General features: G+C 49.4%; 50 protein-coding genes and 2 tRNA genes (2 of these 52 only partly in view). 28 read left to right on the top strand and 24 right to left on the bottom strand.

Translation table 11 applies throughout. From position 1 onward, the window contains the following. Positions 1-594: the end of a chromosome segregation protein SMC gene (smc, locus tag HF324_RS22270; protein ID WP_168804599.1), read on the top strand. It extends 2,937 nt beyond the left edge of the window; the window shows 594 of its 3,531 coding nt (coding positions 2,938-3,531); the start codon falls outside the window, past its left edge; it ends in the stop codon at positions 592-594. 85 nt (positions 595-679) lie between these two features. Next, positions 680-1,078, top strand: coding sequence for a DUF4259 domain-containing protein (locus HF324_RS22265; protein ID WP_168804598.1), 399 nt, complete (start codon positions 680-682; stop codon positions 1,076-1,078). Between the two features lie 278 nt (positions 1,079-1,356). Here the strand turns inward: HF324_RS22265 and HF324_RS22260 are convergent, their stop codons facing one another. Continuing rightward, positions 1,357-2,622 (bottom strand): NupC/NupG family nucleoside CNT transporter, encoded by a 1,266-nt coding sequence (locus HF324_RS22260; RefSeq protein WP_168804597.1) that lies wholly within the window; start codon positions 2,620-2,622, stop codon positions 1,357-1,359. Positions 2,623-2,717: 95 nt separating this feature from the next. After that, on the bottom strand, positions 2,718-3,821 hold the full coding sequence (locus tag HF324_RS22255) for an acyltransferase family protein (protein ID WP_168804596.1): 1,104 nt from the start codon (positions 3,819-3,821) through the stop codon (positions 2,718-2,720). Between the two features lie 341 nt (positions 3,822-4,162). Here HF324_RS22255 and HF324_RS22250 point away from each other — a divergent pair, with 341 nt between their 5' ends. From HF324_RS22250 to HF324_RS22240, 3 genes are all read left to right on the top strand, one after another. Then, positions 4,163-6,451: a DUF7133 domain-containing protein gene (locus tag HF324_RS22250; RefSeq protein ID WP_168804595.1), complete on the top strand. Its 2,289-nt coding sequence runs from the start codon at positions 4,163-4,165 to the stop codon at positions 6,449-6,451. Between the two features lie 270 nt (positions 6,452-6,721). Then, positions 6,722-8,287, top strand: coding sequence for an FMN-binding glutamate synthase family protein (locus tag HF324_RS22245; RefSeq protein ID WP_168804594.1), 1,566 nt, complete (start codon positions 6,722-6,724; stop codon positions 8,285-8,287). Positions 8,288-8,302: 15 nt separating this feature from the next. After that, positions 8,303-8,668, top strand: a complete 366-nt coding sequence (locus HF324_RS22240; RefSeq protein WP_168804593.1) for a GreA/GreB family elongation factor — start codon at positions 8,303-8,305, stop codon at positions 8,666-8,668. 122 nt (positions 8,669-8,790) lie between these two features. On the opposite strand, the gene HF324_RS22235 is transcribed toward HF324_RS22240, so the two are convergent. From HF324_RS22235 to dnaE, 5 genes are all read right to left on the bottom strand, one after another. Then, entirely contained in the window at positions 8,791-9,333 is a 543-nt protein-coding gene (locus HF324_RS22235) for a DUF192 domain-containing protein (protein ID WP_168804592.1), read from the bottom strand. Between the two features lie 7 nt (positions 9,334-9,340). Continuing rightward, the gene (gene mqnE, locus HF324_RS22230; protein ID WP_168860864.1) at positions 9,341-10,525 is read right to left on the bottom strand and encodes an aminofutalosine synthase MqnE; all 1,185 of its coding nucleotides are present in this window, start codon (positions 10,523-10,525) and stop codon (positions 9,341-9,343) included. Then, positions 10,522-12,663 (bottom strand): M43 family zinc metalloprotease, encoded by a 2,142-nt coding sequence (locus HF324_RS22225; protein ID WP_168804590.1) that lies wholly within the window; start codon positions 12,661-12,663, stop codon positions 10,522-10,524. Before HF324_RS22225 ends, mqnE begins: the two co-directional genes overlap by 4 nt. Positions 12,664-12,826: 163 nt before the next feature. Next, positions 12,827-13,144: a thioredoxin gene (gene trxA, locus HF324_RS22220; RefSeq protein ID WP_168804589.1), complete on the bottom strand. Its 318-nt coding sequence runs from the start codon at positions 13,142-13,144 to the stop codon at positions 12,827-12,829. A gap of 105 nt (positions 13,145-13,249) precedes the next feature. Continuing rightward, complete coding sequence (dnaE, locus tag HF324_RS22215; protein ID WP_168860863.1) at positions 13,250-16,891, bottom strand: DNA polymerase III subunit alpha; 3,642 nt, start codon at positions 16,889-16,891, stop codon at positions 13,250-13,252. A 188-nt stretch (positions 16,892-17,079) separates the two neighbouring features. On the opposite strand from dnaE, the gene HF324_RS22210 reads away from it, so the two are divergent. Then, positions 17,080-17,745 carry a C40 family peptidase gene (locus HF324_RS22210; protein WP_168860862.1) on the top strand — a complete coding sequence of 222 codons (666 nt, stop codon included), beginning with the start codon at positions 17,080-17,082 and terminating at the stop codon, positions 17,743-17,745. Here the strand turns inward: HF324_RS22210 and HF324_RS22205 are convergent. Then, on the bottom strand, positions 17,742-19,232 hold the full coding sequence (locus HF324_RS22205) for a lipopolysaccharide biosynthesis protein (RefSeq protein WP_168860861.1): 1,491 nt from the start codon (positions 19,230-19,232) through the stop codon (positions 17,742-17,744). The two genes, HF324_RS22210 and HF324_RS22205, sit on opposite strands and share 4 nt — an antisense overlap. Positions 19,233-19,428: 196 nt before the next feature. On the opposite strand from HF324_RS22205, the gene HF324_RS22200 reads away from it, so the two are divergent. The 8 genes from HF324_RS22200 to HF324_RS22165 are packed head-to-tail and all read left to right on the top strand — an operon-like array spanning position 19,429 to position 25,052. Next, positions 19,429-20,187, top strand: coding sequence for a class I SAM-dependent methyltransferase (locus tag HF324_RS22200; protein ID WP_168860860.1), 759 nt, complete (start codon positions 19,429-19,431; stop codon positions 20,185-20,187). A gap of 5 nt (positions 20,188-20,192) precedes the next feature. After that, positions 20,193-20,735, top strand: coding sequence for a glycosyltransferase family protein (locus tag HF324_RS22195; protein WP_168860859.1), 543 nt, complete (start codon positions 20,193-20,195; stop codon positions 20,733-20,735). A gap of 50 nt (positions 20,736-20,785) precedes the next feature. Next, entirely contained in the window at positions 20,786-21,100 is a 315-nt protein-coding gene (locus tag HF324_RS22190) for a hypothetical protein (RefSeq protein WP_168860858.1), read from the top strand. A 52-nt stretch (positions 21,101-21,152) separates the two neighbouring features. After that, positions 21,153-21,797, top strand: a complete 645-nt coding sequence (locus HF324_RS22185) for a methionine biosynthesis protein MetW (RefSeq protein ID WP_168860857.1) — start codon at positions 21,153-21,155, stop codon at positions 21,795-21,797. 9 nt (positions 21,798-21,806) lie between these two features. Beyond that, the gene (locus HF324_RS22180; RefSeq protein WP_168860856.1) at positions 21,807-22,808 is read left to right on the top strand and encodes a glycosyl transferase; all 1,002 of its coding nucleotides are present in this window, start codon (positions 21,807-21,809) and stop codon (positions 22,806-22,808) included. A gap of 9 nt (positions 22,809-22,817) precedes the next feature. Beyond that, entirely contained in the window at positions 22,818-23,201 is a 384-nt protein-coding gene (locus HF324_RS22175) for a sugar 3,4-ketoisomerase (RefSeq protein ID WP_168804581.1), read from the top strand. After that, positions 23,198-24,283 (top strand): DegT/DnrJ/EryC1/StrS family aminotransferase, encoded by a 1,086-nt coding sequence (locus HF324_RS22170; protein ID WP_168804580.1) that lies wholly within the window; start codon positions 23,198-23,200, stop codon positions 24,281-24,283. The genes HF324_RS22175 and HF324_RS22170 overlap by 4 nt, the downstream gene beginning before the upstream one ends. A 10-nt stretch (positions 24,284-24,293) precedes the next feature. Next, positions 24,294-25,052: a glycosyltransferase family 2 protein gene (locus HF324_RS22165; RefSeq protein ID WP_168804579.1), complete on the top strand. Its 759-nt coding sequence runs from the start codon at positions 24,294-24,296 to the stop codon at positions 25,050-25,052. Between the two features lie 83 nt (positions 25,053-25,135). Here HF324_RS22165 and HF324_RS22160 read toward each other — a convergent pair whose 3' ends face one another. Next, complete coding sequence (locus tag HF324_RS22160) at positions 25,136-27,643, bottom strand: YfhO family protein (protein WP_168804578.1); 2,508 nt, start codon at positions 27,641-27,643, stop codon at positions 25,136-25,138. Between the two features lie 62 nt (positions 27,644-27,705). Here HF324_RS22160 and HF324_RS22155 point away from each other — a divergent pair, with 62 nt between their 5' ends. Further along, the gene (locus tag HF324_RS22155; protein WP_168804577.1) at positions 27,706-27,987 is read left to right on the top strand and encodes a hypothetical protein; all 282 of its coding nucleotides are present in this window, start codon (positions 27,706-27,708) and stop codon (positions 27,985-27,987) included. Further along, positions 27,988-28,797 (top strand): queuosine precursor transporter, encoded by an 810-nt coding sequence (locus tag HF324_RS22150; protein ID WP_168804576.1) that lies wholly within the window; start codon positions 27,988-27,990, stop codon positions 28,795-28,797. Here HF324_RS22150 and HF324_RS22145 read toward each other — a convergent pair. From HF324_RS22145 to HF324_RS22130, 4 genes are all read right to left on the bottom strand, one after another. Then, positions 28,794-29,246, bottom strand: a complete 453-nt coding sequence (locus tag HF324_RS22145) for an NUDIX hydrolase (protein WP_168804575.1) — start codon at positions 29,244-29,246, stop codon at positions 28,794-28,796. The genes HF324_RS22150 and HF324_RS22145 overlap by 4 nt on opposite strands. Before the next feature lie 47 nt (positions 29,247-29,293). Further along, a complete protein-coding gene (locus HF324_RS22140; RefSeq protein WP_168804574.1) occupies positions 29,294-30,232 on the bottom strand; it encodes a magnesium transporter CorA family protein in 939 nt (312 codons plus the stop codon). Positions 30,233-30,256: 24 nt separating this feature from the next. Then, the gene (dapF, locus tag HF324_RS22135) at positions 30,257-31,042 is read right to left on the bottom strand and encodes a diaminopimelate epimerase (protein ID WP_168804573.1); all 786 of its coding nucleotides are present in this window, start codon (positions 31,040-31,042) and stop codon (positions 30,257-30,259) included. Positions 31,043-31,271: 229 nt separating this feature from the next. Further along, positions 31,272-32,153: a nucleoside phosphorylase gene (locus tag HF324_RS22130; protein WP_168804572.1), complete on the bottom strand. Its 882-nt coding sequence runs from the start codon at positions 32,151-32,153 to the stop codon at positions 31,272-31,274. Between the two features lie 197 nt (positions 32,154-32,350). Between HF324_RS22130 and HF324_RS22125 the strand changes: the two genes are divergently transcribed. Both HF324_RS22125 and HF324_RS22120 read left to right on the top strand, forming a co-directional pair. Continuing rightward, a tRNA-Cys gene (locus HF324_RS22125) sits at positions 32,351-32,421 on the top strand. A 265-nt stretch (positions 32,422-32,686) separates the two neighbouring features. Next, a complete protein-coding gene (locus tag HF324_RS22120) occupies positions 32,687-33,169 on the top strand; it encodes a GNAT family N-acetyltransferase (protein WP_168804571.1) in 483 nt (160 codons plus the stop codon). A gap of 76 nt (positions 33,170-33,245) precedes the next feature. On the opposite strand, the gene HF324_RS22115 is transcribed toward HF324_RS22120, so the two are convergent. The 3 genes from HF324_RS22115 to HF324_RS22105 all read right to left on the bottom strand — a co-directional run bounded on the left by HF324_RS22115 (position 33,246) and on the right by HF324_RS22105 (position 37,276). Beyond that, on the bottom strand, positions 33,246-34,550 hold the full coding sequence (locus tag HF324_RS22115; RefSeq protein ID WP_168804570.1) for a Gfo/Idh/MocA family protein: 1,305 nt from the start codon (positions 34,548-34,550) through the stop codon (positions 33,246-33,248). Between the two features lie 87 nt (positions 34,551-34,637). Next, positions 34,638-36,149 carry a sigma 54-interacting transcriptional regulator gene (locus tag HF324_RS22110; protein ID WP_168804569.1) on the bottom strand — a complete coding sequence of 504 codons (1,512 nt, stop codon included), beginning with the start codon at positions 36,147-36,149 and terminating at the stop codon, positions 34,638-34,640. Between the two features lie 32 nt (positions 36,150-36,181). Further along, positions 36,182-37,276, bottom strand: a complete 1,095-nt coding sequence (locus tag HF324_RS22105) for a vWA domain-containing protein (protein WP_168804568.1) — start codon at positions 37,274-37,276, stop codon at positions 36,182-36,184. Positions 37,277-37,740: 464 nt separating this feature from the next. Between HF324_RS22105 and HF324_RS22100 the strand changes: the two genes are divergently transcribed. Then, complete coding sequence (locus HF324_RS22100; RefSeq protein WP_168804567.1) at positions 37,741-38,586, top strand: sugar phosphate isomerase/epimerase family protein; 846 nt, start codon at positions 37,741-37,743, stop codon at positions 38,584-38,586. Between the two features lie 95 nt (positions 38,587-38,681). On the opposite strand, the gene HF324_RS22095 is transcribed toward HF324_RS22100, so the two are convergent. From HF324_RS22095 to HF324_RS22080, 4 genes are all read right to left on the bottom strand, one after another. After that, positions 38,682-41,915 carry a glycosyltransferase family 117 protein gene (locus tag HF324_RS22095; RefSeq protein ID WP_168804566.1) on the bottom strand — a complete coding sequence of 1,078 codons (3,234 nt, stop codon included), beginning with the start codon at positions 41,913-41,915 and terminating at the stop codon, positions 38,682-38,684. Positions 41,916-42,087: 172 nt separating this feature from the next. Further along, complete coding sequence (locus HF324_RS22090) at positions 42,088-42,381, bottom strand: putative quinol monooxygenase (RefSeq protein ID WP_078668334.1); 294 nt, start codon at positions 42,379-42,381, stop codon at positions 42,088-42,090. After that, positions 42,378-43,205, bottom strand: coding sequence for an SAM hydrolase/SAM-dependent halogenase family protein (locus HF324_RS22085; RefSeq protein WP_168804564.1), 828 nt, complete (start codon positions 43,203-43,205; stop codon positions 42,378-42,380). The genes HF324_RS22090 and HF324_RS22085 overlap by 4 nt, the downstream gene beginning before the upstream one ends. A 199-nt stretch (positions 43,206-43,404) precedes the next feature. Further along, positions 43,405-44,220, bottom strand: a complete 816-nt coding sequence (locus HF324_RS22080; RefSeq protein ID WP_168804563.1) for an SDR family oxidoreductase — start codon at positions 44,218-44,220, stop codon at positions 43,405-43,407. 201 nt (positions 44,221-44,421) lie between these two features. Here HF324_RS22080 and HF324_RS22075 point away from each other — a divergent pair. Beyond that, positions 44,422-44,494, top strand: a tRNA-Lys gene (locus HF324_RS22075). 567 nt (positions 44,495-45,061) lie between these two features. Here HF324_RS22075 and HF324_RS22070 read toward each other — a convergent pair. Further along, on the bottom strand, positions 45,062-48,205 hold the full coding sequence (locus HF324_RS22070; protein WP_168860855.1) for an SIR2 family protein: 3,144 nt from the start codon (positions 48,203-48,205) through the stop codon (positions 45,062-45,064). A 348-nt stretch (positions 48,206-48,553) separates the two neighbouring features. Here HF324_RS22070 and HF324_RS22065 point away from each other — a divergent pair, with 348 nt between their 5' ends. The 5 genes from HF324_RS22065 (at position 48,554) to HF324_RS22045 (ending at position 51,926) form a co-directional block, all read left to right on the top strand. Further along, complete coding sequence (locus tag HF324_RS22065) at positions 48,554-49,273, top strand: hypothetical protein (RefSeq protein WP_168860854.1); 720 nt, start codon at positions 48,554-48,556, stop codon at positions 49,271-49,273. 108 nt (positions 49,274-49,381) lie between these two features. Further along, positions 49,382-49,720: a helix-turn-helix domain-containing protein gene (locus tag HF324_RS22060; RefSeq protein WP_168860853.1), complete on the top strand. Its 339-nt coding sequence runs from the start codon at positions 49,382-49,384 to the stop codon at positions 49,718-49,720. A gap of 443 nt (positions 49,721-50,163) precedes the next feature. Then, positions 50,164-50,526 carry a plasmid mobilization protein gene (locus tag HF324_RS22055; protein WP_168860852.1) on the top strand — a complete coding sequence of 121 codons (363 nt, stop codon included), beginning with the start codon at positions 50,164-50,166 and terminating at the stop codon, positions 50,524-50,526. Next, the gene (locus tag HF324_RS22050; protein ID WP_168860851.1) at positions 50,516-51,289 is read left to right on the top strand and encodes a relaxase/mobilization nuclease domain-containing protein; all 774 of its coding nucleotides are present in this window, start codon (positions 50,516-50,518) and stop codon (positions 51,287-51,289) included. Before HF324_RS22055 ends, HF324_RS22050 begins: the two co-directional genes overlap by 11 nt. Positions 51,290-51,326: 37 nt before the next feature. Next, positions 51,327-51,926: a hypothetical protein gene (locus tag HF324_RS22045; RefSeq protein WP_168860850.1), complete on the top strand. Its 600-nt coding sequence runs from the start codon at positions 51,327-51,329 to the stop codon at positions 51,924-51,926. A 97-nt stretch (positions 51,927-52,023) separates the two neighbouring features. On the opposite strand, the gene HF324_RS22040 is transcribed toward HF324_RS22045, so the two are convergent. Further along, on the bottom strand, positions 52,024-52,260 hold the full coding sequence (locus tag HF324_RS22040; protein WP_258539175.1) for a helix-turn-helix domain-containing protein: 237 nt from the start codon (positions 52,258-52,260) through the stop codon (positions 52,024-52,026). Positions 52,261-52,709: 449 nt separating this feature from the next. On the opposite strand from HF324_RS22040, the gene HF324_RS22035 reads away from it, so the two are divergent. Beyond that, entirely contained in the window at positions 52,710-53,159 is a 450-nt protein-coding gene (locus HF324_RS22035) for a hypothetical protein (RefSeq protein ID WP_168860848.1), read from the top strand. 11 nt (positions 53,160-53,170) lie between these two features. Next, complete coding sequence (locus tag HF324_RS22030) at positions 53,171-53,464, top strand: hypothetical protein (RefSeq protein ID WP_168860847.1); 294 nt, start codon at positions 53,171-53,173, stop codon at positions 53,462-53,464. A gap of 63 nt (positions 53,465-53,527) precedes the next feature. Here HF324_RS22030 and HF324_RS22025 read toward each other — a convergent pair whose 3' ends face one another. Continuing rightward, positions 53,528-54,889: a site-specific integrase gene (locus HF324_RS22025; protein WP_168860846.1), complete on the bottom strand. Its 1,362-nt coding sequence runs from the start codon at positions 54,887-54,889 to the stop codon at positions 53,528-53,530. Positions 54,890-55,289: 400 nt separating this feature from the next. On the opposite strand from HF324_RS22025, the gene HF324_RS22020 reads away from it, so the two are divergent. Beyond that, positions 55,290-56,627 (top strand): site-specific integrase, encoded by a 1,338-nt coding sequence (locus HF324_RS22020; protein ID WP_168860845.1) that lies wholly within the window; start codon positions 55,290-55,292, stop codon positions 56,625-56,627. Between the two features lie 114 nt (positions 56,628-56,741). Here HF324_RS22020 and HF324_RS22015 read toward each other — a convergent pair whose 3' ends face one another. Next, positions 56,742-57,671 carry the 3' portion of an IS256 family transposase gene (locus HF324_RS22015; protein ID WP_168860844.1) on the bottom strand. It continues 282 nt past the right edge of the window, so only the last 930 of its 1,212 coding nucleotides appear in the window; its start codon lies off the right edge, out of view; its stop codon occupies positions 56,742-56,744.

Here is a 57,671-nt window from a genome sequence, read left to right as displayed (position 1 = left end):
AACCCTACAGCGATCGAGGCGTACCAGGAAATGAAAAAACGATACGAGTTTATCCTGGAACAGAAAACCGATCTGGTAAACGCAAAAGATTCCCTGCTGGCCACCATCCAGGAGGTGGAAACGACGGCCAACCAGAAGTTCCTCGATACTTTCAATACTGTTAAAGAAAACTTTATCCGCGTATTTAAAGCCCTCTTTACCGAGGAAGACCAGTGTGACATGATCCTGAGCGATCCGGAGAACCTGGCCGATACCGGCATAGAAATCATTGCTAAACCCAAAGGCAAACGTCCGGCAGCCATTACCCAGCTTTCCGGTGGAGAAAAAACCCTTACGGCCACCGCCCTGCTGTTTGCCATCTACCTTATCAAACCCGCGCCATTCTGTATCCTGGATGAGGTAGACGCGCCGCTCGATGATGCCAATGTGGGCAAGTTCACCAACATGATCAGAAAATTCTCTGATAATTCCCAGTTTATTATTGTAACACATAATAAACAGACCATGGCTGCTGTTGACGTGATTTACGGGGTTACCATGCAGGAACCCGGCGTGAGCAAACTGGTTCCGGTGGACTTCAGAAGTTTAAACTGATGAAAGGTTTTTGTTGTTGTAAAAGGAGACTATTACTTTTATTCTCTATTTCTTTATTTTAAAAAAATAAAAAACATTACACACTATGGGCGCATGGGGCACCAGGAATTTTGAAAATGATGGATCACAAGACTGGATTTTTGACGTGATCGACAGCAAAGATGGTGGTTTGGTGACGGATACACTGGCACGTATCATCAACAACACCGAAACACTGGAAACCGCAGATTGCGAAGAAGGATTAGCCGCCGCTGAACTGGTGGCAGCGCTGATGGGAAAACCCAGCGAAGACTTTCCGGAAGACCCGCTGGAAAAACTGGATATTCTGAACCTGATCGCAACCAAAGGATTGAGGACCCAGGCTATCAATGCTGTAAACAAAATAACGGGCGCGTCAGAAATGAAAAATTACTGGGAAGAAGCCGGTCAACTTGAAGCCTGGGCAGCCGTACAGGCTTCCCTGATGAAGAGACTGGAAGTATAACCTGTAATAACCACCGGGACTGTCCCGGAGCAATTAAGACTGATCTGATCGCAGGAAAACGATGCTTAAGACAATTGGTTTTTTTAAGCAGGGATCGTGCTGCGTCTTATTCAGCCCAACAATGCAGTCTGTTTGATCAAACATTATACTAAGATATAAAAGGGAAGGCCCGTATGACGCTTCATACGGGCCTTCCCTTTTATATCTTATTATTTTGATATTTTGTTATTGGCTTTTATGGAAGTGCAAATCTGTAAACGATTAAACTTCCAAATGGTTTACAGCAGGATACCGGCAATCGTGGCCGACAGGTAGCTGGCCAGGGTGCCGCACAGCAGGGCTTTGAGGCCCAGCTTGGCCAGGTCTGTACGACGGCCGGGCGCCAGTTCACCGATACCGCCTATCTGCATGCCTACGCTGCTGAAGTTGGCAAACCCGGCGATGGCAATGGTAACGATGGTGATGGCTTTGACGGATTCTATCTTCACGCTGTGGCTGGTCATGCTTTTGAAAGCCACAAACTCATTGATGGTAAGTTTCTGTCCCAGGAGGGTAGCCACATTGTTGACATCCTGGTTGGGAACGCCCATGGCCCACGCCATGGGGGTGAACAGTTTACCGAAGATCCAGTCCAGGCTCAGGTCGAAGCTGAGGCCCACGAGGTGGCCGAGGTGAATCAGGCACCAGTCAATCAGCGCTATCAGGGCGATAAAGCCGATCAGCATGGCGATAACGTTCATGGCTATTTTAAAACCGTCGCCCGCACCATGGGAGATAGCGTCGATCACGTTGGTATAGTTGCTTTTTACCTCCATTTTTACGCGGCCCATGGTCACGCTTTCCTCCGTCTCCGGGAACACGATCTTGGAAATGACCAGCGCGCCGGGAGCGGCCATCAGGCTGGCGGTGATCAGGAAGGGCGCGATGTCCATACCGGCCTGGAAGCCCATATTGGCATATACGACGAGGATGCCGCCCGCGATACAGGCAAGACTGCCGCTCATAGAGGCCAGGATTTCGCTTTTGGTCATGGAGTTGAGGTAGGGACGGATCATTACCTGCGCTTCCACCTGGCCAACGAAGGCGCTGGCCACATTGCTGAGCGCTTCTGCGCCGCTCACCCGCATCACTACGTTCATGGCACGGGCAATCACCGCTACCACCCGCTGCATAATACCGAAATGGTACAATACCGCTACCAGTACACATACCAGGATGATAGTGGCCGTTACATTGAAAGCGAAGACAAATCCGCCGCTGGCATAATCGGCGAGCGTGCCCGTAGGGGGCTGGGCTACGCCGATGCCGCCATATACGAAAGCGGCGCCCTGACGCGCAAATCCTTCCAGTTTACCCATAGCACGGCCTACTTGCTGAAAAAACCAGGTGATAGGGGGAACTTTAAATACCAGCAGGGCAATCACTACCTGCAACGTAATACCACTCAGCACCAGCCGATAGTTGATCTTACTCCTGTTGTTGGAAAACAAAAAGGCAATGCCCAGAATTAGGACGATGCCTATTAAGCCCTGAAAGCGTTCCATAAATGCAAATAAATCGTAAAATGTATGCAATAAGGCGACGAAGATAAGTTATTTTGCGATTTCTGGTCACTTTGCGACGTATTTCAGCAGTGCATTTAAACAACTTCCGCCGGACGGCCACCAGCAGGCGCTGACGCCTTTCTGAGGCTGCCCTTCAGCCACCGGCGCAGCGGTTCGTCATACCAGCGCATTGCCACGTAACCGATACCCATCAGCACCAATGTGCCGGCTGTCACGATAAGGGTCAGCTGTCCCGCCCCCGGCTTGTATTTCGCATAGTAGTTGCCGAAAGGCCATATCAGGAAAATGTGGGTCATATATAAAGGATAAGACAGCCGGCCAATAAAGCGGCAGCATTGCAGCCACCAGCCCGTCGCTACAGCACCTGCACCCAGGGCAATCACCACCGGATAAACCACCGCCACAATGCCCCATTCCACCAGCCAGTTCAGCCGGAAATAAGGACACATAAAAGTAGCCAGCAACAGCAGCGACAACACCACAAACCCTGCCCGCGTACGCAGCACCCACTGAAAACGGTATACGCTCAGCCCCGCCAGGAAAGAGAAAGTCACCCGCGCAAACCCGTCGACAATACTGGCGTCAGCCCAGCCACCGATCAGCGTGCCGGCACGCCAGGCCGTTACCGCCAGCCAGCCCGCCGCCAGCACCGTCAGCAACAGCGTGACGCCCTTGTGCAGCCTGCTTAACACCCATGCATACACGATATTGATGATATATTCCATGAAAAGCGACCAGGTAGGGGAGTTGAAAGGAAACAAGGCGCCGCCCCTTCCCGGCAGCCAGGGGAACGGCAGCAGGAACAGGGAACAGATAAAGCCTGCCACAACAGGCCACACGCCCTGCGCATAGGGATCGCCGCCAAACGGATCGAAGAGGAAAGATAACAGCCCCAGCACAGACCCCAGCCATACCAGCGGATGCAACCGCAGCAACCGCCCCCGGAAAAAACCACGGTAACCGATGCCGGATAACCGCCCGTCATAAGCATAGCCAATCACAAAGCCCGACAGGCAGAAGAAAAAATCCACCGCCAGGAAGCCATGGCCCAACGGATTCTTGCTGTAATCGAACCATACCAGTTCCAGGAAGTGAAAGACCACAATGGTGATAGCCGCCGTGCCGCGCAGGCCGTCGAGTACCTCATAGTGCGGTTTGGCTGATGACGTGAAAATCATTTGGTTATTTGGTTATTTACGAATTTAGATATTTGATGAAGCTGGTTATTATATTGATTTCTCAATAGATGCCTTTATTTTCACATTTTTGGGTATACCACGCACAGCAACCATTCTCCTTCTTTAAGCCCCTTCACCTTTTCCAGTGTATCCGCATCTGTTACACGTACAGCAACCATTCTCCTCCTTTAAGGGCCATTCAGGCGAAACAAAATATTCAAATTTCTAAATAACCAAATTTCTAAATACCCAAATTCCCAAATGATTTCGCCCCTGATCAAAAAATAGTTGCAAAAATCAACAGGAGCTGTATTTTTATCGTTTGCAATCGAATTAAATACATGGGCCGTCTTCAATACCTGATCATTTCCACGATTTCCCTGGCATGGTTTGCCTGCGGACAGACACAACAACAAGACCATCTCAGCAAGCGCGAAAAAGACTCGCTGGCTATGCGAAAGCAGTATGCCCGGTCGCCCGTCCTGGACGGTAAAGCCGCCATCGGCGCCATGACGGTGGACAAAGGCCTGGAAGTGCAGCTGGTGGCAGCTGAACCGATGGTATTTGCGCCGGTAAGCACCGTGTTTGACGACCGTGGTCGCATGTGGGTGGTGGAGATGATGGGGTTTATGCCGGACACCAGCGGCACTGGTGAAGACCTGCCGGACGGCAAAATAGTGATACTCGAAGACACCACCGGCGACGGCGTGATGGACAAACGCACGGTGTTCCTCGATTCGCTGGTATTGCCCAGGGCGGTGTGCCTCGTGGAAAACGGCGTGCTGGTAGCTACGCCGCCGCAGTTGTGGTTCATCGAAAACAACAACGACAAGCCGGGTAAAAAAGTACTGGTGGACAGTATGTATGCGGCAGGCGGTAACGTGGAACATCAGCCCAACGGCCTTTTACGGGGGCTGGACAACTGGATATACAATGCGAAATCTGACCGCCGTTACCGCAAAGTGGGCGATAAATGGCTGAAAGAAGCCACCACCTTCCGCGGACAGTGGGGTATAACCCAGGATGACAAAGGACGGCTGTATTATAACAACAACTCCGAAAACCTGCTGGGCGATTATTTCCCGGCCGGACTGGGAGGCAAGAATCCGCACCAGCAGAATGCCGCGGGATATGATCAGAAAATCGTGAGGGATAACCATGTGTATCCTGCGCATCCCACGCCAGGCGTGAACAGGGGATATATGAAAGGCATACTGGACGACAGTCTGCGGCTGGTGGAGTTCACCGCCGCCTGCGGCCCGGTGATCTACCGGGGCAACCTGCTGCCTGCCGGATACGCTGGCAACGCTTTTGTGGCGGAACCGTCGGCCAACCTGATCAAGCGGAATGTGCTGCGTGACAGCGGCTTTATCGTCACCGGGCAACAGGCCTATAAAGGCAAAGAGTTCCTGGCCAGTACGGATGAACGTTTCCGGCCCACAGGGCTGTACAACGGTCCGGATGGCGCCCTGTACATCACGGATATGTACCGGGGCATCCTGCAGCATAAAACCTACCTCACCTCTTACCTGAAGAATGAAATAAAAATGCGGGAACTGACGCAGCCTCTCAGCTGCGGCCGTATTTACCGCATCGTGCCGGCAGGACAGCAGCCGAAGAAAACGCTGGTGCAGGAAGAGGCAGTTTTACAACTGTTAAACCATCCTAACGGAGCGCTGCGCGATAAAGCGCAACAATATATTATCGATCATCGCTTAACCGCGCTGGTACCGGAACTGCGGGCGGCACTGGCCGGCAACGCCACGCCGCTGTTGCAGGTGCATGCGCTCTGGACGCTGGAAGGCCTGCATCAGTTGACCTACGCCGATCTGGCCACGATACTGGAGCAGGGCAACGATGCCTATAAGGTACAGGCGCTGGCGGCGTTGCCTTCCGTGCTGGACGGCAAATCCGCCAAAGCGGCCGCCGCAAGGCTGGATACGCTGGCGGATAAACCGTTTTTTGCGCCTTATGTCGCTTATTTATTGCCTGCATTGAGCCGGACAGACAAAGCTGCTGCCGGCCGGCTGGAGAATAAACTGATGAAAGCGTATGCGCGTGACCGTTATACGTCGGCCGCATTGATCAATAATGCGGTCAACCGGGAAGCTGCGCTGCTGAAGCAACTGGAGGCCTTTAACCCGGATACTACGCTGGCGCTGAATAAACAGCTGCACGCCGTGCTGAAAAATATGGACAACACCGCCAACGCCCAAAAGATGGATGCACTGGCGGCTAAATATCCGAGGGGTTACAAAATATTTAACACCGTTTGTCAGACCTGTCATGGTAAAAACGGGAATGGTATTGCTTCCATGGCGCCGCCGCTGAATGAAAGCAACTGGGTGACGGGCGACAAGAGCAAGTTCGCCGCCATCGTGTTGTATGGCCTTACCGGTCCGGTGGAAGTGCACGGTAAACTGTATAAGGCGCCGGAGATCAACGGCGATATGCCAGGCATCGGCGTCAGTGATGAATTCAGTGACGGTGACATTGCGGAGCTGCTCACCTTTTTGCGGAGCGCATGGAATAACAAAGCCGGAAAAGTGACGGCAGACGATATCAAAAATGTCCGCAAACAATATAACGGCCGGCAAAAGCCGTTTACCGCCGCAGAATTAACCAAATAATGCGCTCATATCAATAAAAGGCCTATCTTTGTTGCTCATACCATTACTCGTGAGTAAGGCAACGAACATACAAACCTGCTGTAGCCAACACCGTATCTGTACGGGCGGGTTCCTGTTGCCTTTTTTATCCTGTCCCAAAGACTTCAACAATTAAGCCCGGGCAACTTATAGCATCGTAACAGTTGTACCCGGGGGGATGATACCTGTACGCTTGTATTGGTAGTATAATCCATTTAGCAATTTCCAAAACAATCTTATAAAATAAGTTTTATGAATCATCGGATAGCACGATGGGCAGTTTATCTTTTATGCCTGTTGCTGGATGTGAGCGTGGCTGCAAGCCTTTATCGCGGTTATTTAACAGGATGGATTTTATTACCGGTGGCCGTAGGTGTCACATTGCTGACATTGATCGACCGTTTCCAGGGCAAACACGCCCTGTTGCGCAACTATCCCCTGCTGGGGAGGCTGCGTTACCTGCTGGAGCACATCAGGCCGGAAATGCGTCAGTATTTCTTCGAGTCTGATACGGACGGACGGCCGTTCAGCCGTCGCCAGCGTGCGGTAGTGTACCAGCGCGCAAAAGACGTGAAACAGACCGTTGCTTTCGGCGCCCTGGCCGATATGTATGAACCGGGCTACGAATGGGCGTCGCATACCGCGTTTCCCACCAAAGTGAAACCGGAAGCCCTGCGGGTAACGATCGGCAACAAGCAATGCAGTCAGCCATATAACGCAAGTTTACTCAACATCAGCGCGATGAGTTACGGTGCGCTGAGTAAAACAGCCATCCTTTCCCTCAATGGTGGCGCAAAGGTGGGCGGGTTCGCCCACAACACCGGGGAGGGTGGTGTGAGTCCGTATCACCTGCAACACGGCGGTGACCTGATCTGGCAAATCGGCACCGGTTACTTCGGCTGCCGCGATGAGAACGGTAATTTCTCACCGGAAGTATACGCCGGGACCGTGGCGGAACCTTCTGTAAAGATGGTGGAACTGAAATTGAGCCAGGGCGCCAAGCCCGGTAAGGGCGGGGTACTCCCGGCAGCGAAGAATACGCCGGAAATCGCCGCTATCCGTAAGGTAAAACCGGGTGTCAGCGTATTATCGCCGGCAGCGCATACCGCTTTTGGCAACGAGTACGAGATGCTGACTTTCCTGCAGCAGCTGCGTACCCTCTCCGGCGGCAAACCGGTAGGCTTTAAGTTGTGCGTAGGCCGCAAGGACGAGTTTGAGCGTATCTGTATCGCCATGACCAACACCGGTATCTACCCCGACTTTATTACGGTAGATGGCGCAGAAGGCGGCACCGGTGCGGCTCCGCTGGAATTCACGGACAGTATCGGGATGCCTTTGTACGACGCACTGGCTTTTGTGGTGAACATGCTGAAGAAGTACGACCTGAAACAGCATATCAGAATTATGGCCAGCGGTAAGATCATCACCGGCTTCGACATCATGAAAGTGTTGGCATTGGGAGCAGACGCCTGCTACAGCGCCAGAGGCATGATGCTGGCACTGGGCTGCATACAGGCGCTTCAGTGCGACAGTGGCAGCTGCCCGGTGGGCGTGGCTACACAGGATCCCACCCTGTACCAGGGCGTGAATGTGACCGACAAAAAAGAACGGGTGGCCAACTTCCACCGTAACACCATATATGCACTGGCAGAACTGATGGGCGCCTGCGGTTTCGCTGCGCCTGAACAGGTAAACCCGGCAGCACTTTACAGAAGAGTAACGAGAACGGATATACGATCATATGAAGAAATCTATGCGCCGGACAACGGTCGTTCCGCAGGAGCGGCGCTGTTGCCGGGGCAGGCAGTCAATAATTGATTAAAACCTGTTTTCATGAAAAAGAAACAGATTATCGTGTCCCAACATGATTACGACATCCTGAAAACGCTTTGTTACCACGCTCCCGGCACAGCCAAACTGAAAGAGGAGCTGGACAGGGCGGTGATCCGTAAGACAAAAGTACCCGATGATGTGGTACAGGTCAATTCCACGCTGCAGTTCAGGGATGAACGCAGCGGCGCTGTACGGGAAGTGCAGTTGGTATTGCCTGCGGCCAGCAACATTCAACTGGGGAAACTCTCTATCCTTTCGCCGATAGGTACGGCCCTGCTGGGCTACAGCGCCGGCGACACCATCGACTGGGAGGTGCCTGCGGGCAAAACCCAGCTGCATATCCTGCGGGTGGTCAATGAAGGATAGTCTTTAAAGGCTATAATGTTAGCGATCAAATATGTATCAAAGCAAAAAAAGCCCCGGCGTCTGCCGGGGCTTCTTCATTTAGTCATTTAGATATTTAGTTATTTGGAGATTTTGTGATTGGGCTATTTGTGGTAGACCACGTGGTCGCCGTAGTTGATGTGGTATTTGTCGCAGAACCCACCGTTGACTTCGAGCACGTATTGTGCTTTTTTGAAGGAGGGGAGGCTTTGTTCTGACAAGGGCGTTGCATATTTCTGGATGGACACGATTTCCAGTTTATCATCCAGGTAGATGATATCGAGGGAGATGTAGGTGTTTTTCATCCAGAAAGAGCGCTCTTCCATGTCCGGGAAGATAAACAGCATGCCCTGGTCATCGGTCATGGATTTACGGTACATCAGCCCGTCTTCCCGCTGCTGATCGGTTTGTGCCAGCTGGATATCGATTTTACGGATGGTGTCCGCCTTGCTTTTGGACAGGAATGCGAGCGACGCGTCTTTTCTGAATTCGCTGCCGTTGGCGGTGACCGGGGCCGGAGATTCCGTGCCGGCGGTAGTGCCGGTACCGGTTTCTGTGGTGGCGGCGCTGTTGTTTTTGCCGGTATTGTTGTTACAGCCGGACACGTACAGGGCGGCTATCAACAGGTATTTGAACGGTAGCTGCATAAGGATGTTATTTAGTCACGAGCAGTTCCTCGTCAGAGAAAACCACGTCAGTATAATCTTTTATTTCATTGTACACGGTATCGCGTTCAACGGGCCTTCTGCCTGCCTGTTTGATCAGGTGGGCCAGCTGGGCGGTGTTCATGGAAGGATTCTGTTCCTCCGCGCCGGCCATGCTGTAGATCTTGGTGGTATCGTCGATGGTACCGTCCAGGTCATTTACCCCGAAGGAAAGCGTCAGCTGCGCGGTATTTCTTCCCAGCATCGGCCAGTAGGCTTTGATATGCGGGAAGTTGTCCATATACAAACGGGCCACTGCGTACAGCTTCAGGTCTTCCACGATGGAAGATTCCGGAATATCGGACATGTCGTTGCCTTTGTTCCTGAACTTCAGCGGGATGAAGGTATTGAAGCCGTGTGTTTCGTCCTGCAGCTGCCGTAAACGTTCCATATGGTCAATGCGGTGCTCGTAGGTTTCGATATGGCCGTACAGCATAGTGGCGTTGGTGACCATGCCGCGGTTGTGCGCCGCCCGGTGAATAGCGAGCCAGCCGTCCGCATCTACTTTGTCATGGCATATTTTGGCGCGTACGTCGGGATGGAAGATTTCCGCACCGCCGCCCGGCATGGATTGCAGGCCGGCTTCGTTGAGGATGCGCATCCCTTCGTCTACGCTTACTTTGGCTTTGCGGAACATATAGTCCAGCTCTACAGCCGTAAATCCTTTGATATGGAGATCTGGGCGATGCGCCTTGATTTTTTGGATCAGTTCCACGAAAAAGTCCAGCTGCATCTTGGGATGTACGCCGCCTACAATATGGACTTCCGTAACAGGCTGGCCGTCGTAGCTTTTCACGATATCCAGCATCTGGTCGATGCTCAGTTCCCAGCCCTCTTCGCGGTTTTTATACAACCGGGAGTAGGAGCAGAAGTGACAGGTGAAAACACATACGTTGGTAGGCTCAATATGAAAATTACGGTTGAAGTAAGTCTTATCGCCGTGCATACGTTCCCGCACATGGTTGGCCAGTGCGCCTAAGAAACCAACGTCGCCTTTCTCAAATAAAGTCAGCCCTTCTGCGGGCGTAATTCTTTCCTGGCGCAGGATTTTTTCTGCAATGTTCTTCAGGTCAGTATCCAGAGAAGGTTGCTGAAGAAGTGTCTGAACTGCCGGATAATCTTGTCTCATCGTCATCTTACTTTCATTAATTTAATGGTGTTGGCCCTGTTCCTGTAAATTAATTTTACAAAATAAACACCATTTGGCTCATTTACCAAATTAAAGGTCATCCGGTTGTTGGCGCCGATGGCGTTGCCTGGCTGGGAACGAACCAGCTGTCCGGCGGCGTTGTACAGGTTTACCTGCTGCAGGTCGGCCGGCCGCTCATAAAAGCTGATCCATACCAGTCCGTCAGTGGGGTTGGGATGTACCAGTACGCCGGCCTGGCGCAGCTCCGGGTTGATGTCTTTGGTGACGATCCGGATATTGTCTATATATATGTTATTCTCTGCATTTGAAATGTTCCGGAAGGCCACCTGGAACTTGTCTTTTCCCGCCAGGGCTGTCAGATCGACCGAATCCCGGCGCCATTCGTTATTGGAAGGGATGAACTCATCCAACACGGGGGTAGGCCGGGTAATAAGGTTTTTGCCCCATTTGGCGTAGGCTATGGCCGCAGTCTGGCGGCAGTCTTTGGTGACCAGCACCTGTAGCGTGTCCCAGACGTTGCCGGTCATATCGGGATTAGAGTACACGGCTGCGGCTACGTCGAAGAAAAGGAAAATGGAGTCATGCCCCTGCGGATCGATCACGGGGGTGAGCAGGTCGTCTGTCTGGTCGTTGACATTATAGCCTTTGTTGCGTACCAGTGCAGAAGCCTGGCTGTTATGCCCGACGTTGCGGTCGCGCTCCCAGGTGAAGCTGCGGTCGGGATTGTACAGGTCCCATCCCGGCGGCGGGAAGCTGTCCTGCTCAAAACCTTCTTCAAAGGGCAGCTGTACTTCCGCATCGAAGTGAAAGCGGCTGGTGGTGGTGTCGTTGGCCACATTGGCGTCCGGTTGGCCGTTGGGCGACTGCGTATAGGCCTGGAGGTTATAGACGCCTGTTGTTACCTGTGAAGCCGGCAGGGGAACGTTGGTGCTTTGCAGGCTGGACAGGTTGCCCTGCCAGTTGTAGTTCACGAGGGCGCCATTATTGAGGCGGTAGAGGATACGTACCGATGTAAGGGGGAGGGTACCTTTGTTGCGCAGGGTCACCTGCGGCAAAATACGGTTATCACAGCGTTTGCCGTCTGCGCCGGTGACGGCGGTGAGGGCGGCATCGTTTGCCGGCAGCACCACAGGGGTGCAGCCGTTGGACGACATCAGGGAGCTGACGGTATTTTCCAGCACATCGCGTATGCGGCCTGTCTGCCCGGCGGTGAAAAGGTGCATGCAGGCATCGTCGGTATAGTCCATATAGTTCATGAACATAATGCCCGGGAAATTAGGGCTGCAGTTGTCCGTCCGGGGAAAAGCGGGGCACCCGTAGGTGTTATCGCCCTGCGGGGGCGTATCGGAGATGCCATCGTCTGCGGCGCAGCCGCCGCTGTCGTCGGCCCAGATATGTCTCAGCCCAAAGTAATGGCCTATCTCGTGCGTGGTGGTGCGGCCCAGGTTATAGATGCGGCCTACGCTGCCGGTGGTGCCAAAAGCGGTGTAGAGCACTACCACGCCTTCCTGTTCCACCGGGTAGCCTACGCCGGGAGGGGCGGCCACGCCGAGGTAGTTGCCGGAAAGGCGGGTAACCCAGATATTGAGGTATTTGCGGGTATCCCAGGCGTCGGAGCCGCCGTATTGCGCGTATTTCGCGTCGGGGGCGCCGCCGCTGATATCGAAGCTGCGGCCTGCGGTGGTTTTAACGCGGACGATGCCTGTGGTGGGCTCGTCGCCAGGGGTACGCTGCGCCAGGCAGAAACTGATGCGGGCATTACCGGTGACCGGCTGCCATACAGACGGCACCTGGCTGATATCTGGGTTGGCGGCGTTATAGTCCTGGTTCAGCACCGCTATCTGTGACAGCACCTGGGCGTCGGTGACGAGGTCGGGGTTGTCCAGTACGATATGGACCACCACGGGGATAGTGACGTTTTGCGGCACGGCCTCGGTTTGCACCCGCATCATGCGGCGCTGCTGCCATAGCTGCATTTTCTTTTCATTGTTATCGATCACTTGTTGAAGAGAAGGATGTTGGAGCACGCGCTGCTGCAGGGCAACGGCGGTGCCGCATTTGCGCTGACCGGTGGCGGCCACGCTGTAAAGTAAGGTAAACAGGATAATAAAATAGTGGCGCAAAGATGGTTGTTATTAGAGATGAATCAGATGGTTTTTCGGGCTTTGATGATGGTGTAATATACGGAGCAGAACCGGAATTTTTCTACAGTGGGGGCGGCAGGACATAAAAAAGCCCTTCCGTCGAACGGAAGGGCCTCTTCATCACTCAGTTTCGTTTATATCATTACAGGTTGGCCTGTATTTTTTTCTCCAGAACAGCCTTAGGTACTGCACCTACCTGTTTGTCAACTACCTGGCCACCTTTGATGAAAAGGATAGCAGGAATGCTGGTGATACCGTAGTCGATAGAGATCTGCGGGTTCACGTCTACGTTCACTTTACCGATGTTTACTTTACCGGCATAGTCTTTAGACAGTTCCTCGATAACCGGACCGATAGCACGGCAGGGACCGCACCATTCTGCCCAAAAGTCAACTACAGTCAGTTTATCGGAATTCAGCACTTCCGTCTGAAAGTTCGCATCTGTGAATTCTAAAGCCATAAGATATTATAATTTAAAGGTGTTTATTAATGATTGTTTTTGATTGTTTACGGGTGTATTAGATCAAAACTTGAACCGAGTGCAAATTACTGCTTTTTTGACATCTTACTTATTGATTATCTCTATGTACACATCGAGGTCCGGTTGTTTTCGCAGGAAATGTGCCAACTCGTCATTCATCTCGATGTTTTTGTTGAAAGTATGCAGTTTCACCTGCATATTATCGTCTATGTCCACGAGCTGCATATGCAGGGTACTGCTGCCGGGGAAGCGGTTTACGTTCTCCACGAGGAAGTCTACCGTTTCCCGGTTCAGGTGTTTGGGGGAAGTGGCGAGAAACACCTGTTTGGTATGAGTTTTCTTCACTTCCTGCAGCAGCTGTATGCTGTTTACCTTGAACTCGTATTCGTTGTCATTAAAGCGCTTTGATTTAAACCCGCCGTTGATGAACAGGCAGAGGCCGGGCTTGAGGTAGGGAGCGAACCGGATGAAGTCTTCGCTCCACAAGGCAAATTCGAATTTACCGGAATAGTCTTCGATGGTCATAATACCGAACTGCCGGTTGTTGCGGGAAATTCTTTCCTGGGCGTTGGTCACATATACCGCCAGCCGGAAGTTGCGTTCGCGGGAGCGGCCGCCGCTGCTGCCGGGGGTGCTTATTTCTGACTGATACTCAACGAGTTCCTGCACCGTGTTCATATGATAGTGCTTCAGCTCAAAACGGTAGTCGTCCAGCGGGTGGCCGGAGATATAGATACCGGTGATGTCGCGTTCGTTGTTGAGTTTCATGATCAGCGGCCATGGGTCGCAGTTCGGGATTTTCGGCGGTTCCACGTCCGGCATTTCGGCGTCGCCGAAGAGGCTGCCGATATTGGAAGAGCCTGCGGATACCTGCTGACCGAATTTCACGATTCTGTCGAGGCCGTTCATGGGCTCGTTTTCGGGCTTGTGGAAATATTGCGCCCGGTGGAATTCGGGGAAGCAGTCGAAAGCGCCGGACATGATCAGGGCCTCGAGTGATTTTTTATTAACAGCGCGCTGGTTCACGCGTTTGATAAAGTCGAACACATTTTTGAAGGGGCCGTCTTTTTTCCTTTCTTCCAGGAGGTTTTCCACGGCAGCTTCGCCCACGCCTTTCAGGCCGCCCAGGCCGAAACGGATATGGCCTTGTTTGTTCACCGCGAAACCTTTCAGGGATTCGTTCACATCCGGCGGTAATACGTCGATGCCCATGCGTTTACATTCTTCCATGAAGAAGGTGATCTTCTCGATGTTGCTGGCGCAGTTCAGTACAGACGCCATGTATTCGGAAGGGTAGTGGGCTTTCAGGTAGGCTGTCTGGTAGGCCACAAAGGCGTAGCAGGTAGCGTGCGATTTGTTGAACGCGTAGGAGGCGAAGGCTTCCCAGTCGGTCCATACTTTTTCGCATACTTTCAGGTCGTATCCGTGAGTGGCGCAACCTTCCATGAACTGGGCCTTCATCTTGTTCAGTACGGCGATTTGTTTTTTACCCATCGCTTTACGGAGAATGTCGGCGTCGCCGCGGGAGAAGTTGGCCAGTTTCTGACTGAGCAACATTACCTGTTCCTGGTATACGCAGATACCGTAGGTTTCCGCCAGGTGTTCCTCCATGTCCGGGAGGTCGAAGGTTACCGGCTCCAGTCCGTGTTTACGGCGGATGAAGGACGGGATATACTCGAGCGGGCCCGGGCGGTACAAGGCGTTCATTGCGATGAGGTCATCGAAACGGTCCGGTTTCAGTTCACGGAGATATTTCTGCATGCCGGGCGACTCGAACTGGAACGTGGCGTTGGTTTCGCCTTTCTGGTACAGTTCGTATGTTTTGGCGTCGTCCAGCGGGATGTTGTCGATTTCAATTTCCACGCCGTGGTTCATACGGATCAGTTCCAGTGCGCCTTTGATGATGGTCAGGGTTTTCAGCCCCAGAAAGTCCATCTTGATAACGCCGGCAGATTCGATGATGCTGCCCTCGAACTGGGTTACGAGGAGGTCTGAGTCTTTGGCGGTGGATACCGGAATGAGGTCGTACAGGTCCTGCGGGGCGATGATGATACCTGCCGCGTGGATACCGGTGTTACGTACAGACCCTTCCAGTACGCAGGCTTCGCGGAGCACTTCGCCCTGGAGGTCATCGCCTTTGATCAGTTCGCGCAGGCGTTTTACGTTTTCGATATCTTCCCCGGCGAGGCCTTCCTTGTCGGCCAGGCTTTTTTCGCCTTCCAGCGGCGCGTTGAAGATACGGTCCAGCTGAATGCCGGGTTTTTCCGGTACCAGTTTGGCCAGTGAGTTGGATTCCACGAGCGGGAGGTCCATTACACGGGCTACGTCCTTGATACTCATTTTGGCGGCCATGGTACCGTAGGTAATGATCTGCGCTACCTGGTTGCGGCCATATTTCTGTACTACGTAGTCGATTACTTTCTGACGGCCTTCATCGTCGAAGTCCGTATCAATATCGGGCATGCTCTTACGGTCCGGGTTAAGGAAACGTTCGAACAGCAGGTTGTATTTGATGGGGTCGATATTGGTGATGCCGATGCAGTAGGCCACGGCAGAGCCGGCGGCGGAACCACGGCCGGGGCCGATGAATACGCCCAGGTCACGCCCAGCTTTGATGAAGTCCGATACGATGAGGAAGTAACCGGCAAAACCCATGTTTTCGATTACCTGCAGCTCAAAGTTGATACGTTCTTCAATGTCGGCGGTCATTTCCCGGTACCGGGTGCGGGCGCCCTCGTAGGTGAGGTGCCGTAGGTACTGGTCCTGCGTAAGGAATTCTTTCGGGATGGGAAAGTTGGGCAGCAGGATGTCGCGCTTCAGGTCCAGCAGCTGTACTTTGTCCACGATCTCGTTGGTGTTGTCTATCGCCTGCGGGAGGTCATGGAACAGCGCGGTCATTTCCTCCGTGGTCTTGAAATAGAACTGATCGTTATAGAAAGCGAAGCGGGTGTTTTTAGGCGCCGCTTCATCATCGGAAAATTCTTTATTGGTAGGCGTGCTTTTTTTCTCGCCGGTGTTGATACAGAGCAGGATGTCGTGTGCGTTGGCATCGGCCTGGTCCACATAGTGGGAGTCGTTGGAGGCGATGATTTTTACGTTGTACTTGGCAGCGTATTTCAGCAGCACGTGGTTGACCTGGTCCTGCTCGGGGATGCCATGGCGCTGCATCTCCACGTAGAAGTCGTCCCCGAAAATATCGAGCCACCATTTAAATTCCTTTTCACCTTCCTCTTCTCCCTTGCGCAGGATGGTCTTGGGCACAGAGGCGCCAAGGCAGCAGGTGGTGGCGATCAGGCCTTTGTGGTATTGTAATATCAGCTCTTTGTCGATACGCGGGTATTTGCCGTAGAGCCCCTCCATATAGCCGAGGGAGCAGAGTTTGATCAGGTTACGGTAACCTTCGTCATCTTTGGCCAGCAACACCTGGTGATAACGGATATCCTTTTCTTCGCGTGTAAAAGCACGTTTGTGGCGGTTTTCCACGAGGTAGAACTCACAGCCAACGATGGGTTTTACTTTGAGTCTTTTATCCTTGGGATCACCGGGGTTCAGTTTATTATTATATGCTTCTGCCACGAACTGAAAGGCACCAAACATATTTCCATGGTCGGTGATGGCCAGTGCCGGCTGATTGGAGGCCATGGCTTTTTTGTACAGTGATTTGATATCGGCTGCACCATCCAGTAATGAAAATTGCGTGTGTACGTGTAAGTGGGAAAAGATCATCTCTAAGCTGTTTCGTCAGGCGTCAAAAGTACGACAGAAATTACGAATTACGAATTACGAATTGAGGGTTGTTTTTTGGAGCAGTTAATAACGAACCGGTTTATAAAACAGCTACCAATTCGTAATTCGTAATTCGTAATTCGTAATTTCTGTAGTATTTTAGCGCAAAATTTTTTTAACCAGACACTATGATGCGTATAAAGGGACATTTATGGATGAAATTATCGGTTTGTGCAATGGCATTGGGTTCCTGTTCTACCATCAAAAAAAGTACCGCAAAGCGTGATCATACGCCAACGGTGTCTGAGTCCCGCCGCATTACTTTCATTGATCATATCAATACACCGTCGCGCGGGCACAGTAGTTCCGGCGGCACCAAGAGCGTGAGCATCGGTAAAAACATTACCTATGCCAGCGCCAACCTGGAGAACGCGCAGAGCTGGCAGTTCAAGTATGCCCAGCTGCTGGATGTGCCGGTAGAAAATGTGTTGAATTTCGACCTGTATAATTTTATAGAAGAATGGTGGGGCACGCCTTACCGTTTGGGTGGTAAAACCCGCGAGGGCATTGATTGTTCCGGTTTCGTGAACACACTGGTGAGTTCCGTGTTCCAGTTTGCGCTGACCGGCAATTCAGCAGAATTATACAGCAAGGTAAGGCAGCACCTGAAAGGCCGTGACCTGCGAGAAGGCGACCTGGTGTTCTTCAAAATCCATCACAAACGTATCTCCCACGTAGGTATCTACCTCGATAACGATAAATTTGTACACGCTTCCACCAGCAACGGCGTTATGATCAGCGATCTGAACGAGCCTTACTGGAAGCGGTATTTCGTTGGCGGCGGCCGCCTCTAGTAGCGGAGTCCTATCTTTCCTTTGATAATTTCCCAGGCGTTGTTGACATCTTCCGACAACCGCGTGCCGATCACGGCGGCGCCGAACAGTCCCATGAAAAGGACGGAACGCACGATGGTGTCTGCATACATGTTAAACATAAATGGCAGCAGTTGCACCAGCAATACGCCGCCTACACCCAGCAGCAGCGCGTACAGCGTTTTGAGGCTTAGGGGTTGCATGCCGAAACGGATCCAGATGAAGAGGTAACGTGCGAGATTGAAGATCCCCACGGTGATGAGGTCTGCATAAGCCGCGCCGATAGTGCCGATACGCCTTTGCAGGTATATATTGAAAAAGAAAGAGATAAACACCACCACGATGGAGCTGACAAAATCAAAGCGCCAGTAGTTGGATGTCTGGATAATCTGGTTGTTGATGCCTGTTACCAGGTCGATCATTTTGGCGAGGCCCAGGAGGAAGATGATTTTGACGATCAGGTCCCAGCCCGGACCGAGGTACAGCACGAGGTTGTGGACCGACAGCCAGATGGCCCCGAAGATGCCGATGCCGGCGATAGACAGGGTGATAGAGCTTTTGGTGTATAGTTCCTGTATTTTGGCCATGTCCCTGTTTTTCCAGGCGGTGGCGAGGATAGGCGTGGTGATGGCGTACATGCTGCGTTGCGGCACTTCCATGAAGCTGATCACAAACGTAGCGTAGGAAAAGAGCCCCGCATGTTCAAGGCCGCTGATACTGGAGATAATGAGGATATCGTTGGTTTTCCGCAGCAGGGTGAACACGTTGGAAGAAAACACGTAACTGCTGAAGATGAACATACGTTTGCCCAGCCGGCGGGTAACGTTGCTGATGCCGCCGCTGCTGAGTTTCAGCTGGCCGGTGCGCCACAGGATCACCAGCAGCGCGATGGCGGCGACGGCATAAGGCAGGCTGAATACATTAATATACTGGGTGAAGCTGATATGGGCAAAGGCAAACACCAGCAGCATTACGGTGGAAATGATGCGGATACCTCCTTCTTTCAGGAAATTGGAGGCGATTGTTTTGTGCAGGCCCCAGGCAAAACCTTCCAGCATATTATACGCCAGTATGAAAAAGGTGAGCGGGTAGATGGCGTAGAAGTAGGTGATAAAAAGCGAGGAGTTGCCGCTGAATTTACGGATGATGAGCCCTTTGAAGATAACTGTAAACAGGATGAACAGCACGTAACCGATCAGCGAAACGATCAGCGTGAGTTTGGGGAGATCGTTTTTTTCCGGCTTCAGGTAATCGTGATAAAACGGAAAAAATTTGTTGATCACCGGTACCGCGCCGAGAGAAGCTACCGTGGCCAGGAGCGTGCTGACATCGATCAATACGCGGGTAAGGCCGATTTCCTCGCGGGAGAAAATCTTTGGCATCAGCATGATCAGGTTGACCGCGCCGAAGGCGAACCCTATATAGATAAAGATAGATGAATAAAAGCTCTGTTTTCGGATGATCCCCATTGCCTGTTTTATGAAGCGCAAATATAGAAAGAATCTTTCAGGGAGGTTGTTCTTATCAGTAATTGTGTATTAATGCACAACAAACAGTAAATTTTTTTCATAGTTTTTGCATTCTGCGATTTATGAGCTTATTTTGTTGTGATAACAAGCTGGAACAGTTAAGCGCATTGTATCGTTTTATAAATCTGAATTACGCATGATAAATTTCCTTATCAGGAATTACATGTATTTAGCCAACCGCAAAATGCCTGTAAAACCATATCCGCTGTCTTTCTGGGAAGCCAAAAAAGCTTCTCTGCGGCGCTTTTCCGGCAAGGAGAATATCCTGAGCCCTTCTTACCGCTGGTTGAAAACACCTGGAGCAGCTATACCGGTGCAGGAGCTGAAAGGACTTTATGACGGTGTTACGCTGGGAAGCTGGACGATGGACGCCGATTCTATGGCGCTGTTGTGGAGCCGGCTGGTAAAAGAACGTCCGAAAGTAATCGTGGAATGTGGTTGTGGCGTGAGCACGATCATGTTTGGCAAATATTTTTCATTGTATCGTCCCGACGGCATTTTGCTGTCGCTGGAGCAGGACCCAAAAGAGAAGCTGCGCCTGGAAGGCCGGTTGAAGGACCTGGGGCTGGAAAAGGGCGTGCATATTTACCATCTGCCGGTAGCAGGCCCTGACGAAGGGTACGATTTCGCGCAGTTCGGCGGCCTGGCAACATTGCCTTTTATGGAGCCGTTTGACTGGCTGATCATTGATGGCCCGGCAGGCGGCGATAACAGCCGGTACAACACTGTCCCTGCTTTGCAGTCCATGGCCAAACCGGGCGCTACCTGGTTCCTGGACGATGCGCTGCGGGATGCGGAGTTAAATATACTCGAACGCTGGAGCCATCTGCCCGGCGTGGTAGTAACGGGTGTTTACCCCGTAGGCAAGGGATTTGCCGAAGGATCCTATAAATAGCAGATATGGCAACATTAGCACCTATTATATTTTTCGCATTTAAGCGGCCGGAGATCACCAGGAAAGCCCTGGAAAGCCTGGCGCTCAATCCGGAAGCGGCGGAAAGTGAGCTGTATGTTTTTGCGGACGGGCCGAAAGAAGGTGCTACTGCAGAGACATTGCAGCAGATAGCCGCTACCCGGGAGGTGATCCGCAGCCGTAACTGGTGCGGCACCGTGCACATTGCCGAAAGGGTACAGAACTACGGGCTGGCCAGATCGGTGATCACCGGCGTGACGGAAGTCATTGAAAAGCATGGCAAAGCTATCATCGTGGAAGACGACCTGGTATTGTCGCCTTATTTTCTCAAATATATGAACGAGGGCCTGGACCTGTATGAAGATGAGCCACAGGTGGCTTCTATTCACGGGTATGTATACCCGTTACTGGAGAAAATGCCCGAGACATTTTTTATCCGGGGGCCGACTGCTGGGGATGGGCTACCTGGGCCCGCGCCTGGAAGCAGTTTGAGCCGGACGGTCAGAAGCTGTACGATGCCATCCGCCTGAAAGGGGAGGGCAGGGCGTTCGATTTTAATGACACCTATAATTACATGAAAATGCTGCGGAAGCAGATCAGCGGCCAGAACGACTCCTGGGCTATCCGCTGGTATGCGTCCGCCTTTTTGAAGAATATGCTGACTTTGTACCCGTCCCGCTCGCTGGTACAGAACATCGGCGGTGATGAATCGGCCACACACATGGATGAGGCCGATACGGGGAACTTTGAGGTGGTGTTGTCCCCCACGCCGGTGATATTACAGAAATTACCCATGGAGGCCAGTGTACAAGGCACGGCCGCCTTTGAAACCTATTTCAGGTCCATCAAACCGGGCTTCGTTCAGCGGCTGAAGCGGTTTATCAAAAAGCGATAGCCGTTTAGCCCCCGGGATTGCAAAATGGTCCGACGATCAAAACACCACATACATGCGCAATGACAACCGGAATTATGACTATTCGGGTATTCCAGCCAACAGAAGACCTGAATACAGTAAGATCATCAGTTTACTGGAGACAGGAAGTAAAGTACTGGACCTGGGCTGTGGTAACGGCTTGCTGATAGAGGCCATGCAGCAGGAAAAGCAATGTCAGTGCAAAGGCATGGAGCTTTCTGAGTCGGGCGTGGAGATCTGCCGGCAGAAAGGGCTGGACGTCATCTCCGGGCGTATCGACGAGACATTGCCGTATGGCGACAACGAATTTGACGTGGCGGTATGTAATGTGACGATCCAGATGGTGATGTACCCGGAGAAATTATTGGCCGAAATGAAACGGGTTTCCCGTTATCAGATCGTCTCATTTCCTAACTTTGCGTACTTTATCAACCGCTTCGACATGCTGTTCAACGGCAGGATGCCCAGGCGGATGCTGTTTGGCTATCACTGGTACAATACCGGCCATATCCACCAGCTGTCTGTCCGGGACTATGATGAGCTGTTGCTGGCAGTGGGCGGATTGCAAAAGAAACGGAAGCTGTACGTGTCGGCCGGCTTTAAGCTGATCGACCTCCTGGGCGGCCTGTTTCCCGGATGGTTCCGCAAGACCGTCATCCTGGAAACGGTGAAGGAATAAAAACTGATTATGAACGAAAGAGATACTACATTATATTATTGTACGCTGTTTGACAGTAATTATTTGTCCCGTGGGCTGGCCATGTACACTTCACTGGCGGCCGTATGCTCCGATTTTCACCTGTATGTTTTTGCTTTCGACGACAAATGCCTGTCTGTATTACGGAAGATGGCGCTGCCGCACCTGACCGTGATCTCGCTGGCGGAATTTGAAGACCCGGAACTCCTGAAGGTGAAGCCTACCCGTAACCGGGCGGAATACTGCTGGACCTGTAGCTCTTCCACCATTCTTTATTGCATTCAACAGTTTCAGCTGCCGCATTGTACCTATATCGATGCGGACCTGTATTTTTACAACGATCCCCGCGTGCTGATGGAGGAGATGGGTAACCATTCCGTGCTGATCACCGAGCATCGTTATACGCCGCAGTACGATAAAAGCAAGTTAAGCGGCAAATACTGCGTGCAGTATATCACCTTCCGCAACAACCGCTGGGGCATGGAAGCGTTACAGTGGTGGCGCAATGCGTGCCTCGACTGGTGCTATGACCGCCACGAAGACGGTAAGTTCGGCGACCAGAAATACCTGGACGACTGGCCTACCCGTTTCATGAACGTATGGGTAATGGAGAACCTGGGCGGCGGCCTGGCGTTGTGGAATATCCAGCAATACGATGTGTTTAAAAACGGCGATAAATTACGCTGCCGCGAGATCAGCACCGGGAAAGAGTTTGCCCCGATATTTTACCATTTCCATTACCTGAAGTATTTTTCCGATAATACCATAGAACTGGGCAGGCGTATCATCACGCCGGCCGTTAAGCAACTGTTCTATGAACCGTATATCCTGGAACTGGAGAAAAGCAAACGGCAGATACAGGCGGTTGACCCGTCTTTTGACCCGCATGGGGCCAGGCCCCGGCCGGCCGGGCTGAAAGCTATGCTGGTCACCATCTGGCGCAAACTGAGAAATGTTTATCATATATATCCCCTGAAGGAATCCGGGATTTAAATACAAAGTATGGCACATATTATTGATCTGACGACACACAGTGATAAACGGGGGAACCTTACCGTCATCGAAAAGCAGATCCCTTTTTCCATCAAAAGGATCTTTTATATCTATGGCGTGGATGATTCCGTAAGAGGGGGCCACCGTCATCACCATACCATACAGGCCGCCATCTGTGTACATGGCAGTTGTATCGTATCCAACAATAACGGTAAAGGAGAAAAGACCGACTTTGTGCTGGACCATCCCAACAAATGCCTGATACTGGAACCGGAAGACTGGCATACCATGCACCATTTTACCCCCGATGCGGTATTGCTGGTGATGGCATCCACGCCTTTCGACCCGGCCGATTATATTTACGAACCTTATGACATCGCTGACAGGTTATGATCGATTATGAAAACCTCGGCTTGCTGAACAAGCCTTTCTTCGACGAATTCAAAGCTGCTTTCAGCGACACGCTGGAAAGCGGCTGGTACATACTGGGCAATAAAGTAAAGGAATTTGAAACCGCCTATGCGCAGTATCATCATGTAAAACATTGCCTCGGGCTGGCCAACGGCCTCGACGCGCTGATCCTGGCGCTGCGTGCGTTCAGCTTCGCGCCGGGCGATGAGGTGATCGTTCCTTCCAATACCTACATCGCCACCATCCTGTCTATCGCGCAGTGCGGCCTGAAGCCCGTGCTGGTGGAGCCGGATATCCATACGTACAACATCGATCCGGAGAAAATTCCGGCAGCGATCACGCCCCGCACCCGCGCTATCATGGTGGTGCATCTCTACGGTAAAAGCTGCGAGATGGACAAAATTATGGCCATCAAGGAAAAACACAACCTGGTACTGATCGAAGACTGCGCCCAGTCACATGCCGCCTCCTTCAAAGGGCAACTGACCGGCACTTTCGGGGAATTCGGGGCGTTCAGTTTTTATCCGACCAAAAATCTCGGCGCCCTCGGCGATGCAGGGGCCATCCTCTGCAACGACGATGATCTGGCCACCGCCATCCGCCGGCTGCGTAACTACGGCTCCGATGTAAAATATTACAATGAGGTGGTGGGCTACAACTCCCGCCTGGATGAAGTGCAGGCGGCTTTCCTCAGCGTGAAGTTCAAATACCTCGCGCAGATCACAGAGCATAAACGCAAGCTGGCAGACATCTACCACCAGGGATTAAAAAGCGATTTCATCAAACCCGTGGTACACCCGGATTATTTTGATGTTTATCATATCTATAATATCCGCCACGAACGCCGGGATGAACTGAAGCAGTTCCTGCTGGACAATGGCGTGAAAACAGATATCCACTATCCGCTGCCGCCGCATCACCAGAAAGCCATGAAAGGCATTATCGAAGGTGCTTCCTACCCGATTTCGGAAGAGATACACCGTACCACGCTGAGCCTGCCGTGTTCTTACTGTCATACCACCGCGGACATAGAGAAAGTGGTGGAAGTGATCAATAAATTCTAAAGAAATAACAGTGACGGATAAACGATCATCACCGGTTGTCAGCATTATCACCGTATGTTACAATGCAGGCAGGTTTATTGAAAGCACCATCCGAAGCGTGCTGGCACAGACCTACCCGCATATCGAGTACATCATCGTGGATGGGGCCTCGAAAGATAATACCATGGAGGTGATAGCGCCTTACCGCTCCCGCATCGCGAAAGTGGTGTCGGAGAAAGACAACGGCCTGTATGACGCCATGAACAAAGGGATGCAGCTGGCCACCGGCGAATACCTGTTGTTCCTCAATGCAGACGATGTCCTTGCGGAGGATACAGTGATTGAGAAAATGATGCACAGCTGCGCGGATGCAGACGTATATTACGGAGAAGCGATGTTCATCGACGAGCACGGCAATGAATTGGGACTGCGCTCTGAACAAACGCCGCATAAAGTACCGGCACAGCTCAACTGGAAAAGCCTGAAACACGGCATGGTGGTGTCTCACCAGGCATATATCATACGCCGGAAGCTGAGCCCGCTCTACGATCTGCAATATAAAGTATGTGCAGACATCGACTGGATGATCAGAACATTAAAGGCTTCCCGTCATATTTGCAATACGCATATTACCGTGTCAAAATTCAGGGTGGGCGGTACTTCCAAGCAACGGCAGCAGCTGGCGTGGAAGGAACGGTACAAGATATTGAGCCGGTATTACGGGCATATCCCTAATTTCACGCATCACCTGTTTATCGGGCTGCGATATATATTCTCGAAAAAGTATTAATGATATAATGCAGATCACCTTAATAACAAAGGGCAGACCGTTCAGGTCTGCCCTTTGTGTTAGTGTTATGTTGCGCCACTGTTTTATGCTGCGGCTTTCTCTTCTTTTTTACCTGCGCCAATGATTTCCCATATAAATGACCCGATTACCACCAGCACCAGTATGATGGAGGTGATGGAGGATATTTTCTGGGCTTTGTAGAAAGTGGCAGGCTCAAATTTCAGGTCGATCTTATGCTGGCCGGCAGGTATTTTCAGGCCGCGCAGGGCGTAGTCGACCCTTACGATGTCGGTCTTTTTACCGTCGATGTAAGCGTTCCAGCCGGCGGGGTAGTAGATCTCGGAGAATACGCCAAGACCTTCCTGTGCGTTGGTGGACGTATATTCCAGGCTGTTGAGGCCGTATTTGGTGAGTTTGATGGCAGCGCTGCTGTCAGTAGCAGCGGGTTGGTAGTTGGCACCTAGTTCTTTCGCAAAACGTTTGTCCACTACTGCGGAGTCTTTCGTATGCAGGTAGTCCAGCGTTTTCATTTCCGTATTGGCGTCCGGGGCCCATACGATCCCTTTTACGAACCAGGCGTTACCGTTATTGTCGGGATTGCGCTGTGCTACCGGTTGACCGGTTTTCTGGTCCGGTACGATGAAATATTTGGCGTTGAGCATATTGAGCACGCCCATATTGTTTTTAGAGATCTGGTGGGTGATGAGGTCCTGGTAGATCCACAGTTTGGCGGGGCTGTAGCCACCGATGTTTTTGTGGAAGTAAGAGGGGATGGCGTCATTAAACGGATCGGAGGTGAGGTTGAACACACGGTAGTACGGGTCCGGGTCCTGTTTAATTTGCAGGTCAGCGGCAGAAGGCTGGAAGGGCGCGTTCATCACTGATTCATCCACGAAGCTGTCTTTACCGAGATAGTTACGGTCTACCTGTACCAGGTCTATGGCTACGGCGGCTACCAGTATCAGTGCAGCGGGCTGCCATGCCAGTTTCTCTTTCAGGTAGGCCCAGATGGCGCCGGCGGCGATCAGGATAAATACCAGGGAGCGGATGCTGTCTTTCAGCAGCAGGGAGCTGCGGTCTTTTTCCAGTGCGCGGATCATGAGTTTGGCGTTTTCTTCGCCGCCCATCATCTGAGCGAAATACTGCGTCATGCTTGCATCGCTGTGGCTGCTGAAGTTCCAGAACATGCTGCCGAGGATGCCGATCACTGCGATGATCCCGCCGGAGATGTAGAGTGCCTGTTTCAGTTTCTGCAGCAGTGCTTCCTTGCTGTGTTTACCGTTGGCCACTTCCTGCAGCGCCCAGCACGCCAGTATCACGAAGGTAAGGGACGGCAGTACGAGGGCTTGTGCAGGCGCTCTGAACTTGCTGTACAGCGGGAGGTGGTAGAAAAGGAAATCGTTGATAAAAGCGAAGTTTTTGCCCCATGCGAGGATAAAGCCCACGATGGTAACGGCCAGCAGCCACCATTTATGCCAGCTGTTCACTACCAGCAGGGAGAGGATGAACAGGAAGCAGATGATAGCGCCTACGTATACGGGGCCGGAGGTGCCTCTTTCCTGTGCGCCGTAGTACAGCGGGAATTTCATCTGTTCCATGAACTGTTCCACTTGCTGGGGCGGAGCGCCGAGGCTGACCATCTGTTCGTACACATGGGAGCCGGTGCCCAGTTTCTGGCCGGAGGAGTTGCCCACGAAGCCGGGGATCATGAAGGTGAAGGATTCCGGGACGCCGTAGCTCCATTCGAAAGCGTAGTCTATGTCGAGCCCCGTGGATTTATTTTCTTTCGCATCTTCTTTACCGAGGGTGAGTTCGGATTTGCTGCCGCGCATGGTATAGTCGGTGTATTCCTTTACGGGGAGCAGGTTGTCTGCCGCAGGTAAAATAGCCAGTATGCCGGCGATGGCCAGCAGTACGGAAGCTTTGAAGAACTGCGGGAGGGTCTTTGTTTTATAGCCGTGGATAAAAGCGCCTACCACCAGGATGAGGATCATGATCAGGGTGTAATAGATCATCTGCAGGTGGTTGTTGTATATCAGCAGGGCGGTGGCGATGGCGGTAAGGCCAAATCCGCCGATGAGGCGTCCGCGGTAGGTGAGGATGATGCCGGCCAGTACAGCAGGCATCAGTGCGATGTCGTACATTTTGGTGATGTGTCCTACATCGATGAGGATCACATTATAAGAGCAGAAAGCAAAAGCGATGGCGCCCAGTATCCTTATCCAGTATTTGAAATCCAGGATGCAGGCGAGGAGGTACATGCTGATCATAGCGAGGAACAGCATGTTAACAGGGGAGGGCAGGCCGAGGGTGACCAGTTTGTTCACGAAGGTGATCGCATTTTTGCCGGGGCCTGTGTAAATCACATAGGAAGGCATCCCGGAGAACATGCTGTTAGTCCACAAAGGGGTTTCACCCGTCGTTTCGTAAAAGTCCCTCGCCTCTTTGGCCATTCCGGTTACGTTCATCATGTCGCTCTGGTTTACTATCTTGCCTTCCAATACAGGAGAGCAGTAAACCGTTGCCAGCAATATAAAGATGCCAATTGCTGCCAGATGCGGAAGAATGGCTTTTAGCCAGTTTTGCTTCATCGGATATCTTGTATTTAGTTTTAAAGGAACAAAAATAACTGTAATTTATCCGAAATTTCAATATGCGTTGGATTCGATTTGTGTTAAAATTTGCATTTATCTGCAACCTGTGCTTTATTTTGGGGCAGCTGCTCCGGATCACCGCATATGATCACCGGCTGGACGTGATAGTGGAATATGTGCTGGTATTGGGCGTGGGAGTGGCGTTTCCGCTGAACCTGGCTATCTGCCTGATCACCGGCGTGTTGCTGTTGTTGAAGAAAATACAGTGGAAGCCGTTGCCACCATGGTTATTCCTGTTTAATCTGGGTATTTTAATATTTCAACTTATAGTCACTTATTAAATGGTCAAACAATTATTAAACGATAAGCCTACACGGCTTTTTGTCATATTTGCCAGCTTTTTTGTAGCGAATGCGCTGATAGCGGAGTGTATCGGCGGCAAATTGTTTTCGCTGGAGCGGTTACTGGGGTTGCCGGTGCATACGTTCACCCTGTTTGGCGAGAGCGGGTTATCCTATACGCTCACGGCTGGTGTGTTACTGTGGCCGCTGGAGTTTGTGATGACTGATATTGTGAATGAGTTTTACGGGCCGGTGGCGGTGCGCCGTATTTCGTATACGGCTGTGGCGCTGATCTCCTATGCTTTCCTGATGTTTTTTATGGCCATGAACGTGCCGGCCGACAGCTGGTGGACAGGCAGCGGCAGCGCTGAGGGCGTGCCGGACATGCAGAAAGCGTTTGTGGGTATTTTCGGCCAGGGGATGTGGATCATCCTGGGCAGCCTTTCCGCGTTCCTGATCAGCCAGATCGTGGATGTGACGGTGTTTCACCGCATTAAGAAACGCACCGGCGAAAAACATGTGTGGCTGCGCGCTACGGGGTCTACCGTTGTGTCTCAGTTCGTGGACAGCTTTATCGTGTTGTTTATTGCCTTTAAAGTGGGCAAGGACTGGAGCTGGCAGCGGGTACTGGCGATCTGCATGGTGAACTACAGTTATAAATTCGTAGTGGCGATCGCGTTAACGCCGCTGATTTACCTGCTGGAGAACCGTATTATCCGTTACCTCGGTCCTGAAACGGCAGCCCGTATGAAGGCATCCGCCATGGGTAAGGACGAAATGCCGGTAACGGACGTGGTGCCGCACAACTAGTAACGGGCTTTCACCATGTCTGCCACTACTTTATCGATCGGGAGGGTTACGGCTTCGGCTGAAAAATCCTCCCAGTTGATCCAGCGGGCGTATTCCACTTCAGATACGCCTTCCGGCACGTTAAAATCAAACGGTTTGTCCAGTGTTTGTGCGGTAAAGGGAGAGGTGGCTTCCACCAGGTAATAAATGGAGATGATCTGTGTTTCGTTGTCGAATGCGGAGATCTGAAAAAAATCGGTGGTGTAGATATGTTCCACCACGCGGATGTCCTGTGCCAGTTCCTCGCGCCATTCGCGCACCATACATTCCAGCGTGCCTTCCCCGAATTCGAGTCCGCCGCCGGGGAATTTCGTATAGTAGCCGCCGCGGATATATTCATCTGTTACCAGTACCTGTTTCTGATCGTTGATCATAATACCATAAACACGTACGTTGAATCCTGTTTGCATAGTTTTATCTGGCTTTGTCGGTATTGAATCTTAACAGCGGGCTGACATCAAAACCACTTCTTCTTCATGAAATACATGCTGATGATCACGGAGATCACCACGGAGAGGATAATGGGAATGTAGAAAGCGTGTATGCTGTGCTGATAGGGCAGTTCTACGTTCATGCCATAGATACTGGCCACCAGCATGGGAAAAGTAAGGATGATCGTGATGGAGGTAAGCCTTTTCATCACCACGTTGAGGTTGTTGGAGATGATGCTGGCGAAGGCGTCCATGGTGCTGCTGAGGATGTTGGTGTAGATATTGGCCATTTCAAGCGCCTGTGAGGTGTCTACGACCAGGTCATGGAGGAATTCTTTTTCATCTTCGTTGAGCCCCAGGAAGTTGGTCCTTTCCAGTTTCATCAGCAGCAGTTCGTTGCTGCGGAGGGCGGTGACGAAGTACACGAGGCTTTTCTGGATGCGCATGATGGCCAGCAGTTCCTCGTTCCGGTTGGAGTCGTAGAGTTTTGCTTCCAGCATATTCCTGCGCTGGTTGATTTCCTTGAGGTAATCGAGGAAATTGACCACCACTTTCTCAAAGATTTTGAGCACCATCATATTTCTCTTTTCAGGAGAACGGTTATGGAAAGTATCGAGGAACCGTTTGATGGCGGCATTATCGAAGGAGTTGACCGTCAGGATATGATTGTGGGTGAGGATGATCACGATGGGGATGGTGATGTAATAGGCATCGCTTTCGTTGATGGAGTTGTTCTCCGTGGGTGTTTTGATAACGATGAGTTTTACATTGTCTTCCAGCTCGTAGCGTGATTTTTCGTCGATATCGAGAGAGTCGGTCAGGAAGTCTAGCGGTATGTCCAGTGCTTCGGAGAGCTGTTCGAATTCAGCCTGTTTCAGCGGAGGGGTAATGTTTACCCAGGCGTCGTTTTCCGGCGCCTGGATAGCCACTGTCTTGGAATCTATGTTTTTGAAGTATTGGATCATGCTGCAGGGGTAAAAAAGCGTTTATCAGCCAATGGTTATTTGTCCTTCGAACACGAGGGTGGCGGGGCCACAGAGCCAGATGTTGGAGAAGGAGCGTTCGCCGGTGCGGGTAAAGCGCACTTCCAGTTGTCCGCCGAGGGTTTGAACGGGGACTACATATTCTTTTTCTTCTTTACCGGCGAAGGTGATGGCGGCGGCGGTGACGCCGGTGCCGCAGGAGTAGGTTTCATCTTCCACCCCTCTTTCGTAGGTGCGTACGAAGATACCGTTTTCAAACGGCTGTACGAAGTTGACGTTGGTGCCTTCTGCGGCAAAGCGTTCGTTGTAGCGTATCTGGCGGCCTTCGTCGAATACGTTCACAGCCTGTACGTCTTCCACATATTTCACAAAATGCGGGGAGCCGGTGTTGAGATAATAATGCATGGGGCCTTGTTCCACGAAGTCCACGTCCTGCATTTTCAGGTTCACCCAGTTGTTGCCGTCCATGGTGGCTTCGTGTTCACCGTCTACTGCGATAAAATAGAGGTTGCCGTCGCCCACGCCCATTTTATGGGCAAAAGCGGCGAGGCATCGGCCACCGTTGCCGCACATGGAGCTTTCGCGGCCATCGGAGTTGTAATATTTCATGGCGAAGTCATAATCTTCGCTTTTGTTCAGGAGCATCAGGCCGTCGGCGCCGATACCGAAACGGCGGTCACACAGTTCATTCACCTGTTCATTGGTGAGCCAGTCGTACTGTCCGTCCCGGTTGTCCATGATCACAAAATCATTGCCGGTACCCTGGTATTTATAGAAATGGATCTGTTGCATAAGGCAAAGATATAACTTTGATTGCCATGATTAAAGCTGATTTCACTGATTAGCAGAGATGGGAGCGAAAACGGGGAGGGGAATGGTGCGGAGATCAGCATGGATATCGGCTTGCAGGGGCAAAATATAACAGGAAATTAAAGCGCCTGCGGGTGGTTTTGGGTTGAAATCCGGGCTGCAGTTGTGTTCCCGCAGCCCGGACGGAGTGAATATTATCATTCGCGATGCCTTACAGTCCTGCGATAATGCCCAGGCCTTTCTGTATCAGCGCTTCCACGGCGGCGGCGCCGTCTTTGGTGAATTCCTGCCGGATACGGTTGGCCACGATGGCGCTGATGGACAGGCATTGGTGGCCCAGTACGCGTCCCATGCCGTAGATGGCGGATGTTTCCATTTCGAAGTTGGTGATGCGGTGGCCTTCGTAGGAGAAGCCGGTGAGGTTGTCTATCAGGTTAGGATTAGACAGCTGGCCTCTCAGCTTGCGCCCCTGCGGTGCGTAGAAGCCTGGGCAGGTAACGGTGATGCCTGTATGAAAACCGTCCGTGAAATGTTTGCGCAGGTCTTCGCCGGCGGAGAAGAGGCATGGATTGGCGCCTCCGGGCTGGAGCATTACCTGTCCGCGGAAGGCTTCCAGCAGTTGTTTTTCTTCCGTGGTGTTTTCGAAGGCGTAGTAGGCCATGAGGTTATCGAGGCCGAGGCCATGGGAAGAAACGACGAAGCTGTCTACCGGGATGCCGTCCTGCAGGGCACCGGAAGTACCGAGGCGGATGACCTGCAGGGAGGTGAGCTGCTCTTTTACGAGGCGTGTCTGAAAGTCGATGTTGACGAGGGCATCCAGCTCATTGAGTACAATATCGATGTTGTCGGTACCGATGCCGGTAGATACGACGGACAGTCTTTTATTTCCGATATAACCGGTATGGGTAACAAATTCGCGGTGCTGCGATTGGTGTTCTACTTTGTCGAAGTGTTTGCTCACGGCGGGCACACGGTCCGGATCGCCCACGGTGATGATGGTATGGGCCAGTTCTTCCGGTCTGACGTCCAGGTGATATACCGCTCCACGGCTGTTGATAATAAGCTCAGATTCAGCAATACGTTTATTCTCCATGATATTATTTTTTAATTCAACAATCGGTGTTGGGACTTCAATATTCCCACGTTATCCATAATTATCAAAATATTTTTTCAGATATTTTTTAAATAATATTTGGTGATTATCAGAAATTTCCTACTTTTGCAATCCCACAAAACGACGGGGACGCCCGCTGGAGGCAAGCATCAGCAAGTGTTTTAGTCGGATTGTATGGTTCCGTGGCCGAGTGGCTAGGCAGAGGTCTGCAAAACCTCGTACAGCGGTTCGAATCCGCTCGGAACCTCCGGATAGCAGAGCCGCTCTTGTAGCGGCTTTTTTATTGTCCATGGCTCTTCCCGGGCGATTTAGCCAACGTATTTATCTTTCTTGTCCGGCTACTTTTTTTTCTCCGAAAATTAATTTTTTGTTTGATCATTTACGTGTGTTTTTGTCGTAAATTGCTTATCCCGCAAAAGTTTGGGCGTGTTCCCGGAAACCAGTCAGAGAGATTTGGAACACCTCATTCCCGAAGGCTTTTGCGCTTTACCGATAATTCTAAAAGTGAGGCGATGACAGAGATCATTAAAGTAACCGCAGCAGATACCGGAGCCCTGGAACAGGTAAAGCTACTTTTCAGAGAATATGCCAACTGGTTAAATGTTGACCTTAGCTTTCAACGGTTTGAAGACGAGATGGCCGAATTGCCCGGTGCTTATGCAGCTCCCGGCGGCGCCCTTTTACTGGCCAAAGTAGACGGCCAGGTAGCGGGATGCGTGGCGGTACGTCCTTTCGACAACACGACAGCTGAAATGAAACGTCTTTTTGTGAAAGATGCTTTCAAGGGTCATGGCGTAGGCAAAGCATTGGCAGCCGAAGCGATTGAAGAGAGCCGTCACCTGGGTTATAAACGTATACTGCTGGATACGCTGGCGCATATGCGGCCTGCGATTGAACTGTATACGTCGCTGGGATTCCAGCCCATTGCAGCGTATTACGACAACCCTATCAGCAGCGCAGTATACCTGTCACTGAGCCTGGAGAAAGCTTCATGATCAGCGGCAGGGGGAAGACGCAGGCAACAAACACACCATTTCTTTGCGTCTTTGCTGCACTGCGTTTTTGTGTGATTTAGCCGATAACCGGCAGTTTGTACCCATTATGATACCCGGCAGCCAGCAATTGATTGGCGTCGCTGTCGGTAAACTGCCCTGCGTGTTTGTCCCAATACAGTTTTTTCCCGGTCCTGAAGGCGATGTTCCCCATTTGTGCCAGGGTGGCGATATGTGCGCCTGCCTGCACCGGTGTGCGCAGATCGTCGAGGCGGCGTGAACGTACCACATCGATGAAGTTCTGCGTATGCAGCGTAAGGCCGTTGTCTACTGATTTCTGCCGGGGCACGGCTTCCATGTTCTTTTTCTCGGGGATCACTTCCCATCCGCCGCGGTCCAGTACCAGCGTACCGTTGTTACCGATAAAGGCAATGCCATGGTCGCGTCCGTAGGGGCCGCCATCGATGCCCTGCGCCTGTTCCCACTGGATATTAAAGCCGTCAAATTCATAGACGGTGGTGAGCGTGTCCGGTGTTTCAGCGGCATCGTTGGGGTAGGCGAACTTACCGCCTGCAGCCATCACCGACTTCGGTGTTTCCGCTTTCATGCCCAGCAGGGCGTAATCGAGCAGGTGCACGCCCCAGTCGGTCATGAGGCCGCCGGCATAGTCCCAGTACCAGCGGAAATTAAAATGGAAACGGTTGGCATTGAAAGGGCGCTCTTTGGCAGGGCCCAGCCATGCTTTGTAGTCCACGCCGGCGGGAGGGGCGCCATCGGGCTGTACGGGGATGGATTTCATCCAGCCCATGTAGGCCCATGCTTTCACGAGGCGTACCTGTCCCAGTTTGCCGGAATGCACAAAGGCCACGGCGTCTTTAAAGTGTTGCTGGCTGCGTTGCCACTGGCCTACCTGTACGGCGCGCCGGTGCTGCTGTTGCGCCGTTACCATGGCGCGGCATTCGGCGATGGAATTACCCAACGGTTTCTCTACATAGACATCCTTGCCGGCCGCGCAGGCGTCGGTCATCTGCAGGCAGTGCCAGTGGTCAGGCGTGCCGATGATCACGGCGTCGATGGATTTGTCTTCGAGCAACTTACGGTAATCGCTATACGCTTTTGCCTTGATGCCCTGCTGGGAGAGTTCGCCCACGCGCTTGTCCAGCACGTTGCGGTCTACGTCGCAGAGGGCCACGCATTGCGCGGCAGGATGTTTCAGCATGGCGGTGAGGTCGGACCATCCCATACCATTGATGCCAATAGCGGCGATGCGGACACGGTCGGATGGCGCTACGGCCCTTACACCGGACGGCAACACGGAAATCAGGCCGGCGCCGGCCGCCAAGGCGGACGCGGAACGGAGGAAGTCCCTTCTGGAGTGTTTCATAAGTGGAATTTTATCCCGACAAAATAAGAAAAAAAAGAAAAGGCTGGTAGAAAACCAGCCTTTTCTGTCAGACATTGTTATAAAAGATTAAAAATCTTCCTCTGTATTCTCGTCGTCATCGCCGCTCATGTTGAAGTTCATCATGGTTCCGAGCAGATCGCTGAAACGGGTATCGTTTTCCCCTACTTTTTTGCTGATGAGCGAATAGGAGGCGAGGCCATGCAGCACAAATTCCATCAGCAGCAATGTTTCGCGGCTGTTGGCCTGCGGGAAGCGGGCTTTCACCATGTCTTTCAGTCCCTCTACTTTGTTGAGCGCGGATTCGTACTGTTTGTCGCTGATATCCTGCATCAGCTGCAGGTAATTGCCTTTATCGAACCACTGGATAACGCTTCGGTAGGGGTTCTCCACGGGCACCGCCTGCTTCCTTTTCTTGAACGAATCCGGGTTGGGGAAGTAGTTGGCAAACAGCGTTCGGATGGACTTGTCGAGCAGGTTGTGGGCCACCTGCAGCGGTCCTTCCTGTTCGCCTTCGTACACCAGTTCTATTTTACCGGTGATGGCGGGTATGATGGACATCAGGTCGGCGATGCGCACCTGTGTTTCTTTTTCTTTGTTGATGATGGCACGCCGTTCACCGGAGCTGACAGCGTTTTCGAAGGCCGCGATGGTGAGGCGGGCGGACACGCCGCTTTTTTTGTCCACATATTCGCTGTTACGCGCTTCGAAGGCTACCTGTTCGATGAGGCGTTTCACCATATCGGAGATGGTCACACGGGCTTCCTGATCGGCATGGATGGCGGCTTCCTGTTCGGTGATGAGCAGAGAATTTTCCACGCTTTTCGGGTAGTGGGTGATGATCTGGCTTTCGATCCTGTCTTTCAGCGGCGTAACGATAGAGCCGCGGTTCGTATAGTCTTCCGGGTTAGCTGTGAAGACAAACAGGATATCCAGCGGCATCCGCACTTTGAAGCCACGGATCTGGATATCGCCTTCCTGGAGGATATTGAAGAGGGCCACCTGTATGCGTGCCTGCAGGTCGGGCAGTTCGTTGATGACGAAGATGCCGCGGTTGGAGCGGGGAATGATGCCAAAGTGGATGGCGCGTTCGTCCGCGTAGCTGAGTTTCAGGTTGGCCGCTTTGATCGGGTCGATGTCGCCGATGAGATCGGCCACGGACACGTCCGGGGTGGCGAGTTTTTCCGCGTAGCGGTCGGCGCGCGACAGCCAGGCGATGGGTGTTTTATCGCCTTTTTCCGCGATGAGGTCGCGCGCGTAGCGGGACAGCGGGTTAAACGGGTCGTCGTTGACTTCGGAGCCTTCCACGACGGGGATGTATTCGTCGAGCAGGTCGATCATCTGGCGTGCCATGCGGGTTTTGGCCTGTCCGCGGAGACCGAGGAACAGGATATTATGCCGGGAGAGCAGGGCTCTTTCGGTGTCTGGTATGACAGTGTCTTCGTAGCCTATAATGCCGGGGAAGGAAGTTTCTTTTTTCTGTAGTTTTTTGATCAGGTTCCGTCTGATTTCCTCTTTGACTGAAACGGGTTGATAGCCACTCTTTTTCAGTTCACCTAACGTCTTAATGCTGGTATCCATGTTTAAAAGTTACGCAATTCCTTGCCGGTTTGTTAGAATAATTTTCGTTTCCCGTTTTCAAAGTCGTAGAACAGGAACTGGCCCAGGTTGTCTGTACCGGAGAAGAAAGCCTTGCCGCTGTTGGTTTCTGTAAACTCCTGCACAAATTTCTGCAGCCAGGGATCTGTGGCCACCATGAAGGTGGTGATGGGTATTTTCAGCTTTTTGCATTGCGCGGCCAGGTTGAGTGTCCGGTTAAGGATCTTACGGTCGAGGCCGAAGCTGTTTTTGTAGTATTCCTTCCCGATTTTCAGGCAGGTAGGTTTCCCGTCGGTGATCATGAAGATCTGTTTGTTGGGATTGCGGCGGCGGCGCAGTATGTCCATCGCCAGCTCCAGCCCTGCCACCGTGTTGGTATGGAAGGGACCTACCTGCAGATAGGGAAGGTCTTTGATTTCTACCTGCCAGGCGTCGTTGCCGAATACGATGATGTCCAGCGTATCTTTCGGATAGCGGGTGGTGATGAGCTCACTGAGGGCCATGGCCACCTTTTTGGCCGGCGTGATCCTGTCTTCCCCGTACAATATCATGGAATGGGAGATATCGATCATCAGGGCGGTGGACGTCTGGGTTTTGTAGTCTGTTTCCTTGATTTCCAGGTCGTCCTGATGGATAGAGAAGCTGTCGATGCCGTGATTGATCTGGGCATTGCGGATAGAGGCGGTCACATCGAGCTGGTCGATACTATCGCCAAATTCGAAGGGCCTGGTTTCCGCGTTGAGCTCGTCGCCCATGCCTGATTTCCGGATGTTATGATTACCGACAGTAGATTTTTTAAGTCTTCCGAAGATCTCTTCCAGCGCGTTTTTACGGATGGTCTGTTCCGTTTTCGAGGTGATTTGGATCTCGCCGGTCTCTTCATTTTCTTTCAGGTATCCTTTTTCTTTCAGTTCCTGAATGAAGTCGCCCATGCCATACTCATCGTTGGTCAGCCCGAATTCCTTGTCCAGTTCTGTCATCCACTGCAACGCTTCTGTAACGTCTCCGCTGGTGTAGGTGAGTAGTTGAGTGAAGAGATCCAGCAGTTTCTGAAAAGGAGACCGGGTATCGTCGTCCGGTTGGTACCGGGAAAAAGTTATTCCTCTCATAGCACAAAAGTCAAAACAAAGTTCGTTACTAAAATTAGCGAAAATATTTCTCGCAAAGCACGCAAAGATTTTGTGTTTATATTAAGATCGCAGAGGGGCGGAGATTGTGTTTTGCTTTTTTTCACGCAAAGACGCTAAGCAGCAAAGAAAATAAGGAATTTGTTGTTTATCTATGGCATCTGATATTATTATATGGCTTTATATAATATAATATAATATAATGTGATATGATGTGGTGTGATGTAATATAATTTGATTGGTGGGAGTTAATACAATGTGAGATGTTTACTTTGTTTCTTTGCTGCTTAGCGCCTTTGCGTGATATGCGTGATCTGCGTGATGATCTCCGCTTCTTTGCGATCTTAATATAAACACAAAATCTTTGCGCTCTTTGCGAGAAAATCCTCGCGTGCTTGTAATTTTCGTTGAAAGCTATTACTTTCAATCATCAAAAAAATAACAATATGAAAAAACTGAGAAATGCATGGCTGCTGGCGGGAGGTTTAGCGGTGGCAATGTTTGCACAGTCTGCTAAGGGCCAGGCCAGGGCAGATGCATTGGGCTGGAAACTGGGTGCCCAGGCATGGACATTCAACCATTTTACGCTGGCGGAAGCGCTGGATAAGATGGACAGCTGCGGTATCCAGTATGTGGAAGCTTATCCGGGCCAGACCATCGGCGGCGGCATAGAAGGTAAAATGGACTACCATATGTCCCCTGAAAAACAGGAACAGGTAAAGGGTCTCTTTAAAAAGAAACACAAAGTGCTGATGGCTTTCGGGGTGGTAGTACCCAATTCCGAAGCGGAATGGCGCATGTTGTTCGACTTCGCCAACAGAATGGGCATCCAGAGCATCACCAGCGAGCCGCAACCGGAATACCTGGACCTGATCTCTTCCCTCTGCGACCGCTACAACATTAAGCTGGCGATCCACGATCACCCGAAACCAAGCCACTACTGGCACCCTGACAGCGTGCTGAAAGCGATCCAGGGCAGAAGCAAATTAATGGGTGCCTGCGCGGACATCGGTCACTGGGTACGTTCCGGCCTCGACCCGATCGAATGCCTGAAGAAACTGAACGGCCACATCGTGAGCCTGCACTTCAAAGACCTGAACGAGAAGTCTGAAAAAGGTCATGATGTGATCTGGGGCAACGGCGTTTGCCAGATCCCTAAAGTGCTGGAGACACTGAAAGCACAGAAATTCAAAGGTCTTTTCTCCGCAGAATATGAGTATCACTGGGATACCAACGTACCGGAAGTGAAAGAAAGCGCTGCTTTCTGGAAACAGATGGTGAGCAACCTGTAAATCATTTAATTATCTAAATAAATTTGGGGCCCTCTGGTCCGGTATCATCCGGTTGCCAGAGGGCCCCAAATTTATTTAGACATTTTGGAATTTAGTTATTTGGCGGAGTCCGGAGCTGTTTGGGCAGCTGCGGAATCTCCGGTGGTATTGATGTTTTGCTGGCCTTCGCGGGCGTGCTGACCGCCGGGGCCGAAGTCCACTTTCATACGTTCCAGCCACTGAACGAACTGTTCGGCGGTCTGGCCGTCGCGCTGGAGGTCGGACGTCAGCCTGCTGGCAGGGAGGGACTGGTAGTAGCGGATCTGCTGCTGGCAGTCTTTGATGATCTGGTTGCTCAGTTCCTCTGCACGTTTGTAGTCGCCTGCGATGTAGTGTGCGTATACGGTCTGCAGGGACGTATAGTTGTGCATGTTACCCGGAGTGGTCATCGCGTAAGGGAAGTTCACTTCCTTCACGTTTTTGTCCATATAGTTCAGGACGGCTATCGCGCTGTCTTTGGAGGCGCCGCCCTGAGTCATGGCCACGCTGAGGCGGGTGAAGGACTGGCGCAGGTACATCAGCATTTTGCGGTTAGGCTCATCGAAGTAGGTGCCTACGGTCTGGGCGCCGCCGAATGCGAATTTATGCATCAGGTTATCATACATTACCCCTACGTTGGCGTTGATGTCCATGCCTAACGGGTCGGTAGCTGTCGGTTTAGGCAGCGGTACCAGGTGGTAGGCCAGGCCGTCGGTTTGCAGGTAGTCGTTCAGACCGAGGTCGGTAGGGCTGGTAAAGTAGATGGGGCGTTTCCAGTTGTTGGTGGCGATGATATCGTACACGGCCAGGTCATTTTTCAGCAGGTAGCTTTTGGTGACTTTGATCGGTACTTTCGGCAGGATTTTGTCTGCCTCTTTCGCGCTTACCACGCCGTATTTCAGCACTTCGTCCTTGTTGACCGGGATGAACAGGTTGCGGGTAGGCAGGAAGTTTTCTGCGCCGCCGTCCTGTGTATTGATTTTGCTGTGTTCATCGTCGCTTCCCATGAAGTCCATGATGTCTTTCAGGGGGAAGTCCCTGTCGGCCGGAATATTTCCCGGATCGAAGAAGCGGATGTAGTTGCGGGTTTCACCCTGGTATTTGTCCGGTGTCCAGCTCATCGGCACTGCCGGGCTCTGGTTCACCATTCTGCGTTGCTGATCGATGTACCAGTCCACGCCGAGGAGGCTGAGGTTGATCACCCTGATGTCGGGGCGGATGCCTTCCACTTCCTGTGCGTACCACAGCGGGTAGGTATCGTTATCGCCGACAGTGAAGAGGATCGCGTTCGGCTGGCAGGATTCCAGGTAATCTTTAGCGATATCGCGGGCGATGTATTTGGTAGAGCGGTCGTGGTCGTCCCATTCCTGGGCGGCCATCAGCACGGGTACGGCGAGGAGGCATAAGCCTGTGGCCAGTGCTGGCGTCATCGCGTTTTTGATTTTTTTGTTCAGGAAGTTGTACACGGAGAGTACGCCGAGACCGATCCAGATGGCGAAAGCGTAGAAGGAGCCTACATAGGCGTAGTCACGTTCACGTGGCTGGTTGCCGGCCTGGTTGAGGTACAGTACGATGGCGATGCCTGTAAAGAAGAACAGGAGGGTCACCACGAGGGTATCTTTCCGGTGGTTGTTATACTGGAAGAAGAAACCGATGATACCGAGGATGAAAGGCAGGAAGAACATCGTGTTGCGTGCCTTGTTGTCTTTCAGGCTGTCCGGCATCATGCTCTGGTCGCCGTAGATAGCGTTGTCGATGAAGGGGATGCCGGAGATCCAGTTACCATCGCGTACGTTGCCGTAGCCCTGGGTATCGTTTTGTTTTCCGACGAAGTTCCACATGAAGTAGCGGAAGTACATGAAGTTCATCTGGTATTGGATGAAGAACTTGATGTTATCGCCGAAGGAAGGTTTTTCGTTGGCTTCCAGTCCGAGCCAGGAGCGGTAGAAGTCCGCGTGGCCCTGATCGTTGCTGGCGTCCCATACGCGGGGGAACAGCATCATATCATCGGAAGCGTATTTAGGCTCCATTTTTTTGCCTGCCACCATGTATTTTTTGGGGCCGCGGGCGTAGATGTTGCCGCCTTCGTCATACCGTTCGGGGCGGGCGGTGAACACCTGGCCGTAGATCAGGGGGAAGTCGCCGTATTGTTCGCGCCCGAGGTAACCTACGAGGGAGATCGGGTTGTCCACGTTATACATATCTACCGAAGGGTTAGACGTAGAACGCACCATGGTAGTGATATACGTAGAATATCCGAGGAGGGTGAAGAGGATGAACATGATGGTGAGGCGGCTGAAGTGCAGTGTTTTTCCCGCGTCCAGTTTGATGCCGAAGGTTTTCAGCAGGGTAGGGATGAGCAGGAAGAACGCTGCCAGCAGCACTTTAAAGAATACCACGCCGCCGCTGTTGTCGTTGTAGGCGGGGACCAGGATAACAGAAGCGATCACGATGAGCGGCGCATAGAGGCCGAGTTTCGGTTTTCTGTAGCCCAGCACCAGTACCGCGATGATGGCGACGAAGTAGAAGATGAACCCGGAGAAATAGCCCATGCCGAGGTTATTGACGAAGATAACGTCCATATAACCGGAGGCTTTCACGGTGTCCTGGATGAGGTATTTCTGTATCATACCGGTGATGGCGCAACCTATGAGGAAGGTCCAGAAGGTGCCCCAGGCGGTAGGTTTGAATCTCCTGAAGTAGTAGACCATGACGATGGCCGGGATGGTGAGGAGGTTGAGCAGGTGTACCCCGATGGACAGGCCGAGGAGGTAAGCGATCAACACGATCCATCTGTCGGCATAAGGCTCGTCGGCTTCGTGTTCCCATTTGAGGATGGCCCAGAACACGACGGCGGTGAAGAAGGAGGACATACCGTACACTTCACCTTCCACAGCGGAGAACCAGAATGAATCAGAAAAGGTATAAGCGAGGGACCCTACGATGCCGGCGCCCATAATGGCGATCATTTTCTCACGGGAGATCTCTTCACCGGCTTTAACCATCAGACGACGGGCGAAGTGCGTGATGGTCCAGAAGAGGAACAGGATGGTGAAACCACTGGCGAGGGCAGTCATGGTGTTTACGCCGAGGGCTGCCTGTGAGGGTTTCAGGAACATGCTGAAGAGTCTTCCGAGCATCACGAACAGGGGTGCTCCGGGAGGGTGGGGGACTTGTACTTTGTACGCACTGGAAATAAATTCGCCGCAGTCCCACAAGCTGCCCGTGGCCTCCATAGTCATAATGTAAACAGAGCAGGCTATGATGCAAATCACCCAGCCAACTATGTTGTTGGTCCTTTTAAAATTCATAAGGTTGTTTTAAGGTCCGACAAAAATATAAAAAGTAGCAAATTATGCTAATCTGCTGAACAGTTTTAACTTTTTGTAAATATCTTTTTAATTGTTAGCTATCCGCTTGAATAGTAGCGGTTTTCCGGGAGATTAAAATACGGTTAGCACCCCGGGTCCGCCCGGCGGGCATTCAGGCCTTGAAAGCCTCTGTAACGGTCCATGCAGCCGGTTTTGCGTTAAAAAGCACTTTGGTGGCGGCCCATGTTTCCCGGAAGAGGTCGGAGTGCCGGTAGGCCTCCAGGGCGGCTTCGGACTCCCATTTGCTGAAGGTGAAGAAGGTGTTGCCGGAGGCCGGGTGTTCCCACAGTTCCAGGTGGAGGCAGCCGGGGAAGTTCCGGATGAGATTTTGCTGACGGGAAAACAGTTCCCGGAAGGAGCTTACCTTGTCGGGGGCAAACTCCATCTTAACGAGTCTGTTGATCATTGAAAGATTATTCTGACAGTTTGGTAAAAAGACAGCTGCTGGAAGCCGGTAGGCTGGGTGAGCTGGTCCCTGCGGAATCCCTGCAGGCCGAAGAGGCCGGCGGCGTTTCCTTTGTTGATGGCTATTTCGAGGTAGCCGGCAGCGTTAAAGATGGCCAGTTTCTGGCCTTCGGCCACGTCGGCGTAGGTTTCGCTGATCTGGTTGATGACTTCATTGCGGCGGAAGAATATCTGGAAGCGGCGGTTCCTGCGTTGCGCATTGAACTGGTCGCGGGTGATATTGACCACTACGTTTTCGAAGCTGTCGATATGGATGATCTGGCCTTCGATGAAGTCATCGCCTACCAGGGGTTGCAGGTTATGTTTGATCTGTATGCTCTGCGTGAGCGGGCCTATTTCGCCGAGGGCTTTGCCCCTGCTCAGTTCACGGGCCGCCATGGCCAGCAGCTGGATCATGGTGAACGTGGTCTTGGGCGCATCCGGTGGCAGCGGGATCTTGATCACCTTCTCCGGCATGCCGCCTGCGATCATGGTGAGCAGGCCATTGTCTGCACAGCCGATGTACTGGCCGTTATGTTCCGCGACGAGGACATGGTCCGGGCGCCGGTCGAACAGATTGATCAGTACGAAATGGAAAGTGCCGAGCGGGAACCAGGCGAAAGCGCTCTTACAGATATAGGTAGCCTGCGGGAGATTGAACGGGCTGATATGATGGGTGATGTCCGTAACATGACATTCCGGGCAGTAGTGCCAGAGCTGCCCCTTGATGGCACCTACCAGGTAATCCTGCATCCCTATGTCTGATGTTAATGTTATAATGGACATGCCAGAAATTCTAAATCCGCTCTAAATTCACATTTCAACGCCCTTCCTTGCTAACAGTTACCGGTATCACATCTGAATGGCATTTTTTCAATGTCCGCTCTCCTTTCAAAAAAGATGCCATGGGGTCTTAAATGCAATCTCTTTGCAAATAAAGGTAAAAATACCGATGGCGCCTATTTTAAGCAGAAAATTCAGTTTTTTATTGTAATGGGGAATTGGGTTCTTTCTTAAAGTGGTTATAGACGAGTTTGTCCAGGATGCCGGGTATCACCTTGCTGAGGAAAACCGTCAGCTTGCCCTGGCCGGTGAGCACCAGCGTACGTTTGCGTTTGGCTATCGCCTTCGCTATCGCCTCCGCCACCGCTTCGGCGCTCATCAGCTTGTCCTCGTTCAGCGGCGTTTCACTCTGTGCCTGTCCCTCCTGGTTGAGCGCCGTATTCCGTATATTCGACGACGTGAACCCCGGACATACCCACATGACGTTGACGCCTGTATGCAGATTCTCCGTCCGCAACGCCTCGAGGAAGCCCTGCATGGCGAATTTGGAAGCAGAGTAGCCGGTCCGCCCCGGAAGGCCCCTGTAGCCCGCGATAGATGAAACGCCTACAATCGTACCCTTTGCTGCTAAAATAGCCGGGAAAGCGTACTTCGTGCAGTAAACCGTTCCCCAGAAATTGATATCCATCAACGACTTCAGCACACCCAGGTCCAGGTCCCTGAACAACGCCCGCATCGATATACCCGCGTTATTGATCAACACGTCGATCCGGCCGAACTGCGCATTCACCGCGTCGATAAACGCTTTACAATCCGCTTCGATGCTCACATCCGCTGTATGGATGAACAGTCCCTTCGGGTTATTCAGCTCATTGCGCAACGCTTCCAGCGCCGGCAGCTTCCTGCCACACACCGCCACATTAGCGCCATGCTGTAACATCTCCGCCACCAAAGCCTTACCAATCCCCGACGAACCGCCGGTAATAACGACTGTCTTGTTCTGAAAGAAAGTTTTCATGGGTATATTTTTGCACTGCAAAAATAGGCGAGAAGTTCATAGTAACAGCATTTTATTATATCTCTGGTACAGAATTGTGCTGCTGTGTTTTGGCTGCAATGCCTGCCGGTACTGTGTTTGGTGCGGTTCCGCGGAAATTTTTTGACAAAAACTTGTTTAAAAATAAAATATTCCTATTTTTGCACCCGCTTTACAGCAAAAGATTCCGTAGCTCAGTTGGTAGAGCAATACACTTTTAATGTATGGGCCCTGGGTTCGAGTCCCAGCGGGATCACAGACAACTTACAAACCTCGCGCTAGTCGCGGGGTTTTGCTTTTTAGTCGAGTGTTTAGTTGAGTTCCTTTTGTATAACCCCGATTTCTTTCCCGTACTTTATACAGGTTAATCAGCTTTTACTAAGATACGAAATATATGTTTGGGAATTTACACACTCAATCACCTTATGAGGCTATCCAAGTTTAGACTACAGAATAGAAATGTAATTTTGGTTCTTAAAGTTAGTTTCAGTCTCTTCATGCAGAGTTAAGAAAATCAAATGAATGGGCATACACCACATACGCACTAAAGGATTTCTTGTTCCCTGAGGAACTTCGTATCATCTGATAGATAACCCAAGAATTTCCGACAGGTGGGTAATTTGTATTTTTTTATGTATATCTCGGCATTACGGGCCATATCTACATTGGGATAAATTCAGCCAGATCATTTGTCGATGATTTATTTCTCGACATTCAGCCGAAACTATAGATATTTTGCTCTTTATCTGAGTATCTTCATATTTAACGTATCCTGGCTCTAAATCACTGCAACTAGATTTTTTATGGCATTTTGCCAGTATCTTTAATCTAATATTTCTGCCATTAATCCATATAAGAAAAAATTGATCTTAACTCTAACAAAATCGCCAGGATTATAATTTTTATAGTCACCTTTTACTAATTTGATAGTTTGCTGAATGGAAGAGATTTTTATGGCTTTATATTTTTCACCGTGGTTTCTCACAATCTTTGCTTCGAATAAAAGGGGAGCTCCATCCGGATCATTCCACGTTAGCCGAAATTCTGGATTTAGATTAAAAAACTTGCTCTGAATATTATTTAAGTATCCTTTTCCTTCATGAAAATGATGATTGTATGTTTCTGCTATAAAGTTGAAATAATTAAATCTTAATGGATTTTCCTTTTCAAGGCCGGGGTTGGTTGAAGATAAGCGTAAGAACTTAATCCGAATATTGGGGATATGCAGCATATTCCCATAATATTTAAACAGAAATTTTACCACTTCAAAATTCTCCTGGTAGTACTCAAGTTCATTAAGATAGCGTTCGCATTCCTCCTGCTGATTTTTTTTCAAATGATAATTGTAAAGCAAAATGCACGCATATGGTTTTAAATGAAAGTCAGAGTATAGGCTATCTAGATATTCTTTGTAGTCTGAATTGCTTAGCACCTCTTCTAAATGGGCAGAATAAATGGACTTTATTTTATCTATTCTGTCCAAGCCATATGTGACAGTTTTATAGGCTATTTCTAATAATTCTTCGATTTGAATGAGAATAAGCATTTTATCTGATTCATCGAAATCCAAGACCTGTAGTTTCCATATCAGCATTTTAATGTAGTCTACATAGCTATATGAGGAAAATGGATCTAAAAGTTGTTTAGCTTCAAATAATTCCTTCGCTTCATTGATGTAGAAGGTGGCATAACTCATATCCCCATCTTCAAAACACATTTTAGCCAATTCGAAACTAATCACACCTCTACGATGAATAAACCTATGATTTCTCCATTCCAGTTTCGATTCCGCATAAACCAGTAACTCAAGTGCTCGTTTTAAATCAGCTTCATTTTTGCGACGCTGTAGGTTCGTGGCGAAGTTTAAAAGAAAATACGGATCATCAGACAGTCTTGTATATGCTGCATCATAGAGTTTGTCAATCTGATAATCGTTGTAAGATTCATTTCGAACGAATGATTTTAAAAGATCGTTTGCAAGATATGAATTTGTCTGTCCAGGCTCAATTGTTTTAAGCATCCTGTCATAAAATTCATACTGCTTGTCCTTGTTGGGAAGAAATCGCTCAACTAATTTTTCTGCAATCAAGGGATGCTTTGTCCTGAAGAATAAACTTGGATTAACACCGTAGGAATTTTTGTTTTCGACTTGTATTAATAAGCCCTTTCCCTCGGCCTTTATGACTTTTTCTGTGAAGTCATCCCAGGACATTGAAATGTTTTGTTTCAACCAATTTGCAGGCATTAAAAGTTTGTGTCGATGTAATAATGCGGTGTATAAAAATGCTTTTTGGGTATCCTTTGTCAATTCGTTGTAGCTTTGAATTAAATCTGCTTCATGTCTGCCGGAGGTGATTAGTTCCATTAGCATAATGAAGGAATCAGAATCATATTCATTTTCAATTTTTGTAATAAGTTGCCTCTTTTCTAAGGCATCTCTAAAAGTAATTAAGTTTGCATTATTCAGTTTAGTGACTAGGTCGTCAATTTCAGAAGTAACCAATTGGCCATTTATTTTTAATTGATAGGCTCTTGGCACAGTTCTCGAAAGTTTATATTTTTCAAGGATGTTTTCTCGAATCGGAACAACAAAAAAAATGCTACAATCTTGAAACTGTTCGATACTAAGTTCACGTTGCAATTCTAGCAAAGATTTATAATGACTTTCAATTTCCACCTCATCACAATATAAAATATACGTTTTAGCCTTGCAAAGTTCAATTAATTCTTTTAAATGATCTTTTTTAACCTTATTGAAATCCAAAATTTCAAATGCAATGGTGTCAAATGATTCCTGTTTCTGAAACTCATAGATAAGCCTTAATGCGAAGGTAGATTTTCCTATCCCAAATTCTCCTGTAATAAAGAAGAGAGGAAGGAACGTCGCGTGATTTTTATTGATGGTGGATTTAATCTGCTCTAAACAGTCATCTATTTGTTTTCTTTTGATTACATCAACATCGCGTGTGATAAGATTGTATGTAGGTTCTTCACCTTTATAGAATTCCGCATCCTTAACAAACATGTCTTTAGTGTGCGTATTAAGTTGTCTTACTATTCCGTCAATATTTAGTAATAGTTTAGCTGGCAGGGTGATATAATGATCTTGACTGTTTGTAATTGATAGGCCTCTTTTTTTTACCAATGTTTCCTGATGATGGGATTCCCACTCCCGGTATTTTAAGAAGAATTCCTGGAATGTGCATTTTATGATACATACCTTATTTTGCGTAAAATAGGATAATGCAGCTTCGTTTGGATATGGATCAACATTATACATCCACTTTTTTTCGCGGTAATTATAGGAATCAAATTTTGCAAGTAGGTCTGTCCCAAATTTGTCTTTATAAGAATAGCCCATTGATAGGAATGCTATATCTGCGCTTAAATTTTTAAGATCGTTTAGTACTAATTTATAGAAAGGTTTTAATTTATTAAAGTCTTCCGTAGAAAAGGCAAAGGGATAAAGACCCATATCTGCCATACAACCGTTTAATTTGATATATTTAACCTCTGTATTTGAGATTCTGCGATTATATTGTTTGGCATTTCTTATTGTTAGTAGATCATAGATTTTTTGGGAAGAGCCTGATATTTCATCATAAGCTTGCTCAACTAATAGGTCGTAATTTGTCGTAATTATCTCCCTCCACGGTATAGACGCTAGGATTTTATGAGCTTCAGTAACTTTTAATTTCTTTAACAGTCCGGAAACGAAAGAATCAAAATGTTTCCTGCTAAACGTATCATCTGCTGAGAGCAGATCCACAAATTTCGTCACATCAGGTTCATTTAAATCTTTTCCTATTTCTGCCTGGTAGTATTGGATCACCTCATTGCTCAGATATTTTTTTTCTGTCACTGAGGCTCCAGCACCCAAAAGCAGAATTGTGTTTGATTCCTGTAGCTTTTTGAAAAGGGCAAAAAGCTGGTCTTGTTGATTTGCAATATCAAGGATATGCTCCATGGATAAGGGAATTAATAAATGGAAAGAAAAAAACTAAGAATTTACATCTGTGGTTGGACAATCTTTCATTGAGGAACAGTACATTAAGCTAGCTAATGGGGTATCCTCGCAGTAATGATTTTGGTTAAAATTTTTGCAAACTCTCCTTACAAGAGCAACCGGTTCCCAAATATACGTAATATTCTTTATGAATGAAATCGCTTAGAGTTTTTTGTGCAAGTATTTGTTTATCAATCTTTTTGCGATTGTAGCCCCCGTAAATGTGTATTAGAATATTTTTGGATGCATCCTCATGATTTAGTATATTTATTTGCGTTGTTGTTTTTTTGCTTATTAAAATGTAAGGATATGAGTAGTTTGAACATAAAGCAGTTGAAATCCTTTTTCACCTTTGATCTCCCCGTTAAATACAGCTATATTTATTCCTGTTTTCGTAAAACTCATGAAAGGCAGCGCGATATCTATGCTAGTTGGCCAGCAGAGGCAACACGTCGTCAGTTGATCAATGAGTATTGGAGTAATGCGCTATGGCATTATTTGCTTTTGTTTGTTTTGGCGGATTTGACTGTTTTCTTTTATAGTGGTCAGTTGAATGCAATGTATGTGCTCGCCGGTGTGACGTTGGGAATGGCTGCCTATCTGCCGGTGTATTTCCTTGTTTATCGACCCATCTTTACTGGTGATTTCCTGCCAATGCTAGAAACGGTAATAGCGACATATGAAGGCCGTGAACGTGCATGGCTGGAAAAGTGTAAGCAAGACCAGTTGACAAACCGTGCTTTGGTACTTTTTCTATACGCATTTGATAAAGTCAGCAAGGCCAACTACCTGACCCCCAGTGATAAATGCGCAGACCTGCTACACAAAATTTTCGGATCAAGCCCCGCTGGAATCAAAAAAGCACTTGACCTGATCTTTAAGAAGGATAAAAGGGCCAAATTGGAACATCGCCATCTTGTAGAAGTGAGCAAAAGTTTTGAAGAAGCCTATGTTGTCCTAGAAGCAATGCAGTTTGATGAAGGTATTAAACAGCTAAGGCAGTTAGAGCAGCAATTTCAAAGGCCATAATATCATCCAGAATATAAGGCCAAATCCTTCTTTTTTTCGCCAAACAAGTATACTTAGCCTGTTTCCTTTTTCCTGAGTAACCATATTTGCTGTATAAATCGGTATAATATGGAAAAGAGAGAAAGAAGTGTGCAGACGGCAGCGCCAATACTGTTCCCGATTGAGCCGGAACAGTTTTGGCAAATGCTGCGTGTATTAGTGCGGGAAGAAGTCAGCCAACTAGAAAGGCAGCCGGTACGTACCCCGGCATATGATACCCCCGGCCTCACCTACAAGCCCCTCTATAAAATTGGTGAGGTCTGTCAGCTATTTCAGGTTACCAAGCCTACTATTTACGACTGGATTAAACACGGCAAACTAAAGCCGTACAAAATCCGGTCGAGGGTCTATTTTCTTTGGAACGATATACAGCAATTGTTACAGCCGGGAGAACAGCCGAAAGAATGACAGGCAGCGATGCTACCTGTCGCGGAGATTGGGCGGGGCTGCTCCACGCAGGCCCCGGCCCGAGAAGATCGAACGGGCCGCCTACGGCCGCCCGTTCATGTAGATGGTACAGGCGGCGTTGCCACCTGTACGCGGAGATTGGGCGGGGCTGCTCCGCGCAGGCCCGACCCGCGAAGATTGAACGGGCCGCCTACGGCATCCCGTTCGCGGATTCGAACGGATCTTCGCTCCGTTAGCGAGCGGTGTTTTTGCTGCGCAAAAACCGCTCGCCCCCTCGCTCCCGGTGGTCGCAAGGGGGATAATGCAGCGGAGATTGTAGCGGAGGATGACGGGCAGCTTCGCTACCCGTCTGCGGAGAAAGTACAGGCGGCGTTGCCACCTGTACGGGAAGATCGGGCAGGGCAGCAGAGCTGCCAGCCCTCAAAGGTTAAAATGTAGCAGATATGGAACAGACGCAGGAAAAGAAGAAGGGTAAAGGCGGCAGACCGCCTAAAGCTGTTAGGAAAGAAATACGTACTGGCGTACGGTTTACCAAGGCAGAGTACTTTATTGTGAGGGAAAAGGCCATTAAAGCAGGTCTGCGTTATACTGGCTATATCCGTCAGATGGCATTGTTTGGCAGCGTTGTAGCACGTTTAAGCGACGAGGAACGGGCATATATCAAACAGTTAATAGGGATGGCCAATAATATCAATCAGGTATCGAAACAGGCACATAAAGAGGGCATGTTGAATGCCATGTTACTTTTTGAAAGTTACCGCCAGCAGATTGACAGCCTTCTAAACTGGTTAAGACGTGATAAGTAAAGTAATTACCGGTAAATCCTTTTATGGCTGTTGTCGCTATGTCTGTGCAGATGAACGACGGGCGGAAATACTGGAAGCAGAAGGTGTGAGAGATTACAGCTACCGGCATATGGGTAACGATTTTGAAACGAACCGGCAGCAGTTGCCAGATAAGCACCGGGCAGTTTTTCATGGTATCCTTAGCTTTTATCCTGGTGAGCAGGTAACCGATGAAAGGTTGGTGCAGATAGGGCGGGAATACCTCGAAAAACTAGGTATCACTAATACCCAATATGTGATAACAAAGCATACAGATACCGATCATTTGCACCTACATATCATCGCAAACCTGGTTAACAACAGTGGAAAGGCAATCCGGGATAATTGGATAGGGTTACGGGGGAAGAAGGCCGCGCAGCAGCTAACGCAAAAGTATCAGCTTGTTCCTGCCATCGAAAAGAAAATAGCCCTTACCAACCTGCAAGCCCTTAATCATGAAGAAACGGCCCGCTATGAAATCTTTCAGGCTATCGAAGCAGTATTGTTTCACTGTAAAACCTTGCCAGCATTGGAAAAGGAGCTGATGAAAAAAGGAATTGACGTACAGTACAAGTATAAAGGCGATACACAACAGCTACAGGGAATTAGTTTTAAAAAAGGTTTGTATGCTTTTAAAGGCAGCAGCATTGACCGGCAATATTCTGTATCAGGCTTACAAAAGACAATGCAGCAGCAAATTACGCAAGAACAGCAGCAATCCATTAAACGTGGTTTGCGCTTGTAACAGTAAACCTATTTAACAATGAATTAAACCATGTGTTATGAATGAGTTGTTATTGCAGACAATTATAGACAAGTTAAATAAAGTTGATGAAGATGTCCGGCAAATAAATAGTGTGGCGCCGCAAATACCGGACTATACAGAACAGTTAAAGATTGTCGGAGTTTCTTTGGTGCAGATAAAAACGGATATAGCAGGAATGCCTGAACGCCTGAAGTTTCCAGCCGCGGCGGTTTATACGCTATCGAAAAATCTTGAAATAAATAACGATCTGCTGAAACGTCCGCCTGTACAGGAAATAAGTCATCACCATCATGTAAAGGCAGGGGCGATTGTTTCCGCTTGCCTGTTCCTGTTACTTGTCTTAGGGAGTGTGTGGTTATTCAACACGCGCTCCATTTTACAGGCTTATAGGGAAGGAGATATAAAATATCGTTATATGCAGCTACAAGCGGGGAAACAGTTACGCCCGTTCCTGTCTACGATAGATAGCTTGTATCATGCGCACCCGCAAGCCTTCCGGGATAGTGTGGTACAATGGGAGGAAGAAAGGCAGCGCATAGCTGCTATGTTACGCGAAGCGCTGGAAAAAGAGGAAGAAGCAAGCCAGTTAAGGAATAGAGCGGGGAAAATTCGATAATGTCAGTTTTGTACGAGGGCGCTGCTGCGCAGGCTTGCGCATTTCATCAGATGATTCGGCGGCCCGCCGAATCATCTGATGAAATGCGCTTTGTTATTTATTGCTTGTTGGATTGTTTCTTTGGAAAGAACTGATGGAGTTCAGCTTCCATAGCTTCAGCTAGTTTTACTATGGTGTATAGTTCTATGTTCTTTTTCCCATTCTCTATTTTGCTGATGTCAGCGCGGTCTATGCCGGTGCGGACTTCTATATCCAGCTGAGTAAGGCCCGCGGCTTTTCTCACAGCGCGAATATTTTTTCCGAGGTTAATTTGTTCCCTTAAATACCTATCCATAGCCATTTTAATATGTTGAACAGGTAATAATCGAAGATTTTATTCGAAAATAATGTGGGTTATAAACCACATTTCAAAAAATGTGTTTATATTCGCATTGTGATAGTGAATTTGCAGTAATTGATTATTTTCGCAATCCTTAAGAAATTTAAGGCTTTGCTTGAATCCTCTTCTTGGGAACGTGAGAAATTCTAAAGGGAACGAGGGGTTAAGTGACAGCCCATGCTATGCGTGGGCCCACTTACTTGTTCCCAGGGCTTCTCACGGCCTCCAAGACAGGTAATGTTGGGTCTGCGCTTTTTTATGCCCGTCGCAGATCTCCCTAATCGTCATGTAAACTTTTAATGATTTTGTCGGCAATTGTCGGCTGGAATGCTATTGTCAGTTCCATAATTAAGGCCGAAAAACCGTTGCTGACAAGGTTTATTTATCACTTTAAACATTTTACGATGGCTGATCTGTTAACCGATTTAAAGAAAATCACCCTTTACACCACCAAGCAAAGCCTTACTGAATACTGCTGGGAGCTATTCACCATTGTTTTGTCAAGTTCAGAGGCGGACGGGTGGGGTATGCGCCAGAGGAATCAGGCCATACTTTTTTGCCGGTTTTTCATGAATACAATAAACGCGGCCTTCTCCATGAAAGAAGCCCTGATACGGGATAACCTGACTAATCTCAACAATTCACTGGGTAATGAGTTACAGGTGCATTTGGCTAATCTGGAAGAATACCGGTCGGAAGTTGACGTTGACGAGATGGAACAATTCTTTGATGGCTATTCAGCAATCCTGTTTAAGTATGAAGAATCCCTGTTTGACAGCTTATCGCTCAGAATCAGTTTAAGCTATTTCAAAGATTTCTTTACCCGTCTTAGACTAATTGATTTAAGTTTTTAAAGTTATATATTATGAAATACATTTATTCCTTTCAGGATGAATTGAATCCTAATCCACTAAGAGTTTTGTACATGGCGTTTTTCAACGCAAGCGCAGTATTTAGAGCGCGTATGTGTGAAGAATGTGGTTTTAGTGAACCCACATTTTACCGTAAGATGCGGGAATTGCAACTAGGAAATGGGCGTGTGCGCGTGGCAGATTTAAGCAACGCAGAAAAGTATAAGGCCTGCCAAATTGCGGAAATAGTGAGCAAGAACCTGGTACAGGAAGTGGAAACCCTTGTTGCCTCAATGCAAGCCGAGTGAACTTGTTGAGTTTGTCAAAGGTGTTGTTTCAGATTTTTGAAACAACACCTTTTTCGTTACCAGCTATCCTACATTCACCAAAGTTGTAGCTGTGATACCAATATCGCCCCGTTTTTCCCATATTTCCCTGATCTTCCGGCCCGCTTCCTCCGGTGTAATCCTGATGTACCGGTAAAAATCGCGCAGGCTTTTATGGCCACTGATCTTCATTATCAGCTCTACAGGTGTTCCTGCCAAAAATTCGTTGGTACAGAAGGAGCGGCGGCAGGTGTGTGAGGTTATCCACTCATGTTTGGGCTTTACTTGTACTATGTCTTTATTTCCCTTTTTATGGGAGAACTTTATTAACTCGCAAATGCCCGCCAGTTGTGCTGCTTCTTTGATATGTCTGTTAAATTCGGGGTTACTGACTGCGGGAATCTGACGGTTAAATCGCTTAAGCAATATTTCTTCCGCCGCGTCCCTCAATGGCACCACAACCCAATGATCAGATTTTTCCTGCTTCTTATATAGTGACCCTTTCCGCACGTCCTCCGGCTGGATAGACGAAAAATCGGAAAACCTTAACCCTGTCAGGCAGCCAAGTACAAATAAGTCCCGATATTTTGTCAGATGGGGCTTTTCGGATAGGTCTGCCTGATAAATCCGGGCAATTTCGGGCCAAGACAGGTATACAGCATCGGCATCCTCATCCAGTATTTTAAAGTCGGATAAATCAATAGGGGCGATGATTTTACGGCGCATCCTATCCCGCAGGAATATACGAAGCTGTTTAATAGTTTTACCTATGGTGGAGGTTTTTAGCCCTTTTATCTGTTCCTTTTTACCGTCAATAACCTCCGATCTCCGGCGTTGAACATAGTCGTAAGTCAGATAATTGACAAGGCTTTCATACAGGTTAAAGTCAAAGGAATCGAATGTTATAGCAGCTCTCCGGTGTTCCTGAAAGGCTGCGATATGGTCTTTCATGTTCTTATACACATTCAGCATACCCGCCGAAACCTTATCCCGCTTGCATTTAATATAGTCCTCTATCTGGAAAATCAGGTCAAGATTGGTTTTAGGGTCGAGTGCCGCGGCTTGCTGGGCCTTTTCTTCCAGCGTGGCCGTGTCGAAGGCAGGGTGGAAGGTCTTTTTTACAAAGGTGGGTATATCCGGTACTTTCTTTTTCACTGCATGGGTAATAATGTCGTTCGCTTTTCGTAGCAGGGCCGCCAGCTGGCCGTTTAGGGCGTCAGCGGTTCCGTATGCGGCTGGAAGGTCAGGGGTAATACGGTGGAACTTCCGGTTCCAGTATTTAGGAGGAATGGCGATTTCCGTGTTCAGGAGAACCGTTTTAGCCCCGCAATATTGGATAAATACAATACAGGTGCTATCTTTGCGCACTTTGCCCTTTGGGCAGATAAGTTTGATTGGTAACAGCATACTCAAAAAATTTTAGTTGAGTTTTTAGTCGAGTTCAATGCTGTTAACCGTTATAAAGGTAGGACTTTGAAAAATTGGTCGGTGTTATAAAATGTTGAAAATCAATCGATAAAAGTAAAACTAAGTAAAGTTGTGTAAGGCTTTTCCTGACTTCTGTAATCCCAGCGGGATCACAAAGCCATCCACAGGATGGCTTTTTTAGTGTCAAAATCACCGAATTTCTCCAATTCGAATAAATTTTCCACTCAAAAAAGCACAAAGTATCACAGAGTCGAAGGGTACCTATTCGGGTACCACTCTTTCGACAGTATATTTGGTACCCTTGGAAATTCCCCCAACCACGGGAAATATTGAATTAAGCGGTTTTAGGCCATTCAAAAACCTAAAAACTTTGTGTGTCATGAAAGTCAATGAACATCTTTCAGTGCTTTTCCTATTGGAAAAATCCAAGGCAAGCGCAGATGGCCAAGTACCCATCACGGTTCGCCTTACCATTAATGGCGTCCGCTCAGAAATGTCACTTGGACAAAAGGTTTTTCCTTCTTACTGGAACCAAAATCAAGAAAACGTCTGTTTGGATTCCCACCCCAACAAAAAAGAAGCGGCCCTTCTTTACTCCTCCATTACCCAAATCCTCACTGATCTTAAGACCCACTATTTCTTTTTAGCTCAAAAATATGAATCAGTGACGCCGGAGCTGTTAAAGCGCTCCTATAAAGGACTGCTTGAAGTTGAGAAAAGCAATGGGGTACAACCAACAGCGCCAGAACGGACAATCATGCAAGTTTGTAATTTTAAGTACAGTAAGTTCGCCTGTTTGGTAAAAGCCGGGTTACGATCTGAGAAAACTCTAAGAAGATGGAAAGTGACTAAAGGAAAACTCCGTAAATTCCTACAATTCAAATTTGGCAAATGGGATGTTCCACTTTCAGCATTCAAATACAGCCATGCAGAGGATTTTCTGCACTATCTACTAACAAAACAAGGTATCATCAGGAATACAGCGATGAAATACCTTAAAAACACCAAAGAACTTCTTAAAATTGCCCAGAACCAGGAATGGAGACCTCACAATCCTTGGTTGCCATTCAAGACTACTTATAGACAACCCAAACGAAATTGCCTCACTATTTATCAGATCATTGCAATTTTCAAAAAAGAACTGATAGACCGACTAGACCATGTTAGGAATGTTTTTCTGTTTGCATGTTTTACTGGCTACTCGTTTACCGAATTACAGAACCTTTCACGTGATGCAATCTTTCTTGGGATTGATGGCAGAAGATGGATTAAAATTGATCGTCAAAAAACAGGAAATCCGGAGTGTCTGCCACTTTTACCAATTCCGGCTGCAATTCTTGATAAATATGCAAATGACCCATACTGTATTGAGAATAATCGATTATTACCAATTAAAAGCTATTCACATTATAATGGCTATCTCAAAGAAATAGCTGATCTGTGTGAAATAGGCATAGATCTGACTACTCACATCGCGCGCCATACTTTCGCGACAACAGTTTGCCTAGACCATGGCGTCCCCTTGGAGACAGTCAGTAAAATGTTGGGACATACGAACATTCGCACTACTCAGATTTATGCGAAGGTCTCTAATCGAAATATAAGTATAAACATGAATGCCCTTGAACGGAACCTATTTATGCCGGATGGAAAAATCAAAGCGGCCGAATTCGTTCATCTTCTACCGGAGAATTTTTCAACGGTCATGTTAGAATGATGTCTTTCTCTGCTAGTGCAGGGAGACAGCGAGGAAGAGGTAGCTTTATCCTCTGCTTAACCAATATGAAAATGAAAGATATTGGGTAGTATTACAAAAAGTGTGTCAGGGTGATTAAAGATTAAGTTTTAATCGTTCACTAAATATAATAGATAATTGGGCCAATGTCTGATTCCAATTGTGAACGGGTTTATTCCATTTGGCACATATATTCTCCTGAACAAGGAATAAGAGCTTCATGAGGGCGTCTTCCGACTGGAAGGCGCCCTTTGACTTTGTAACAGCGCGAAGCTGCCGGTGGAAGCCTTCAATAATATTGGTTGTATACATAATTCGGCGAATGTCTTTGTTGTACTGAAAATAGCTACTCAATCTTGGCCAGTTTTTTCGCCAGGATTCAATCACTTTGGGATACCTGGCTCCCCAGTTAGATTCCAGCTGATCAAGGCTTCGTTCTGCCTGGTCAGCAGTAGTGGCCTTGTAGACGTTTTGAAGATCTTTCATAAATGGCTTGACATCCTTGTAGGAAAGATATTTCTGAGAATTGCGTATCTGATGTACGATACAGAGCTGAACCTCGGTCTTGGGGAAGACACTTTCTATGGCATCAGCAAAGCCCTGAAGATTATCTATACAGGCAATGAAGATATCTTCCAAACCGCGATTCTGTAAATCTGTTAATACCTGCAGCCAGAATTTAGCACCTTCATTCTCCCCGACATACATACCCAGCAACTCTTTGTAGCCCTCCTGATTAAGGCCGATAATGCAGTAAACAGCGCGACTGACAACCCGGCCCTCATGGCGGACCTTATAATGGATAGCATCCAGCCAGACGAACGGGTAAACCCGCTCAAGAGGGCGGCTGCGCCACTCTTGTATCAATGGCAGAATTTTATCTGTAACACGGCTTATCGTGGCTGTAGAAGCCTCCAGACCATACATATCCATCAGGTGATCCCGTATATCGCTGTAGCTGGCTCCACGGGCGTATAAAGAAATGATCTGTCGGTCCAGATCTACCCCAAGCGTTTTATGACGTTT

Source organism: Chitinophaga oryzae (assembly GCF_012516375.2).
GTDB classification, from domain to species: domain Bacteria; phylum Bacteroidota; class Bacteroidia; order Chitinophagales; family Chitinophagaceae; genus Chitinophaga; species Chitinophaga oryzae.
Note: the sequence above shows the minus strand (reverse complement) of the source record. Positions and strands in the feature narration are given on the sequence as shown.

Excerpts from the sequence above, each read along its gene's own strand:
- HF324_RS22090 (WP_078668334.1), bottom strand. The coding sequence starts at position 42,381 with ATGATCAACAGACTCGTTAAGATGGAGTTTGCCCCCGACAAGGTAAGC.
- HF324_RS22185 (WP_168860857.1), top strand. The coding sequence starts at position 21,153 with ATGCGCAATGACAACCGGAATTATGACTATTCGGGTATTCCAGCCAAC.
- HF324_RS22040 (WP_258539175.1), bottom strand. The coding sequence starts at position 52,260 with ATGGATAGGTATTTAAGGGAACAAATTAACCTCGGAAAAAATATTCGC.
- HF324_RS22170 (WP_168804580.1), top strand. The coding sequence starts at position 23,198 with ATGATCGATTATGAAAACCTCGGCTTGCTGAACAAGCCTTTCTTCGAC.
- HF324_RS22190 (WP_168860858.1), top strand. The coding sequence starts at position 20,786 with ATGCTGCGGAAGCAGATCAGCGGCCAGAACGACTCCTGGGCTATCCGC.
- HF324_RS22115 (WP_168804570.1), bottom strand. The coding sequence starts at position 34,550 with ATGAAACACTCCAGAAGGGACTTCCTCCGTTCCGCGTCCGCCTTGGCG.
- HF324_RS22095 (WP_168804566.1), bottom strand. The coding sequence starts at position 41,915 with ATGAATTTTAAAAGGACCAACAACATAGTTGGCTGGGTGATTTGCATC.
- HF324_RS22160 (WP_168804578.1), bottom strand. The coding sequence starts at position 27,643 with ATGAAGCAAAACTGGCTAAAAGCCATTCTTCCGCATCTGGCAGCAATT.
- HF324_RS22060 (WP_168860853.1), top strand. The coding sequence starts at position 49,382 with ATGGAAAAGAGAGAAAGAAGTGTGCAGACGGCAGCGCCAATACTGTTC.
- HF324_RS22260 (WP_168804597.1), bottom strand. The coding sequence starts at position 2,622 with ATGGAACGCTTTCAGGGCTTAATAGGCATCGTCCTAATTCTGGGCATT.
- HF324_RS22140 (WP_168804574.1), bottom strand. The coding sequence starts at position 30,232 with ATGATCCAATACTTCAAAAACATAGATTCCAAGACAGTGGCTATCCAG.
- HF324_RS22100 (WP_168804567.1), top strand. The coding sequence starts at position 37,741 with ATGAAAAAACTGAGAAATGCATGGCTGCTGGCGGGAGGTTTAGCGGTG.
- HF324_RS22045 (WP_168860850.1), top strand. The coding sequence starts at position 51,327 with ATGAATGAGTTGTTATTGCAGACAATTATAGACAAGTTAAATAAAGTT.
- HF324_RS22200 (WP_168860860.1), top strand. The coding sequence starts at position 19,429 with ATGATAAATTTCCTTATCAGGAATTACATGTATTTAGCCAACCGCAAA.
- HF324_RS22120 (WP_168804571.1), top strand. The coding sequence starts at position 32,687 with ATGACAGAGATCATTAAAGTAACCGCAGCAGATACCGGAGCCCTGGAA.
- HF324_RS22195 (WP_168860859.1), top strand. The coding sequence starts at position 20,193 with ATGGCAACATTAGCACCTATTATATTTTTCGCATTTAAGCGGCCGGAG.
- HF324_RS22105 (WP_168804568.1), bottom strand. The coding sequence starts at position 37,276 with ATGAGAGGAATAACTTTTTCCCGGTACCAACCGGACGACGATACCCGG.
- HF324_RS22070 (WP_168860855.1), bottom strand. The coding sequence starts at position 48,205 with ATGGAGCATATCCTTGATATTGCAAATCAACAAGACCAGCTTTTTGCC.
- trxA (WP_168804589.1), bottom strand. The coding sequence starts at position 13,144 with ATGGCTTTAGAATTCACAGATGCGAACTTTCAGACGGAAGTGCTGAAT.
- HF324_RS22065 (WP_168860854.1), top strand. The coding sequence starts at position 48,554 with ATGAGTAGTTTGAACATAAAGCAGTTGAAATCCTTTTTCACCTTTGAT.
- HF324_RS22025 (WP_168860846.1), bottom strand. The coding sequence starts at position 54,889 with ATGCTGTTACCAATCAAACTTATCTGCCCAAAGGGCAAAGTGCGCAAA.
- HF324_RS22130 (WP_168804572.1), bottom strand. The coding sequence starts at position 32,153 with ATGGAGAATAAACGTATTGCTGAATCTGAGCTTATTATCAACAGCCGT.
- HF324_RS22255 (WP_168804596.1), bottom strand. The coding sequence starts at position 3,821 with ATGATTTTCACGTCATCAGCCAAACCGCACTATGAGGTACTCGACGGC.
- HF324_RS22265 (WP_168804598.1), top strand. The coding sequence starts at position 680 with ATGGGCGCATGGGGCACCAGGAATTTTGAAAATGATGGATCACAAGAC.
- HF324_RS22055 (WP_168860852.1), top strand. The coding sequence starts at position 50,164 with ATGGAACAGACGCAGGAAAAGAAGAAGGGTAAAGGCGGCAGACCGCCT.
- HF324_RS22245 (WP_168804594.1), top strand. The coding sequence starts at position 6,722 with ATGAATCATCGGATAGCACGATGGGCAGTTTATCTTTTATGCCTGTTG.
- mqnE (WP_168860864.1), bottom strand. The coding sequence starts at position 10,525 with ATGACGATGAGACAAGATTATCCGGCAGTTCAGACACTTCTTCAGCAA.
- HF324_RS22145 (WP_168804575.1), bottom strand. The coding sequence starts at position 29,246 with ATGCAAACAGGATTCAACGTACGTGTTTATGGTATTATGATCAACGAT.
- HF324_RS22020 (WP_168860845.1), top strand. The coding sequence starts at position 55,290 with ATGAAAGTCAATGAACATCTTTCAGTGCTTTTCCTATTGGAAAAATCC.
- dnaE (WP_168860863.1), bottom strand. The coding sequence starts at position 16,891 with ATGATCTTTTCCCACTTACACGTACACACGCAATTTTCATTACTGGAT.
- HF324_RS22235 (WP_168804592.1), bottom strand. The coding sequence starts at position 9,333 with ATGCAGCTACCGTTCAAATACCTGTTGATAGCCGCCCTGTACGTGTCC.
- HF324_RS22210 (WP_168860862.1), top strand. The coding sequence starts at position 17,080 with ATGATGCGTATAAAGGGACATTTATGGATGAAATTATCGGTTTGTGCA.
- HF324_RS22030 (WP_168860847.1), top strand. The coding sequence starts at position 53,171 with ATGAAATACATTTATTCCTTTCAGGATGAATTGAATCCTAATCCACTA.
- HF324_RS22205 (WP_168860861.1), bottom strand. The coding sequence starts at position 19,232 with ATGGGGATCATCCGAAAACAGAGCTTTTATTCATCTATCTTTATCTAT.
- HF324_RS22080 (WP_168804563.1), bottom strand. The coding sequence starts at position 44,220 with ATGAAAACTTTCTTTCAGAACAAGACAGTCGTTATTACCGGCGGTTCG.
- HF324_RS22155 (WP_168804577.1), top strand. The coding sequence starts at position 27,706 with ATGCGTTGGATTCGATTTGTGTTAAAATTTGCATTTATCTGCAACCTG.
- HF324_RS22240 (WP_168804593.1), top strand. The coding sequence starts at position 8,303 with ATGAAAAAGAAACAGATTATCGTGTCCCAACATGATTACGACATCCTG.
- dapF (WP_168804573.1), bottom strand. The coding sequence starts at position 31,042 with ATGCAACAGATCCATTTCTATAAATACCAGGGTACCGGCAATGATTTT.
- HF324_RS22085 (WP_168804564.1), bottom strand. The coding sequence starts at position 43,205 with ATGTCCATTATAACATTAACATCAGACATAGGGATGCAGGATTACCTG.
- HF324_RS22035 (WP_168860848.1), top strand. The coding sequence starts at position 52,710 with ATGGCTGATCTGTTAACCGATTTAAAGAAAATCACCCTTTACACCACC.
- HF324_RS22110 (WP_168804569.1), bottom strand. The coding sequence starts at position 36,149 with ATGGATACCAGCATTAAGACGTTAGGTGAACTGAAAAAGAGTGGCTAT.
- HF324_RS22150 (WP_168804576.1), top strand. The coding sequence starts at position 27,988 with ATGGTCAAACAATTATTAAACGATAAGCCTACACGGCTTTTTGTCATA.
- HF324_RS22250 (WP_168804595.1), top strand. The coding sequence starts at position 4,163 with ATGGGCCGTCTTCAATACCTGATCATTTCCACGATTTCCCTGGCATGG.
- HF324_RS22180 (WP_168860856.1), top strand. The coding sequence starts at position 21,807 with ATGAACGAAAGAGATACTACATTATATTATTGTACGCTGTTTGACAGT.
- HF324_RS22175 (WP_168804581.1), top strand. The coding sequence starts at position 22,818 with ATGGCACATATTATTGATCTGACGACACACAGTGATAAACGGGGGAAC.